The organism is Allobosea sp. UNC402CLCol (assembly GCF_000745475.1).
Taxonomy (GTDB): Bacteria; Pseudomonadota; Alphaproteobacteria; order Rhizobiales; family Beijerinckiaceae; genus Allobosea; species Allobosea spartocytisi.
Genome location: NZ_JQJJ01000010.1, coordinates 168,674 through 224,527, shown reverse-complemented (window position 1 = coordinate 224,527; position 55,854 = coordinate 168,674). Strand labels below are relative to the sequence as shown.

General features: G+C 67.5%; 53 protein-coding genes and 1 tRNA gene. 31 read left to right on the top strand and 23 right to left on the bottom strand.

What is annotated here, in order from left to right; translation table 11 throughout:
• The first annotated feature begins 99 nt into the window (after nucleotides 1-99).
• Nucleotides 100-2,448 (top strand): xanthine dehydrogenase family protein molybdopterin-binding subunit, encoded by a 2,349-nt coding sequence (locus tag GY40_RS13070; protein ID WP_248311161.1) that lies wholly within the window; start codon nucleotides 100-102, stop codon nucleotides 2,446-2,448.
• 248 nt (nucleotides 2,449-2,696) lie between these two features.
• Here the strand turns inward: GY40_RS13070 and GY40_RS13065 are convergent.
• Nucleotides 2,697-2,772, bottom strand: a tRNA-Ala gene (locus tag GY40_RS13065).
• A gap of 119 nt (nucleotides 2,773-2,891) precedes the next feature.
• Here GY40_RS13065 and GY40_RS13060 point away from each other — a divergent pair.
• Entirely contained in the window at nucleotides 2,892-3,182 is a 291-nt protein-coding gene (locus tag GY40_RS13060) for a YggT family protein (RefSeq protein WP_038362916.1), read from the top strand.
• Nucleotides 3,183-3,305: 123 nt separating this feature from the next.
• The gene (locus tag GY40_RS13055) at nucleotides 3,306-4,901 is read left to right on the top strand and encodes a gamma-glutamyltransferase (protein ID WP_038364072.1); all 1,596 of its coding nucleotides are present in this window, start codon (nucleotides 3,306-3,308) and stop codon (nucleotides 4,899-4,901) included.
• A 122-nt stretch (nucleotides 4,902-5,023) separates the two neighbouring features.
• Here GY40_RS13055 and GY40_RS13050 read toward each other — a convergent pair whose 3' ends face one another.
• Nucleotides 5,024-6,607 (bottom strand): ABC transporter substrate-binding protein, encoded by a 1,584-nt coding sequence (locus GY40_RS13050; RefSeq protein ID WP_038362913.1) that lies wholly within the window; start codon nucleotides 6,605-6,607, stop codon nucleotides 5,024-5,026.
• A 79-nt stretch (nucleotides 6,608-6,686) separates the two neighbouring features.
• A complete protein-coding gene (locus GY40_RS13045) occupies nucleotides 6,687-8,180 on the bottom strand; it encodes an amidase (RefSeq protein ID WP_038362911.1) in 1,494 nt (497 codons plus the stop codon).
• A gap of 139 nt (nucleotides 8,181-8,319) precedes the next feature.
• On the opposite strand from GY40_RS13045, the gene GY40_RS13040 reads away from it, so the two are divergent.
• Nucleotides 8,320-8,649 carry a DUF167 family protein gene (locus GY40_RS13040; RefSeq protein ID WP_038362909.1) on the top strand — a complete coding sequence of 110 codons (330 nt, stop codon included), beginning with the start codon at nucleotides 8,320-8,322 and terminating at the stop codon, nucleotides 8,647-8,649.
• 68 nt (nucleotides 8,650-8,717) lie between these two features.
• On the top strand, nucleotides 8,718-9,416 hold the full coding sequence (locus GY40_RS13035; RefSeq protein WP_038362906.1) for a carbonic anhydrase: 699 nt from the start codon (nucleotides 8,718-8,720) through the stop codon (nucleotides 9,414-9,416).
• A 144-nt stretch (nucleotides 9,417-9,560) separates the two neighbouring features.
• Here the strand turns inward: GY40_RS13035 and GY40_RS13030 are convergent, their stop codons facing one another.
• Nucleotides 9,561-10,490 (bottom strand): site-specific tyrosine recombinase XerD, encoded by a 930-nt coding sequence (locus tag GY40_RS13030; RefSeq protein ID WP_038362904.1) that lies wholly within the window; start codon nucleotides 10,488-10,490, stop codon nucleotides 9,561-9,563.
• On the bottom strand, nucleotides 10,487-10,633 hold the full coding sequence (locus GY40_RS26570) for a hypothetical protein (RefSeq protein WP_051987947.1): 147 nt from the start codon (nucleotides 10,631-10,633) through the stop codon (nucleotides 10,487-10,489). The genes GY40_RS13030 and GY40_RS26570 overlap by 4 nt, the downstream gene beginning before the upstream one ends.
• A gap of 248 nt (nucleotides 10,634-10,881) precedes the next feature.
• Here GY40_RS26570 and GY40_RS27560 point away from each other — a divergent pair, with 248 nt between their 5' ends.
• Entirely contained in the window at nucleotides 10,882-11,481 is a 600-nt protein-coding gene (locus tag GY40_RS27560; protein ID WP_038362902.1) for a shikimate kinase, read from the top strand.
• The gene (gene aroB, locus GY40_RS13020) at nucleotides 11,478-12,632 is read left to right on the top strand and encodes a 3-dehydroquinate synthase (protein WP_248311160.1); all 1,155 of its coding nucleotides are present in this window, start codon (nucleotides 11,478-11,480) and stop codon (nucleotides 12,630-12,632) included. Before GY40_RS27560 ends, aroB begins: the two co-directional genes overlap by 4 nt.
• An 18-nt stretch (nucleotides 12,633-12,650) precedes the next feature.
• Here aroB and GY40_RS13015 read toward each other — a convergent pair whose 3' ends face one another.
• The 3 genes from GY40_RS13015 to GY40_RS13005 form a co-directional block, all read right to left on the bottom strand.
• Nucleotides 12,651-13,763, bottom strand: a complete 1,113-nt coding sequence (locus tag GY40_RS13015) for a calcium:cation antiporter (protein ID WP_038362900.1) — start codon at nucleotides 13,761-13,763, stop codon at nucleotides 12,651-12,653.
• 107 nt (nucleotides 13,764-13,870) lie between these two features.
• A complete protein-coding gene (locus GY40_RS13010) occupies nucleotides 13,871-14,851 on the bottom strand; it encodes a TRAP transporter substrate-binding protein (RefSeq protein WP_038362896.1) in 981 nt (326 codons plus the stop codon).
• A gap of 55 nt (nucleotides 14,852-14,906) precedes the next feature.
• The gene (locus GY40_RS13005; RefSeq protein ID WP_051987945.1) at nucleotides 14,907-16,724 is read right to left on the bottom strand and encodes a glucan ABC transporter ATP-binding protein/ permease; all 1,818 of its coding nucleotides are present in this window, start codon (nucleotides 16,722-16,724) and stop codon (nucleotides 14,907-14,909) included.
• A gap of 140 nt (nucleotides 16,725-16,864) precedes the next feature.
• Here GY40_RS13005 and GY40_RS13000 point away from each other — a divergent pair, with 140 nt between their 5' ends.
• Nucleotides 16,865-17,635: a motility protein A gene (locus tag GY40_RS13000; RefSeq protein ID WP_038362894.1), complete on the top strand. Its 771-nt coding sequence runs from the start codon at nucleotides 16,865-16,867 to the stop codon at nucleotides 17,633-17,635.
• A gap of 14 nt (nucleotides 17,636-17,649) precedes the next feature.
• On the top strand, nucleotides 17,650-18,474 hold the full coding sequence (locus GY40_RS12995; RefSeq protein WP_038362892.1) for an OmpA/MotB family protein: 825 nt from the start codon (nucleotides 17,650-17,652) through the stop codon (nucleotides 18,472-18,474).
• Between the two features lie 22 nt (nucleotides 18,475-18,496).
• Here GY40_RS12995 and GY40_RS12990 read toward each other — a convergent pair whose 3' ends face one another.
• Genes GY40_RS12990 through GY40_RS27555 form a run of 7 tightly spaced genes read right to left on the bottom strand, consistent with a single transcriptional unit; the run spans nucleotide 18,497 to nucleotide 23,604 of the window.
• Nucleotides 18,497-18,793 carry a hypothetical protein gene (locus tag GY40_RS12990; RefSeq protein WP_051987943.1) on the bottom strand — a complete coding sequence of 99 codons (297 nt, stop codon included), beginning with the start codon at nucleotides 18,791-18,793 and terminating at the stop codon, nucleotides 18,497-18,499.
• Nucleotides 18,794-18,798: 5 nt separating this feature from the next.
• Entirely contained in the window at nucleotides 18,799-19,806 is a 1,008-nt protein-coding gene (locus tag GY40_RS12985; protein WP_038362890.1) for a WD40 repeat domain-containing protein, read from the bottom strand.
• Nucleotides 19,807-19,820: 14 nt separating this feature from the next.
• Entirely contained in the window at nucleotides 19,821-20,783 is a 963-nt protein-coding gene (locus GY40_RS12980; protein WP_038362888.1) for a CobW family GTP-binding protein, read from the bottom strand.
• Nucleotides 20,784-20,825: 42 nt separating this feature from the next.
• Nucleotides 20,826-21,764, bottom strand: a complete 939-nt coding sequence (locus tag GY40_RS12975; RefSeq protein ID WP_038362887.1) for a metal ABC transporter substrate-binding protein — start codon at nucleotides 21,762-21,764, stop codon at nucleotides 20,826-20,828.
• Nucleotides 21,765-21,800: 36 nt separating this feature from the next.
• Nucleotides 21,801-22,676: a metal ABC transporter permease gene (locus GY40_RS12970; RefSeq protein ID WP_038362885.1), complete on the bottom strand. Its 876-nt coding sequence runs from the start codon at nucleotides 22,674-22,676 to the stop codon at nucleotides 21,801-21,803.
• A 19-nt stretch (nucleotides 22,677-22,695) separates the two neighbouring features.
• Nucleotides 22,696-23,430 (bottom strand): zinc ABC transporter ATP-binding protein AztA, encoded by a 735-nt coding sequence (gene aztA, locus GY40_RS12965; RefSeq protein WP_038362883.1) that lies wholly within the window; start codon nucleotides 23,428-23,430, stop codon nucleotides 22,696-22,698.
• Nucleotides 23,431-23,442: 12 nt separating this feature from the next.
• Complete coding sequence (locus GY40_RS27555; RefSeq protein ID WP_156115940.1) at nucleotides 23,443-23,604, bottom strand: hypothetical protein; 162 nt, start codon at nucleotides 23,602-23,604, stop codon at nucleotides 23,443-23,445.
• 257 nt (nucleotides 23,605-23,861) lie between these two features.
• On the opposite strand from GY40_RS27555, the gene GY40_RS12960 reads away from it, so the two are divergent.
• From GY40_RS12960 to GY40_RS12950, 3 genes are all read left to right on the top strand, one after another.
• Nucleotides 23,862-24,830 carry a TAXI family TRAP transporter solute-binding subunit gene (locus GY40_RS12960; RefSeq protein ID WP_038362881.1) on the top strand — a complete coding sequence of 323 codons (969 nt, stop codon included), beginning with the start codon at nucleotides 23,862-23,864 and terminating at the stop codon, nucleotides 24,828-24,830.
• 150 nt (nucleotides 24,831-24,980) lie between these two features.
• The gene (locus GY40_RS12955) at nucleotides 24,981-27,116 is read left to right on the top strand and encodes a TRAP transporter permease (protein WP_051987941.1); all 2,136 of its coding nucleotides are present in this window, start codon (nucleotides 24,981-24,983) and stop codon (nucleotides 27,114-27,116) included.
• Nucleotides 27,113-27,478 carry a DUF1850 domain-containing protein gene (locus GY40_RS12950; protein ID WP_038362879.1) on the top strand — a complete coding sequence of 122 codons (366 nt, stop codon included), beginning with the start codon at nucleotides 27,113-27,115 and terminating at the stop codon, nucleotides 27,476-27,478. The genes GY40_RS12955 and GY40_RS12950 overlap by 4 nt, the downstream gene beginning before the upstream one ends.
• 127 nt (nucleotides 27,479-27,605) lie before the next feature.
• Here GY40_RS12950 and GY40_RS12945 read toward each other — a convergent pair whose 3' ends face one another.
• Nucleotides 27,606-27,845: a hypothetical protein gene (locus GY40_RS12945; RefSeq protein WP_038362877.1), complete on the bottom strand. Its 240-nt coding sequence runs from the start codon at nucleotides 27,843-27,845 to the stop codon at nucleotides 27,606-27,608.
• A gap of 172 nt (nucleotides 27,846-28,017) precedes the next feature.
• Here GY40_RS12945 and GY40_RS12940 point away from each other — a divergent pair, with 172 nt between their 5' ends.
• The 5 genes from GY40_RS12940 to GY40_RS12920 are packed head-to-tail and all read left to right on the top strand — an operon-like array spanning nucleotide 28,018 to nucleotide 32,471.
• Nucleotides 28,018-29,607 carry a gamma-glutamyltransferase family protein gene (locus GY40_RS12940; protein WP_038362875.1) on the top strand — a complete coding sequence of 530 codons (1,590 nt, stop codon included), beginning with the start codon at nucleotides 28,018-28,020 and terminating at the stop codon, nucleotides 29,605-29,607.
• Nucleotides 29,608-29,612: 5 nt separating this feature from the next.
• Nucleotides 29,613-30,809 carry an amidase gene (locus GY40_RS12935; RefSeq protein ID WP_038362873.1) on the top strand — a complete coding sequence of 399 codons (1,197 nt, stop codon included), beginning with the start codon at nucleotides 29,613-29,615 and terminating at the stop codon, nucleotides 30,807-30,809.
• A 12-nt stretch (nucleotides 30,810-30,821) separates the two neighbouring features.
• Nucleotides 30,822-31,442: a nitrile hydratase subunit alpha gene (gene nthA, locus GY40_RS12930; protein WP_038362871.1), complete on the top strand. Its 621-nt coding sequence runs from the start codon at nucleotides 30,822-30,824 to the stop codon at nucleotides 31,440-31,442.
• Complete coding sequence (gene nthB / locus GY40_RS12925) at nucleotides 31,439-32,098, top strand: nitrile hydratase subunit beta (protein WP_038362869.1); 660 nt, start codon at nucleotides 31,439-31,441, stop codon at nucleotides 32,096-32,098. The genes nthA and nthB overlap by 4 nt, the downstream gene beginning before the upstream one ends.
• 37 nt (nucleotides 32,099-32,135) lie before the next feature.
• The gene (locus tag GY40_RS12920; protein WP_166652911.1) at nucleotides 32,136-32,471 is read left to right on the top strand and encodes a nitrile hydratase accessory protein; all 336 of its coding nucleotides are present in this window, start codon (nucleotides 32,136-32,138) and stop codon (nucleotides 32,469-32,471) included.
• 3 nt (nucleotides 32,472-32,474) lie between these two features.
• Here the strand turns inward: GY40_RS12920 and GY40_RS12915 are convergent, their stop codons facing one another.
• Together GY40_RS12915 and GY40_RS12910 are read right to left on the bottom strand one after the other, a co-directional pair.
• Nucleotides 32,475-33,542 (bottom strand): nickel/cobalt transporter, encoded by a 1,068-nt coding sequence (locus tag GY40_RS12915; RefSeq protein ID WP_038362868.1) that lies wholly within the window; start codon nucleotides 33,540-33,542, stop codon nucleotides 32,475-32,477.
• On the bottom strand, nucleotides 33,533-34,183 hold the full coding sequence (locus GY40_RS12910) for a DUF1007 family protein (RefSeq protein WP_162737853.1): 651 nt from the start codon (nucleotides 34,181-34,183) through the stop codon (nucleotides 33,533-33,535). The genes GY40_RS12915 and GY40_RS12910 overlap by 10 nt, the downstream gene beginning before the upstream one ends.
• Before the next feature lie 303 nt (nucleotides 34,184-34,486).
• Between GY40_RS12910 and GY40_RS12905 the strand changes: the two genes are divergently transcribed.
• The 4 genes from GY40_RS12905 (at nucleotide 34,487) to GY40_RS27975 (ending at nucleotide 39,554) form a co-directional block, all read left to right on the top strand.
• A complete protein-coding gene (locus GY40_RS12905) occupies nucleotides 34,487-38,026 on the top strand; it encodes an indolepyruvate ferredoxin oxidoreductase family protein (protein ID WP_248311159.1) in 3,540 nt (1,179 codons plus the stop codon).
• A 167-nt stretch (nucleotides 38,027-38,193) separates the two neighbouring features.
• Nucleotides 38,194-38,868 carry a Crp/Fnr family transcriptional regulator gene (locus GY40_RS12900; RefSeq protein WP_038362863.1) on the top strand — a complete coding sequence of 225 codons (675 nt, stop codon included), beginning with the start codon at nucleotides 38,194-38,196 and terminating at the stop codon, nucleotides 38,866-38,868.
• 103 nt (nucleotides 38,869-38,971) lie between these two features.
• Entirely contained in the window at nucleotides 38,972-39,175 is a 204-nt protein-coding gene (locus GY40_RS12895; protein WP_038362861.1) for a hypothetical protein, read from the top strand.
• An 85-nt stretch (nucleotides 39,176-39,260) separates the two neighbouring features.
• Nucleotides 39,261-39,554, top strand: a complete 294-nt coding sequence (locus tag GY40_RS27975; RefSeq protein WP_038362860.1) for a hypothetical protein — start codon at nucleotides 39,261-39,263, stop codon at nucleotides 39,552-39,554.
• Nucleotides 39,555-39,709: 155 nt separating this feature from the next.
• Here the strand turns inward: GY40_RS27975 and GY40_RS12885 are convergent, their stop codons facing one another.
• Nucleotides 39,710-40,108, bottom strand: coding sequence for a VOC family protein (locus GY40_RS12885; RefSeq protein WP_038362859.1), 399 nt, complete (start codon nucleotides 40,106-40,108; stop codon nucleotides 39,710-39,712).
• Between the two features lie 274 nt (nucleotides 40,109-40,382).
• Here GY40_RS12885 and GY40_RS12880 point away from each other — a divergent pair, with 274 nt between their 5' ends.
• The 8 genes from GY40_RS12880 (at nucleotide 40,383) to GY40_RS12845 (ending at nucleotide 49,795) form a co-directional block, all read left to right on the top strand.
• Entirely contained in the window at nucleotides 40,383-42,365 is a 1,983-nt protein-coding gene (locus tag GY40_RS12880) for an AMP-dependent synthetase/ligase (protein ID WP_038362858.1), read from the top strand.
• Nucleotides 42,366-42,382: 17 nt separating this feature from the next.
• Nucleotides 42,383-43,177, top strand: coding sequence for an ABC transporter ATP-binding protein (locus GY40_RS12875; protein WP_248311158.1), 795 nt, complete (start codon nucleotides 42,383-42,385; stop codon nucleotides 43,175-43,177).
• Between the two features lie 172 nt (nucleotides 43,178-43,349).
• Nucleotides 43,350-44,264, top strand: coding sequence for a branched-chain amino acid ABC transporter permease (locus GY40_RS12870; protein ID WP_051988150.1), 915 nt, complete (start codon nucleotides 43,350-43,352; stop codon nucleotides 44,262-44,264).
• Nucleotides 44,265-44,276: 12 nt separating this feature from the next.
• Nucleotides 44,277-45,356, top strand: coding sequence for a branched-chain amino acid ABC transporter permease (locus GY40_RS12865; protein WP_038362856.1), 1,080 nt, complete (start codon nucleotides 44,277-44,279; stop codon nucleotides 45,354-45,356).
• 104 nt (nucleotides 45,357-45,460) lie between these two features.
• Nucleotides 45,461-46,792: an ABC transporter substrate-binding protein gene (locus GY40_RS12860; RefSeq protein WP_051987937.1), complete on the top strand. Its 1,332-nt coding sequence runs from the start codon at nucleotides 45,461-45,463 to the stop codon at nucleotides 46,790-46,792.
• 174 nt (nucleotides 46,793-46,966) lie between these two features.
• Entirely contained in the window at nucleotides 46,967-47,812 is an 846-nt protein-coding gene (locus GY40_RS12855) for an ABC transporter ATP-binding protein (RefSeq protein ID WP_038362855.1), read from the top strand.
• 28 nt (nucleotides 47,813-47,840) lie between these two features.
• On the top strand, nucleotides 47,841-48,521 hold the full coding sequence (locus GY40_RS12850) for a zinc metallopeptidase (RefSeq protein WP_197062747.1): 681 nt from the start codon (nucleotides 47,841-47,843) through the stop codon (nucleotides 48,519-48,521).
• Between the two features lie 41 nt (nucleotides 48,522-48,562).
• Entirely contained in the window at nucleotides 48,563-49,795 is a 1,233-nt protein-coding gene (locus GY40_RS12845; RefSeq protein WP_038362853.1) for a phenylacetate--CoA ligase family protein, read from the top strand.
• 59 nt (nucleotides 49,796-49,854) lie between these two features.
• Here the strand turns inward: GY40_RS12845 and ung are convergent, their stop codons facing one another.
• Both ung and GY40_RS12835 read right to left on the bottom strand, forming a co-directional pair.
• The gene (ung, locus tag GY40_RS12840; RefSeq protein WP_038362852.1) at nucleotides 49,855-50,553 is read right to left on the bottom strand and encodes a uracil-DNA glycosylase; all 699 of its coding nucleotides are present in this window, start codon (nucleotides 50,551-50,553) and stop codon (nucleotides 49,855-49,857) included.
• On the bottom strand, nucleotides 50,550-52,073 hold the full coding sequence (locus GY40_RS12835; RefSeq protein WP_038362851.1) for a bifunctional metallophosphatase/5'-nucleotidase: 1,524 nt from the start codon (nucleotides 52,071-52,073) through the stop codon (nucleotides 50,550-50,552). The genes ung and GY40_RS12835 overlap by 4 nt, the downstream gene beginning before the upstream one ends.
• A gap of 178 nt (nucleotides 52,074-52,251) precedes the next feature.
• Between GY40_RS12835 and hemH the strand changes: the two genes are divergently transcribed.
• Entirely contained in the window at nucleotides 52,252-53,316 is a 1,065-nt protein-coding gene (hemH, locus tag GY40_RS12830) for a ferrochelatase (RefSeq protein ID WP_051987934.1), read from the top strand.
• Between the two features lie 108 nt (nucleotides 53,317-53,424).
• Here the strand turns inward: hemH and GY40_RS12825 are convergent, their stop codons facing one another.
• The gene (locus tag GY40_RS12825; RefSeq protein ID WP_166652904.1) at nucleotides 53,425-54,135 is read right to left on the bottom strand and encodes an alpha/beta hydrolase; all 711 of its coding nucleotides are present in this window, start codon (nucleotides 54,133-54,135) and stop codon (nucleotides 53,425-53,427) included.
• 228 nt (nucleotides 54,136-54,363) lie between these two features.
• On the opposite strand from GY40_RS12825, the gene GY40_RS12820 reads away from it, so the two are divergent.
• Nucleotides 54,364-54,867: a MarR family winged helix-turn-helix transcriptional regulator gene (locus tag GY40_RS12820; RefSeq protein WP_051987932.1), complete on the top strand. Its 504-nt coding sequence runs from the start codon at nucleotides 54,364-54,366 to the stop codon at nucleotides 54,865-54,867.
• 55 nt (nucleotides 54,868-54,922) lie between these two features.
• Here the strand turns inward: GY40_RS12820 and GY40_RS12815 are convergent, their stop codons facing one another.
• On the bottom strand, nucleotides 54,923-55,834 hold the full coding sequence (locus tag GY40_RS12815; RefSeq protein ID WP_081925362.1) for a TorF family putative porin: 912 nt from the start codon (nucleotides 55,832-55,834) through the stop codon (nucleotides 54,923-54,925).
• Nucleotides 55,835-55,854: the final 20 nt, after the last annotated feature.

The following is a 55,854-nucleotide window of genomic DNA, read 5'->3' as shown; positions in this document are numbered from 1 at the left end:
GGGTATCGGCCATGCCGCATCTGCAAAGCGCGCGCCGCGCTTTTGCGCCAGTGTAGCCGCGTTCTGTTTCGATCGCGGTACCCTGTCATGAACATGCGCGTGTCCCAAGCCGCCCACTCCGCCACCCCGGTCGGAATCGGCCAGTCGCTGCCGCGCAACGAGGATGCGGTCCTCGTCCGGGGCGAGGGGCGCTACACCGACGACCTCTCTCTGGAGGGGCAGCTTCACGCCGCCTTCGTTCGCAGCCCGCATGCCCATGGCATCATCCGCGAGATCGACCTCTCGGCCGCACAGGCCATGAAGGGCGTCGTCGCGGTCTACACGGCCGATGATCTCGAAGGCCAGGGCTACGGCACGCTGAAATGCCAGCTCGACATGACCAGCCGCGACGGAACGCCGTTGAGGAAGCCGGTGCGGAAGGCGCTGGCCATCGACAAGGTCCGCTATGTCGGCGACCCCGTGGCGATGGTCGTGGCCCGCACGCCCGCGCAGGCCCGCGACGCGGCCGAGGCGGTGGCACTCGATATCGACATCCTCCCGGCCGTCACCTCGGCAGAGGAGGCGCTTGAGCCCGGCGCGCCGCAGCTCTTCGACGACGTCCCCGGCAACCTCGTCCTCGACTATCATTTCGGCGACGCCGCCAAGGTCGCCGAGGCCTTCGCCAAGGCCGCGCATGTCACGAAGCTGCGGATCGTCAACAACCGCATCGTGGTGAACCCGATCGAGCCCCGCGCCGCGATCGGCGCCTATGACCGCAAGACCGGCCGCTACACGCTCCATGCCCCGAGCCAGGGTGCCTTCGGCATGCGCAACAACCTCGCCGCAGCGATGGGTGTTCCCGCAGGGCGGATGCGGCTCGTCACCGGCCATGTCGGCGGCTCCTTCGGCATGAAGGCCTCGGTGTTTCCCGAATATGTCGTGCTGCTGCACGCGGCGCGGCTGCTGAAGAAGCCGGTGAAATGGACCGACCAGCGCGCGGAGAGCTTCGTCTCCGACCATCACGGCCGGGACATGGCCTTTGAGGCCGAGCTCGCGCTCGATGCGCGCGGCCGCTTCCTGGCGACGCGCTTCACCGGCTTCGGCAATATGGGCGGCTATCTCTCCTCGGTCGGGCCGATGATGGCGACGCTCAACATCGGCAAGAACAGCGTCGGCATGTACCGCACGCCGCTGGTCGAGGTCGCGACCCGCTGCGCCGTCACCAATACCGTGCCGATCGCGGCCTATCGCGGCGCCGGGCGCCCCGAGGGCAATTACTTCATGGAGCGGCTGATCGATGCCGCCGCCCGCGAGATGAAGATCGACAAGGCCGTGCTCCGGCAGCGCAACCTGATCCCCTCGAACAAGCTGCCCTGGACCACGCCGATCGGGACGCAATATGACAGCGGCGATTTCCCGGCGCTCTTCGCCCGGGCGCTGGAGGCGGCCGACTGGAAAGGCTACCGGGCCCGCGAACGCGCCAGCCGCAAGGCCGGGAAACTGCGCGGCCGCGGCATCGGCTGCTATCTCGAGGTCACGGCACCGCCGAGCAACGAGATGGGCGGCATCCATTTCGAGCCGGACGGAACCGTCACCATCGTCACCGGCACGCTCGATTACGGCCAGGGCCACTGGACGCCCTTCGCCCAGGTGCTGACGAGCCAGCTCGGCGTGCCTTTCGACAAGATCCGCCTCGTACAGGGCGACAGCGACAGGCTGATCGCCGGCGGCGGCACCGGCGGCTCGAAATCGATCATGGCGAGCGGTTCGGCGATCATCGAGGCGAGCGAGAAGGTCGTCGAGAAGGGCAAGCTGCTGGCCGCCCATTTCCTGGAGGCCGGCCTCCCCGACATCGAATTCGCCGAGGGCCGCTTCGGCATCGCCGGAACCGACCGCTCGATCGGCATCATGGAGCTGGCCGCAAGGGTGAGGACGTCCGCCTCCCTGCCCGAGGACCTTCCCGCGACGCTGGATGTCGACCATGTCTTCAAGGCCGCGCCTTCGGCCTATCCCAATGGCTGCCATATCGCCGAGGTCGAGATCGATCCGGACACCGGGCAGGTCGAGATTGCCGGCTATGTCATGGTCAACGATTTCGGCACGCTGGTGAACCCGATGATCGTCGAAGGGCAGTTGCATGGCGGGGTCGTGCAGGGCATCGGCCAGGCGCTCTACGAGATGACCGCTTATGACGAGGCCGGCCAGCTCATGACCGGCTCCTTCATGGACTACGCCATGCCGCGCGCGGCGGATGTGCCGTTCTTCACCTTCATCAGCCAGGGCGTTCCCACCCGCACCAACCGGGTCGGCGCCAAGGGCTGCGGCGAGGCCGGCTGCGCCGGCTCGCTACCCTCGGTGATGAACGCGATCGTCGACGCGCTCTCGCCTTACGACGTTGATCATGTCGACATGCCGGCGACGCCCCTGACGATCTGGCGGATCATCCAGGAGCGCGGCGGCCACGCTTGATCGGCGGGGCCGAAAGCCCCGTCGCACCGACAGGTCGCATTGGCATCGACGTCGCGACAGGGCGCGGCGAAGGCAGGCGCGATTCGCTGCCGGCTTGCGGGTCGCGATGACGGAGTTCGGTTCCGATCGATGGCCGGGTTTGGGGCCGGTGCCCCCACGCGCACCGCAACAGGAGAATCGGCTTCAAAAGCCCGATCTTCAGCACCCCACGCGGGCACGGTTCGACAGCGGTGACGGGAGTTGGGCCTTGGTGGAGCTGAGGGGATTCGAACCCCTGACCTCTGCAGTGCGATTGCAGCGCTCTCCCATCTGAGCTACAGCCCCAAGGCGCTGGCCTTCTAGGCCGTGCGTCGCGTGAATGTCAATCGTCTCCCTTGCCTCTTTCGGCAGGTGTCGGCGATATTCTGCGGCAACCTCTCCGGACAGGCCTAAAAGGAAGACCGATGCGTGCCGTTCTCGACGTGGTTCTGCTCGCGCTGCAGATCTATGTGTGGATTCTGATCGCCTCGGCCGTTCTGAGCTGGCTGATCGCCTTCAACGTCATCAACACCCGCAACCAGTTCGTCGCCACCGTCTGGGACATGCTCTACCGCATGACCGAGCCTGCGCTGCGGCCGATCCGCCAGCGGCTGCCCAATCTCGGCGGCATCGACATCTCGCCGATCATCCTGCTGCTGATCATCTACTTCATCCAGAGCGTGATCATCCGCTACATCTACCCCAACGTCTTCTGACGCGAAGCGGCTCCACCCGGGAGCGCCCTGCGCAGGACGCGACCCGCGGGCGGGCAGGATGCATTCGACCTCCCGGGCCGGCCCATGCAACATGCGGCCGCCGTCAGCTTCCGGAGGCCGCCCGTGTTCACCCCCACCACCCCCTATCGCAGCCAGAACTGGCACCTGACGAAGCCCGCCGCACGCGGCCGGCACGGCATCGTCGTCTCGCAGAGCCGGGAGGCGGCCGAGGCCGGCACGGCGATCCTCGAACAGGGCGGCAACGCGGCCGATGCCGCCGTCGCGGCCTGTTTCGCGCTCGCCGCCGTCGAACCCTGGAACAGCGGGCTGGGCGGCATCGGCTTCGCCGTCGTGCTCAAGGCGGGCGAGACCCGCGCGCAGGTCGTCGATTTCGGGCCGGTCGCGCCGCGCCGGGCCGACCCCGCCGATTACCCCCTCACCGGCGCGATGAAGAAGGATCTCTTCACCTGGCCAGAGGTCGTCGGCGATCGGAACATCCACGGCCCGCTCTCCTTCGTCACCCCCTCCTCGGTCGCGGGCTACGCGAAGCTGAAGGAGGCCTTCGGCTCGGCGCTGCCGCTGGCGGACCTGCTCGCCCCCGCCATCGCGCTCGCGAAGCGCGGCTTGCCGGCCGATTGGTACACGACGCTCAAGGTCGCCTCCTCGGCTTCGGTGCTTCGCCTCTATGAGGAGAGCGCGCGGATCTACCTCCCCGGCGGCCTGCCGCCGGTGCCGCCCTATCAGGGCTCGCCGGGCTTCATGGTGCTGGGCGAATTGCCGGCAACGCTGGAGCGGCTCGCCGAGGCCGGGCTCGACGATTTCTACCGGGGCGACATCGCGCGGCGTATCGCGGCCGACATCGCGTCCGCTGGCGGCGTGGTCGACGCGCAGGATCTGGCGGATTGCAAGGCCGAGATTCGCGAGGCGCCGAGCATCGCCTGGCGCGGCAGCCATCTCATCCACACCGCCGGCGGGCTGACCGCCGCGCCGACGCTGGAACGGGTCATCGCCGGTATGGCCGACGCCCCGGCCGATGGCAGCGGCCCGTCGGCTGACTGGTTCGCGCAGCTCTCGCGCGTGATGCGGCAGGCCTATCGCGAGCGGCTGGACGGGCTCGGTGCCGCGACCGCAGCCAAGGAACCCGGCGACACCTGCACCACCCATCTCACCGTGGTCGACCGCGACGGCAATCTCGTCACTGTCACTACGACGCTGCTCTCCTCGATGGGCAGCCGCGTCGTGCTGCCCTCGACCGGCGTGCTGATGAACAACGGCATGATGTGGTTCGATCCCCGCCCCGGCAGCGCCAACGCCATCGCGCCGGGCGCGCGGCCGCTCTGCAATATGTGCCCGGTCGTCGTCACGCCGAAGGACGGCGGCTGGCCGCGCCTCGCGGCCGGCTCCTCGGGCGGACGGCGCATCCTCGCCAGCGTCTACCAGACGCTGGCCTGGCAGCTCGATTTCGGGATGGAGGCCGAGGCAAACGCCCATCAGCCGCGCATCGACGTCTCCGGCCCGGATTCGACCAGCGCCGATCCGCGCCTGCCGTTCGAGACCCTCGCCGCGCTGGAGGCAGCCGGACCGACCGCGCTCGCCGAGCACGCCGTGCTGCCGATCAACTTCGCCTGCCCGAACTTCATCCGGGTCGACGAGAACGGCGCCGAGGGGTCGAGCGACGCCGCCTCGCCCTGGTCGGCGGCGGTGGCGGCGCGGCGCTGATCGTCTTGCGGCGTGCCGTGTTTGCTCGACAACACGCCGCCATCCCGCAAAGATCGAACTCCGGAATAAGAAAAGGCGGCCACCCGGCCGCCTTTCCCCTGTGTCACTGTTGATGACCGCGCTCAGCTGCGCTTCACGCCCCAGGGATAGGGCGCCGAGCCCGCCAGCATCCCGGTGATGTTCTTGCGATAGGCGGTACGGCTCAAGAACTGGCCAAGCGGGACCGTCGCGACCTCCTCCAGCGCCAGCCGGCCCAGTTCCCCGGCGGTCTTGCGCTGCGCCGCCTCGTCGGCGGCATAGAGCCAGGCCTCGGCGAGTTCCTCGGCCTTGTCGCTCTTCCACCAGCCGAACCAGCCCTTCTCACCCTGGCCACGGACGATCGTGGACTGGGCCGGGTCGCCCCAGCTGATCGCCGAGCCGGTGGTGTGGAAGATGCTCCAGCCGCCCTTCTCGACCGCCTCGCGGCTGCCGCGGCGCTGAACCACGGTGCCCCAGTCGCTCGCCGCCATCTCGACATTCATGCCGAGCTTCTTCAGCAATTCGAACGTCACCTCGCCCAGCGGCCCGATATCCGGGAAGTCGGTCGGGTTGATGATGACGACCTTCTCGCCGTTGTAGCCGGATTCCTTCAGCGCCGCCTTCGCCTTGTCGAGGCTCTGCGGCATCAGGTCTTCCTGCTCGCCGGCATAATAGGGCGTGCCGCGCCACCACAGGCTGCGGCAGGTCTGCCAGAGCGTGGTGTCGTCGCCCTGGGTCGCGCGCATATAGTCTTCCTGCTTCACCGCCATGCGCACGGCCGCCCGGATCTTCGGATTGTTGAAAGGCGCCTGAAGATGGTTGAGGCGCATGATCGCGCCGCGACCGGCCTTGTCGATCACCTCCTGCTTGATGTCGGCATTGCCAGACAGCATCGGCTGCAAATCGGCGAGCGGCCGCTCCCACCAGTCGACCTCGCCTCTGGTCAGCGCCGCCGCCGCCGTCGCGGGGTCCGGCAGGATGTTCCATTCGATGCGCTTGAAATACGCGACCTTGCCGCCGGCATTGCGGCTCGCGGGCTCGCTGCGCGGCTTGTAGGCCTCGAACTTCTCATAGGCGACGCGGCTGCCCGAGACATAGTCCGCTGGGACGAACTTGTAGGGGCCGGAGCCGACCATCTCGGTCACCTGCGTGTTCGCGTCGGTCTTCGCCAGGCGCTCGGGCATGATCACCGGCGGCTGGTCGGATTTGCCCAGGCATTCCAGCATCCGCGGGAAGGGCCGCTTGAGCTTGATCTCGATCGTGCGCTCGTCCGGCGCGCCCCATTCCTCGACAGCCCGGCCCAGCAGCTGGCCGTAAGGGTCCCGCTGGGTCCAGCGCTTGACGCTGGCGGCGCAGTCGGCGGCCTTGACCGGCGTTCCGTCATGGAAGGTCAGCCCTTCCCGCAGCTTGATGCGCCAGGTCTTGCCGTCGGCGGAAACCTCGTGCCCCTCCGCCATCTGCGGCTGGGGCTTCAGGTTCTCGTCGGCCCCGTAGAGCATGTCGAAGACGTAGTAGGCATGGTTGTTGGTCACGGTCGCGGTCGTCCAGATCGGATCGAGCGCCGAGAGGTTGGCCTGTGGCACGAACTTCATCAGTGTCGCCGATGCCTGCGCGCTGGCTTGCTCCGGCAGCAGCGGGCCGGCAAGCCCGAGCGCTGCCGTACCCATCAAAAATTCACGACGTCTCATTGCGTTCTCCCCTTTTATGGTTGGTCTTTGCTGGTGCGTGGGCGGTCATGGCCGGCCGTGGCCGATCTTGGCCCATCCATCAGTCGAAGCCCATGAAATTCGGGCTCTCGCTGATCGGGCGGGCCTTGGCGAGCCTGGCGAGGTCGGGTACGGGCCGGGCCGTCAGCGGATCGCCGGCGAGCTGCGCCTCCAGCGCCGCTGCGACCGCCAGAACCTTGGCGTCGCCGCCGCGCGGGCCGACGATCTGCAGGCCGAAGGGCATGCCGTTGCGGTCGAGCCCGACCGGCAGCGAGATGGCGGGATGGCCGACGACCGTGACCGCATAGGCCATGGCGAGCCAGTGGAAATAGGTCCGCGTCGGCTTGCCGTCGATTTCGGCCGGATAGAGCTCGCTCCAGGGTCGCGGGCTCAACGTCATCGCCGGCGACAAGATGACGTCGTAATCGGCGAAGAAATGCTGCCAGCGCTGGTAGATCGCCGTCTGCTGCTTCATCGCCCGGGTCACGTCGAGCGCGGAATAGCCCAACCCCTCCTCGACATTGGCGCGGACATTCGGCCCGACCAGATCGGGCGTGTCGCGCACCTTGTCGTGATGTCCGGCGAGGAAGGCGACCGCCCGCAGGATCTCGAAGACCTCGTCGGTGCCTTCGCAGTCCGGCGTCGCCGCCTCGGCCGCACGGAAGAGGTGGCTGAAGGCGCCGGTCTTTTCGGCGAAGGTTTCGCGAATCAGGCGCTCGGTCGGCGCGAAGCCGAAATCCGGTGTCAGCGCGACCTTGAGCGAGGCGAGGTCGATGGCGTCCGGCCGGGCGAAATCCTCCGGCCGCCGCACCGTCCTGCCATGGATCGTCGTCGCCAGCGGATCGGCCGCGTCATCGGAGACCATGGTCGAGAGCAGCAGGCACAGATCCGGCACGTTGCGCGCCATCGGCCCGAGCACGGAGAGCGGGGTCCAGCCGAGCGCGCGCTTCTCGCTGGGCACCAACCCCGGCGACGGCCGGAAGCCGACGATGCCGTTGAAAGCCGCCGGGTTGCGCAGCGAGCCGCCCGTGTCTGAGCCGGTGGCGAGCGGCACCATATTGGTCGCCAGCACGACGCCCGAGCCGCCCGACGAGCCGGCCGCGCTCTTCGTCGGATCGAAGGGATTGCCGGTCACGCCATAGACGGCGTTGCGGGTATTGGCGCCCGCCCCCCATTCCGGCGTGTTGGTCTTGCCCGCGATGATCGCGCCGGCCTTGCGCACGGAGGCGACGATGAGCTGGTCCTGCTTCGGCACGAAATCGCGATAGAGCGGGCTGCCATAGGTCGTGCGCAGGCCCGCGACATTCTCCAGATCTTTGATGCCGACCGGCAGGCCGTGCAGCGCGCCGAGCGCCTCTCCACGCGCCGTCGCCTCGTCGGCCGCCGCCGCGGCCTTGCGGGCGGCCTCGTCGTCGCGCGCCACCATGGCGTTCACGGCCGGGTCGATCGCATCCATGCGCCGGATGCAGCTTTCGAGCAGTTCGCGGGCGGAGAGCTTCTTGGCGCCGATCAGGGCGCGCGCGGTGACGGCGGTGAGGTCGCAGGGTTCAGTCAAGGCATGGTCTCCATTGTGCCTGCCCCTCAGCAAGCGTTATGCCGGGCGCCGAGCGTCCGGTGTGACAGCGTAGGAAAAACGAAAGCGGAATGTCCATGACCGAAGCGCGCATGGCTGACCTTCGGACAAGGGCGAGCCGGTGAGCAAGGCGGCGAGCCCGTTCTGGCGGGAGACGCCCAGCGGCGTGCAAGTCTCGGTGCGGCTCACGCCACGCGGCGGGCGCGACGCGCTCGACGGCGTCGAGACGCTCGCCGATGGCCGCGCCGTGCTGAAGGCGCGCGTCCGCGCCGCCCCGAGCGAGGGCGAGGCCAACGCCGCCCTGGTCGCGCTGGTCGCTAAGGAATTCGGGCTGCCGCGCTCTCAGGTCACGATCGCGGCCGGCGCCACCGCCCGGCTGAAAATCGTCGCCCTGCAAGGCGATCCGGCCGTGCTGGCGGCGCGGTTGCGGGCACGATTCACCGCCGCCTGATCCCCGCTTCCATTGCCGCAGCGCAGCATCCGCTTGACGGACGCCTCGCTTTCCTGTTCGACAGGGCCATGGACAAGCCCGCGGCCCCCTTTCCCCAGCGGCTCACGGAAGGTTATCGCACCTTCCTCGACGATCGTTTCATCCGCGAGAAGGACCGATACGAGGAACTCGGCGAGAACGGCCAGACGCCGAAGATCATGCTGATCGGCTGCTGCGATTCGCGCGTCTCGCCGGAGGTCATCTTCGATGCGCGGCCGGGCGAGATGTTCGTTGCCCGCAATATCGCCAATCTCGTGCCGCCCTTCGCGCCGGACGACCAGCTCCACGGCACCTCGGCCGCGCTCGAATATGCGATCCAGGCGCTCAAGGTCGAGCATATCGTCGTGCTCGGCCATGGCCGCTGCGGCGGCATCCGCGCCTTCGCCGACGACAGCCAGGAGGCGCTCTCGCCCGGCGACTTCATCGGCAAATGGATCACCCTGATCGGGCCGGCCGCCGAACGCACCGGCGGGCGCGGCCGCAACGAAAGCTTCGACGACTACCTGCACCGGCTGGAACTCGCCTCGATCCAGCAATCGCTCGCCAATCTGCGCACCTTCCCCTGCGTGCAGATCCTCGAAAGCAAGGGCCGGCTGCATCTGCACGGCGCCTATTTCGCGGTGGCGACCGGCGTGCTGATGATCCTCGACCCCGCGACCGGGCAGTTCATCCCCGCCGTCGGCGAGATGCCCAAGCGGGTCCAGCAGATCCGCTGCATCGAGGGTTAGGCCGCCGAGCTGGGCGGGGCATCGCGCGTCATGCTCGGGCTTGCCCCGAGCATCTCACGACACGGAGGCGCAGGCGCCCCTTCTGTAAGAGTTTCTCGGGTCTACGCTTCGCTTCGCCCGAGAATGACGCCTGATACGCCCGTATCAATCCCCATCCGCCAGCGGATGGAGATCGCGCACTAGGCTCTTCAAGCGCTCGTCGAGCACATGGGTGTAGATCTGGGTGGTGGCGATGTCGGCATGGCCGAGCAATTCCTGCACCACGCGGAGATCGGCACCGTTCTGCAGCAGATGGCTGGCGAAGGCATGGCGCAGGACATGCGGGCTCAAGGACGCGCCCGGCAGCCCGGCCGCGCCACCCAGCGCTTTGAGCTCGCGCCCGAAGGCCTGGCGGGTCAGATGCCCGCTTTCGCCGTCTGACGGAAAAAGCCAGCGGCCATCCACCTGCCCGGCTTCGCGCAGCGCGTCGAGCCAGGCGCGGGCGGCGGCACGCGCCGCCTCGTTCAGCGGCACCAGCCGCTCCTTGTCGCCCTTGCCGCGCACGATTAGGAAGCGCTCGCGCGTCGTCGCGGCCGAAAGCGGCAGCGCGATCAGCTCCGAGACGCGCAAGCCCGTCGCATAGAGCATCTCGACGAGGCAGCGCATCCTGAGCGCCCTCAGCCGGGCGGCCTGCGTCAGCCCCTCGCGCTCGCAGGCCTCGCGCGCCGCGCCGAGCAAACGGTCGACATCGCCGACGGACACGACCTTGGGCAGCGGCCGGCCCTGACGCGGCCCCGCGATCGCGGCCGTGGGGTCGCTGCCGGAGAGCCCCTCCGTATAGAGGAAGCGGTGGAACTGCCTGACGGCCGAGAGCCTTCGCGCCGCCGAGGACGCCTTCAGCCCCCGCCCCGCCAGATCAGCGAGCCAGCCGCGAATATCGTCCGAGGTCGCGCTCTCCAGCGGCTTGCCGGCGAGGAAGACGAGGTAATCCGAGACATCGCGCTCATAGGCATCGAGCGTGTTGCGCGCCGCCCCGCGCTCGGCCGCCAGCATGTCGAGGAAGGTGTTGAGGCGCTGGCGCGGGATCCGGCTCATTTCGGCTGCAGCCTCGCCGGCGGCACGATCTCGACCATCTCGCGCTGCACCGGCTGGACGAAGGTGACGAGCGCGATCATGCCCGCGAAGAACAGCCCGGCGATGACGGCGACGAAGAACAGGAACCGGAACAGGGTCGGCACGTCTGGCGAACTTTCGCTCTTGCTTTACGGCACCGGCCTTGTCCGAAAACCGCATGCCGCGTCGAGGGCCGATGCGCGCGCAATTGTCGGCGCCCGACTGTTATCCGCGATGCCGCCCGGCCGACGCAAGGGCAAGCACGCCACAGCGATGCGTAAAACTCTTCGAAATCGGGCCGGACGAGGCGTGACAGAGGCATGACGCAGGCCGTCGCTGCGTGCTACATCCCCGCCCGAGGAAACGAGCCAGCATGACCGTCGAAACCATCCCAGCTCCGGAAACCGTCGATTTACGTGGCGCGCTCGGCCGCCGTGCCGTCGTGCTGATCGGCATGATGGGCTCGGGCAAGAGCTCGATCGGCCGGCGGCTCGCCAGCCGTCTCGGCATGGGCTTCGTCGACGCCGATATCGAGATCGAGACCGCAGCCGGCATGTCGATCCCCGAAATCTTCGCGCAGCGCGGCGAGGCCGAGTTCCGCGACGGCGAGCGGCGCGTGATCAGCCGCATCCTGACGACGCAGGCGCCCCTGGTGCTCGCCACCGGCGGCGGCGCCTTCATGAATGCCGAGACCCGCGTCCGGGTGAAGGAGCTCGGCGTCTCGGTCTGGCTGAAGGCCGAGCCGGACGTGCTGATGCGCCGCGTGCGCAAGCGCTCGAACCGCCCGCTCTTGCAGACGGCCGATCCGGAAGCGACGCTGCGCGCCATGCTGGCCCAGCGCGAGCCGGTCTATGCGCTGGCCGATCTCACCATCCAGTCGCGCGACGAGCCCCATGAGGTCATCGTCGGTGAAATTGTCGCCGCATTGGAACGCTACCTTGGCGTCGCGGCTGGCGGAGTCGCTGAATCATGAACGCCACCATGTCCCGCGAAACCGGGGCCCGCATCGTCGTCCCCGTCGCGCTCGAGGGCCGCGGCTACGACATCCATATCGGGCGCCACCAGCTCTGCGAGGCGGCAGCGCTGATCGCCGCCTTCGCGCCCGGCGCCCGCGCCGCCCTCGTCACCGACGAGAGCGTCGCCGCGCTCCATGGCGCGGCCTTCGAGACCTGCCTGCAGCAGGAAGGCATCGCGGCGACCCGGATCACCATCCCGCCGGGCGAAGCCTCCAAATCCTATGCCCAGTTCGTCGCGCTCTGCGACGCCCTGCTGGCGGCGAAGATCGAGCGCAACGACCTCGTCATCGCGTTCGGCGGCGGCGTCGTCGGCGACCTCACCGGCTTCGCCGCGGCGGTGTTGCGCCGCGGCGTGCGCCTGATCCAGGTTCCGACGACCCTGCTCTCGCAGGTCGATTCCTCCGTCGGCGGCAAGACCGGCATCAACTCGCCGCACGGCAAGAACCTGATCGGCGCCTTTCACCAGCCGGCCCTCGTCATCGCCGACACCGCCTTGCTCGACACGCTGAGCGAGCGCGAGTTCAAGGCCGGCTATGCCGAGGTGGTGAAATACGGGCTGATCGACGACCCCGCCTTCTTCGACTGGTGCGAGGCCAACTGGAGCCGCGTCATCGCCGGCGGCCCGGAACGCGACCACGCCGTCGCCGTCTCCTGCCGCGCCAAGGCGGCGATCGTCGCCCGCGACGAGCGCGAGGAGGGCGACCGCGCCCTCCTCAATCTCGGCCATACCTTCGCCCACGCGCTGGAACGGCTGACGGGCTACGATTCCCGCCGCCTCGTCCATGGCGAGGCTGTCGCCATCGGGCTCGCGCTCGCCTTCCGCTTCTCGCAGCGGCTGGAGCTCTGCTCCGGCCAGGATGCGGGACGCGTCGCCCGCCATCTCGACCATGTCGGCCTGCCGAGCCGGTTGCAGCAGGTTCCGGGCGGGGCCGGCAGCGCCGAGGAAATCCTCGCCGCCATGGCGCAGGACAAGAAGGTCAAGCGCGGTGCGCTAACCTTCATCCTCGCCCGCGGCATCGGCAAGAGCTTCATCGCGCCCGGCGTCGCAGCCGAGGAGGTCAAGGGCTTCCTCGAAGCCGAGCTCGCCGCCAACGGCGCGGCGCACTGATCGCGCCGCCGGATCGGCCTACGGGCTGAACACCAGCACGATGAAGACGAAGAACACCGCCAGATGCACCGCGCCTTCCAGCATGGTCGTGCGCGTGCCGGTGAAGGTCAGCGTCGAGAGCAGCAGGGTCATCGCGGCGATCACCATATTGGTCGCCGACAGGCCGAGCACCACCGGCTGGCCGGTGAAGACGCCGATCAGCAGCACGGCCGGCACGGTCATGCCGAGCGTCGAGGCGGCGGCACCCAGGCACAGATTGATGGCGCGCTGGAGCTGATTGCCGGTGATCGCCTTGAGCGCGGCGATGCATTCCGGCGTGAACACCACCATCGCGATCAGGATGCCGCCCAAAGCCGTCGGCGCGCCGAGCTTGACGATGCCGAAATCCAGCACCGCGGCGAGGCTCTTCGACAGGATCACGATGGGCAGGATATTCGCCAGCAGCAGCCCGATGCGCGGCAGGATTTCCCGCGCCGTGGAGGACGAGGCTTCGCCCCCTTCTGCGATGGCCGCGGCCGCGGACACCTCGCCTTCCGGCGCCGGCTCGTGGAAGAACGCGCTGTGGCGGCCGGTCTGCAGGATGAGGAAGGCGCCGTAGAGCGCCAGGGTGAAGATCGAGAAGGCGACCGCCTGGAAGGAGGTCAGCGTCCCGTCCGTGGTCGAGGTCGTGAAATTCGGCAGGAAAAGCGGGATCACCGTCAGCGGGATGATGACGGCGAGATAGGCGGAGGCGCCTTTCAGGTTGTAGCGCTGCGAGAAATGCCTGAGGCCGCCGATCAGGAGCCCGATGCCGACCACCCCGTTGAGCACGATCATCAGCACCGCGAACATGGTGTCGCGGCCGAGCGTCGGCGCGCCCTTGGCGCCCAGCATCACGGCGCCGACGAGCGCGACCTCGATGATGACGATCGACAGCGTCAGGATCAGAGTGCCGTAAGGCTCGCCCAGCCGCTCCGCCAGCTCCTCCGCCTCATGCACCACCCCGAACGCGGACCAGATGATCACAGCGAGCAGCCAGAGAAAGACCAGCAGCGACGGCAGCGGCGCGCCGAGCTGGCCGAGCAGGCTGTCGCCGAACAGCTGGAAAGCGACAACGGAAGCCCAGGCACAGGCGAGGCGAAACAACATCATGCTGAAATGGCTCTGATTTTCGGCGGCAAGGCGGTGATTGTCGCATAATCGCTCGACGCTGTCTCGACGGTCGCCCTGAGCTGCGACGATCCTTCTGCCATCCGCCGCTATTTCCTATCGTATTGATCGAGCAGGGTAGCCCCGTCGGCTCCAGTGCTGCGGCGCCAGCTCTCGATGGCACCACGCCCGGCCTTGGCCAGGGTTTGCGCGACATCCGCCGGCACATCGGCACGAATCGAAACCTTGTTGGCCCGCATGCGAGCATAGTTCTCGTCGAGCCGCGTGCGGATCGCGGCCCATTGCCGCGCTTCCGTATCCTTCGCAGCCGCGTCGACGACCTGCCTGAGATCGGCCGGCAGTGCCTCATAGGCTGCGAGATTGACCGTCGCGAGCGAGATCGGCATCGCGTAGTTCACTTCGGTGAAGTGAGGCAGAAAGTCCCAGAGATTGCGCCCCGCGCCACCATCTCCGGAGGAGAGCACGGCCGTGACCGAGCCGTCCTTCACCTTGGGCATCGCATCGGCGAAGGAGAGATTGGCCGCCTTGGCGCCTGCCGCGTCCATCACCGCGGTCGAGGTCGCGTCATAGGTCCGGATCGACAGGCCTGTGAGGTCAGCCGCCGAATCGAGCGGCGCCTTCGACCAGATGCCCGAGGCCGGCCAGGGCGTGGTGTAGAGAATCTTCTGGCCGAAACCGGCGAGCTTCTTCTCATAGACCGGCCGCGCCAGATCGGTCAGGCGGCGGGCATCGGCGATCGAGGTCGCCAGGAAGGGTAGCGAGGACAGGCCGAACAGCGGATCGACCGCGCCGAGAGCTCCGGCGAAGGCGTCACCCGCGGCGACCTCGCCCTTCTGCACGGCGGCGATCATCTGCGCCGACTTGATGCCGCGCTTGGCATCGTAGCTGGGGCGGATCGTCAGGCGCCCGCCGGATCGTTCATTGACCAGCCTGGCGAAGGTCGCGACGCCTTCGCCGGGGATCGCCGTTTCCGGATATTCCGTCGGCATATCCCAGGTCGTCTGCGCCAGGGCAGCGCCCGCACCGAGAAGGAGGCCGGAGACGAGAAAACCGGCCGCGAGCCAACGCATGAGAAACCCTCTTTTTGCTGTGCCGGAGCATTCCAGCAAGAGGGCCGTCCCTCCGTCAATCCGCCCGCAATTTCTGCGCCAGCGGGCTCGGAGTCTCCGCCGCCAGCTCGGCGGCCGGCTTGTCGGCGACCAGATACTGCGCCCGCGCCAGCGCCGCGAAGCGCCCGCCCTTGGCGACCAGCTCGTCGAAGGTGCCCATCTCCTCGACCTCGCCCTGCTCGAAGACGAGGATGCGGTCGGCGTTGCGGATCGTCGCGAGCCGGTGCGCGATGACGAAGGTGGTGCGCCCCTTCATCACCTCCTCCAGCGCCTTCTGCAGCTTGACCTCGGTCGCGGCGTCGAGCGCCGAGGTCGCCTCGTCGAGGATCAGGATCGGCGGGTTCTTGAGCAGCGCGCGGGCGATCGAGAGGCGCTGGCGCTCGCCGCCGGACAAGGTGCGGCCGCGCTCGCCGACGAGCGTGTCGAGCCCGTCCGGCTGGCGCGCCATCACCTCGGCGGCCTGGGCGCGGTCGAGCGCCTCCATCATCTCGGCATCGGTGGCATCGGGCTTGCCGACCTGCAGATTCTCGCGGATCGAACGGGCGAACAGCATCGGCTCCTGGAAGACGACGCCGATATTGCGCCTGAGCGAGAACAGCGAGATCTCGCGGATGTCCAGGCCGTCGATGGCGATGCGCCCCGATTGCGGGTCGAAGGCACGATGCAGCAGCCCGAGCGTGGTCGACTTGCCCGAGCCGGTCGAGCCCACCACCGCGATCGTCTCGCCCGGCTTCACCGCGAAGGAGACGTCGCGCACCGCGGTGCGCTTGCCGTCATAGGAGAAGGAGACGTCCTCGAAGGCGACCGCGCCCACGAGCCGGCCGGGATCGGGCGCGTTCGGCAGGTCTCGCACCGTCGGCGCCGTGTCGAGCACCTCGAAGAACTCGCGCATCTTCGGCGCCTGCATGAAGATGAAGTTCACGAAGGCCACGATCTGCTCGAGACGCCCGACCAGCATGGTGGCGAAGCCCATGAAGGTGACGATCTCGCCCACCGTCGTCTGGCCGTGCATCAGCAGCCAGGTGCCGACGATGAAGATCGCCAGCACCGTCAGCGTCGCCGAGGCCCGGGTCGCGACATTCGCCACCGCCCACCAGGACAGCACCGGCAATTGCGCGTTGAGCAGGCTCGTGATGGTCGAGCGCAGGCCGCGCACCTCCGCCTCGATGCGGGTGAAGCTCTGGATCACCGGCACGTTGCCGAGCGCATCCGAGGCTTTCTCGGCCAGGCTCGAATGATAGGATTCGACATTGCGCTGGAGCTGGTCGGTCCGGCGCAGCACGAAGCCGGTGAGCGCGCCGAACAGCACGACGAGGCCGATCAGCAGCAGGCCGAGCTGCCAGTTCTTCCAGAGCGTGAAGGGCAGCAGCACGAACAGCGCGACGATCGAGGCGCATTGCTCGCGAAAGAAGGAGAGCCACAGCCCCCACATCGCGCTGGCGCCGTCGAGCATCACCTTGAGGACGCGGCCGGAATGCGTCTGCGTGTGATAGGCGAGCGGCAGGGTCAGCGCATGCTCGAAATACTGCGCCATCACCGCGAGCCGGCGCCGATGCGCGAGCCGGTCGGCATGGAGCGCGACGAAGACCCCGAGCCCGATATTGGCGAGGCCGAAGCCGACCCAGGCCAGGATCAGGATGTCGATGCTGTCCCAGGTCAGCTTGCCGCCGGAGGACTGGATCGTCGTCAGCCGGTCGATCAGCGCGCCGAACAGCATCGGCTCGGCGAAGGCCACGGCCGCCAGCAGGATGTTGGCGAGCGCCAGCACGACGCCCAGCCGCCTTTCCGGGCCGAGTTCGCCGAGGACGCGGGCATAGAGGGCAAGCAGCGACATCGGCCGACTCTTAACGGAGCGTTTCGCCGGGGCAAGCACCCAAACCTTAACGCTTCGTTCAAACCACACCTCTTATGGTCTCGCACTGCGGAAAGCCCCGGCCCGCGACCCCGGAGCAGCGCGTGCATCAGGGTGCTCTTATGGATCTCGCCACCGGCGCAGGTATTCTGGGGGGTATCGCGACGATCGTCGCGCTGATCCTGATCGATGGCGGCAATTTCGCCGCCTATTGGGACAAGCACGCCGCGATCATCATCTTCGGCGGCGCCAGCGCGGCCACCATGCTGCGCTTTCCGTTTTCGGTGATCGCGCACGGCCTGCCGATGGGCGTCCGCTTCGCCTTCACCATGCGTTCCGTCAATCCCCGCGAGCTGATCGACGAGATCACGCGCGTCGCCGAGATCGCCCGCAAGAGCGGCCCGGTCGCGCTCGAGAATGTCGAGGTCTCCGACCCGTTCCTCGCCCAGGGGCTGCGCTACATCGCCGACGGCTACGACAAGGACTTCATCCGCGACACGATGGAGCGGGACCGCGACAACTTCCTGCAGCGGCTCGACGAAGGCTCAAAGGTCTACCGCGCCATCGGCGACTGCGCCCCGGCCTGGGGCATGATCGGCACGATTCTCGGCATGGTGACGATGTTCGCCAACATGTCCGACCCCTCCAGGCTCGGCCCGGCCATGGCGACGGCGCTGCTGGCGACGCTCTACGGCGCCATGGTCGCCAACATGTTCACGCTGCCGATCGCCGACAAGCTGCACATCAAGCTCGAGGAAGAGGAGATCTCGCGCACGCTGATCATCGACGGCGTGCTGCAGATGCGCGACGCCAAGAGCCCGACGCTGGTGCGCGAGATGCTGCTGGCCTACCTGCCCGACCACCATCGCGCAGAGATGGCGGCAGCGGCATGACCGGGCTCTAGGCCATGGCGAAGAAAAAACGCGGCGGTCACGGCGGCCATGGCTGGTTCGTGACCTTTGCCGATCTGATGGCGCTGCTCATGGCGTTCTTCGTCATGGTCGCCGCCTATTCGAGCCAGGACAAGCAGAAGATGCAGATCGTCGCCGGCTCGATGCGCGACGCCTTCGGCACGCAAAGCGACGTGCGGCTCGCCGGCATCATCGAGCTCGACGGCATCCCGACCAAGACGCATATCAAGAACGCCTATATCAGGCCGCTGCAGGACGCCTCCGACAACACCGCGCCCAACCACAACAACCAGAAGGAAGACGGGCTGATCTCGGCGACCTACGATCGCGGCTTCGCGCTCGCTGCCGCCTCGCTGAGGCAAGCGCTGCGCGACATGCCGGAGATCGCCGAGGTCTCGCGCAACATCCTCGTCGAGGTCTCCGAGGCGGGCATCGACATCCAGCTCGTCGATCAGGAGGGCCGCGCGATGTTCGCGGAAGGCTCGGCCCAGCCCAACGAGCGCATGCGCAAGGTGCTCGCCGCCATCGCCCCGACATTGCGGCGCATGTCCAACAAGATCGCCATTTCCGGCCACAGCGCGACGCCCCGCCCCGGCCAGCCGCCCGAAGGCGATATCTGGGGCCTCTCCGTCGCCCGCGCCAACGCCGTGCGCGAGATTCTCGCCGGTGCCGGCGTGCCCAATGAGCGCTTCCTCTCCGTCACCGGCAAGGGCGATATCGAGCCGCTGATCAAGGACAACCCCTATCTGCCCTATAACCGGCGGGTCGGAATCGTCCTGAAGGCGGATGCGCCGGTGCTGCCGCAAGGGCTGAAGCCCTGAGAATAGCGATCAAGTACCGCGGTCAAGCCCCAGTATGACGGAGCGCCTCCGCCAGCGCCGCATCCGTCACCTCGGCCATCGCCATCTGCAGCTTGTAGGCCTGCGTCTTCGCGCCGGGCTGCATCACCAGGATCACCGTCTCGGTGCCCGGACAGCTCGGATCGGCGCAGAGGATCTCGTTGACGGCAATCACCGTCGTCTCGGGCAGGCCGAGCAACTCGCGAACCTGCCTCTTCAGGCTTTCGGCCACGGCCTTCGCCTCGGCTTTCGCGCCGTCATCCTTGCGGGCCTCGCCCTTGCCGAAGAGCCCGAAGCGCATCGTGCCTAAGCCGGCAGCGTCAGCACGCCGGCGGCACCGTCCTCGGCCCCGAAGGCGAGGCGCTTGCCGGCCTTGTCCCAGGCGAAGGCGCTGATGCCGCTGCCGCGCTCGGCCGGCCGTACCAGCAATTCGGAGCCGTCGGTCAGGCGCACCAGCAGGATGCAGCCATCGTCATAGCCGATCGCCAGAACCAGCGCGCCCGGATGGAAGGCGACGCGGGTGACGCGGGCATGGCGCACGCCACATTCGCGCGGCGCCTTGCCCTGCGGCCCGTCGCCCTGGAAGGGCCAGACGATCGCGCCGTCCGCTCCGCTGGATGCGAGCCAGAGCCCGTCATGCGACCAGGACAGCGAGCGCGGCTTGGCCGGATAGCCGGTCATCCGCATATGGCCCGGCCTGTCGCCGAGCTTCCAGCCATGCAGCGCGTTTTCCTGCATGGAGGTGACGACGAAGCGCCCGTCCGGGGACCAGGCGGCGTCGAGATGCGAGCCCTTCCAGTCGAGGAATTCCGGCTTCGCCTCGGTGTTCGGATACCAGAGCGAGACGCCGTTCATCTGCGCGACGGCGAGGCGGTAACCCTTCGGCGCGAAGACGAGGCCTTGCGGCGTGCTGGCCGCTTCGAGCGTGCGGACGCGGCCCTTCTCGTCGCGGGCATGGACCGTCTTGCCGGTGTTCCAGGCGAGATGGCCCGAAGGCGACAGCGTGATCGCGTCGACCCAGCGCCGCTTCGGATCCTTCGCCAGCTCTTCCGGCTCGCCCTCGAACCGCGTTGCGACGACGCGCCCGTCATCCCCGCCCGAGATCAGCCGGTCATTGTCGCCGGTCGCGCAGAGGATGCCGCCGGCATGGGCCTCGACGCTGTCGGTCGCGCCGTCGCGCCAGCGCAGCACGCGCCCGTCGGCCAGCGCGAAGACGAGCCCCTGCTTCAGCCAGCGGGTAGCGACGACATGGTCTCCCGCCGCGATGGGGACGACATGCTCGCGCAGCGAGGTGGGTTGGGTCAAAGTAGCCATGATGCGGCTTTAGCTCACGCCGCGCAGGCTTCAAACCCCTTGCGCAACTCGTTCTCGTTGAGCCCGCGCCCGATGAACACCAGCCGGCTCTCGCGCTTCTCGCCGGCCTTCCAGTCGCGCTGGAGGTCGCCGTCGAGGATCATGTGCACGCCCTGGAAGACGAAGCGGCGCGGCTCGTCCTTGAAGGCGAGGATGCCCTTGGAACGCAGGATGCTGGGGCCCTGGATCTGGGCGATCTCGTTGATCCAGGGCATGAATTTCTCCGGATCGACGTCGCCGGGGATCGTCAGCGAGATCGAGCGCACATCCTCGGCATGGTGATGGTGATGGCCGGCCTCGAGGAAATCCGGCTCGATGTCGAGGATGCGGTCGAGGTCGAAGGCCTTGCGGTCGAGCAGCGATGCGATCTCGACATTGCAGCGCTCGGCCTTCTCGAGCCGGGCATAGGGGTTGATCGCGCGGATCTGCGCCTCGACCTCGGCCAGCTCCTCAGGGCTGACCAGGTCGGTCTTGTTGAGGATGATGACATCGGCGAAGGCGATCTGGTTCTTCGCCTCGGGCGCGTCCTTCAGCCGGTCCTTCAGCCATTTGGCGTCGGTCACGGTGACGACCGCATCGAGGCGGGTGGCGTCGCCGACATCCTGGTCGACGAAGAAGGTCTGCGCGACCGGCGCGGGATCGGCGAGACCGGTGGTCTCGACGATGATCGCGTCGAACTTGCCCTTGCGCTTCATCAGCCCGTCGAGGATGCGGATCAGGTCGCCGCGCACGGTGCAGCAGATGCAACCGTTGTTCATCTCGAAGATTTCCTCATCGGCACCGACGATGAGGTCTCCGTCGATTCCCGCCTCGCCGAACTCGTTGACGATGACGGCGAATTTCTTGCCGTGCTCCTCGGTGAGGATGCGGTTCAGCAGCGTGGTCTTGCCGGCGCCCAGATAGCCGGTGAGCACCGTGACGGGGATCTTTTCGGACATGATTGCAACCTGATGGCTGGTGGCCTCGGGAGCGGCTGGCCGTCAGGCCGGGCCGGCGGCGAGCGCCTTCTCGATCTCGCTTATATTGTGCTTCATCATGTCGATGTAAGTCCCCGCCGGGCCCGAGGCGTCGGAAAGCGCGTCGGAGTAGAGCGTGCCGCCGATCCGGGCGCCGGATTCCCTGGCGATCTGCTCGATCAGGCGGGGGTTGGTGACGTTTTCGAGGAAGACGGCCGGCACCTTCTGCGCCTTGATCTGGCGGATGATGCGGGCGACGTCCTTGGCCGAGGCCTCGGATTCCGTCGAGACGCCCTGCGGCGCGATGAATTCGATGCCATAGGCCTTCATGAAGTAGCCGAAGGCATCGTGCGTGGTGATCGCCCTGCGCCGGTCGGCCGGGATGCGCGCGACCGCCGCCTTCACCTCGCCCTCGACGACATCGAGCTTGGCGAGATAGGCCGTGGCATTGGCATCGTAGACCGCCTTGCCGGCCGGATCGGCGGCGCCGAGCGCATCGCGGATATCGGCGACGTAGATGCGGGCATTGGCGATGTCCTGCCAGGCATGGGGATCGTCATGGCCATGATCGTGGCCGTGCCCGCCCTTCGCGTCGTGCCCTTCCTCGGCCGCCTCGATCGGCTTGATGCCCTTGGTCGCGGTCACGACCGTCGCCTTCGTGCCGGAGGATTTGATCAGGCGCGGCAGCCAGCCTTCGAGATGCAGGCCGTTGATGACGACGAGCTTCGCCGCCGCCATCGCCTTGGCGTCGGCCGGCGTCGGCGAATAGACATGGGCGTCGCCATTCGGCCCGACGAGCGAGGTCACGCTGACCCGTTCGCCACCGACCTGCTTCACGAAATCGGCCAGCACCGAGAAGCTCGCCACCACCGGCAGCTTCTCCTGCGCGAAAGCGGCGGTGGGCAATGCCGCGAGGGAGAGCCCCGCGACCAGATAGGCGACAAGGCTGCGACGGTTAGGCATGAAACTCTCCGCTCGAAATGAAACGATATAACGTTTCTATCTTTCAAGATGGGGCCGAATCAAGGCACGCCGCGCAAGCCCGCCCTGCGAGCCGAGCAGAAGCGAGAGAATGTAGAGGCAACCGGCCGCGAGAATGATCGCCGGGCCGGCCGGCAGGCTCGAGCCCGCCGCATAGGAGACGACGAGGCCGGCATAGCCGGCGACCATGCCGAAGCCGGTCGCCAGCAGCAGCAGCCGCGTGATGTCCGCCGTCCAGAACCGCGCCGCCGCCGCCGGCAGCATCATCATGCCGACCGCGAGCAGAGTGCCGAGCGCGTTGAAACCGGCGACGAGATTGAGCACCACGAGCGCGAGGAACGTCAGGTGGACGAAGCCGCCGGAGCGGCTGACCGAGCGCAGGAAGCCGGGATCGACGCATTCCAGCACCAGCGGCCGGTAGAGCGCCGCCAGCGCCGTGAGCGAAACCGTCGCGACGCCCGCGAGCAGGATCAGCACGTCGTTGTCGAGCGCCAGCACATTGCCGAAGAGGACATGCAGCAGATCGATCGCCGAGCCGCGCAGCGAGACGATGGTGACGCCGAGCGCCAGCGAGATCAGGTAGAAGGCGGCGAGCGAGGCGTCTTCCTTCAGCACCGTCGCGCGCGCCACCGCGCCGGCGAGCAGAGCCACGGCAAAGCCGGCGGCCAGCCCGCCGATCGTCATCGCCGGCAGCGAGAAGCCGGCGACGAGATAGCCCAAGGCCGCGCCCGGGAGGATGGCATGGGCCATCGCATCGCCGGTCAGGCTCATGCGCCTGAGCATCAGGAAGACGCCGATCGGCGCGCCGGAGACCGACAGCGCCGTCACGCCGACGAGCGCACGGCGCATGAAGTCGAATTCGGCGAAGGGGCCGATGAAGAGATCGTAGAGCATCGGCCTGACCGGAAAAGCGTTACGCCGCGTCGCGCTGGCAGGGAGCGGCGTGGCTGTCGAAGGCCTCGACCATGCGGCGCGCCTTGAGCAGGTTCTCCGGTGTCAGCACATCGGCGGTCGCGCCCCAGGCGACGGCCTCGCGCGCCAGCAGCAGCGTCTGCGGAAAGGCCCGGCGCACCGTCTCGATGTCGTGCAGCACCGCGACGACGGTGCGGCTCTCGCCATGCCAGCGCTGGACCAGCGCCAGCAGATCGGCGGTGGTGCGCGCGTCGATGGCGGTGAAGGGCTCGTCGAGCAGGATGATTTCGGCGTCCTGCAGCAGGAGCCGCGCGAACAGCGCACGCTGCATCTGCCCGCCGGAGAGCGTGCCGATCGGACGGCGCTCGAAGCCGGTCAGCCCCACCGCCGCGATGGCGTGCTCGACCTTGTGGGCGACGCCCGCCCCGATCCGCCCGAAGATGCCGGCGCGGCTCCACAAGCCCATCGCGACGAGATCATAGACATGGATCGGGAAGGAGCGGTCGAGCTCGGCCGATTGCGGCAGATAGGCGAGCCGCTTGCCCTTGGCGAGCGAGATACCGCCGGCGAGCGGAAGCAAGGTGCCGGTGATGCCCTTGAGCAAGGTCGACTTGCCGGCACCGTTGGGCCCGACGATTGCGGTCAGGCTCCCCGTGGCGACCTCGCCGGAGAGATGGTGGATCGCCGGGTGACGGTCATAGCCCAAGGTCAGGTCGGTGAGGCGGATGGCGGACAACGCGAACTTCCTTCAGGCGATCACGGCCAGCGTCGCGGCCCAGAGCAGGACGACGACGACAGCGGCCAGCCCGACGCGATTCCAGGCCGACAGGCGCAGCAGCGACCAGCCCGGATCATCCGAGACGGCCTGCGAGGCGGCGTGACTGTGGCCATGGTCGTGCGCGTGAGCCATGTGAGACGATATAATATTACATCGACGACGGCACAAGCGATCTTCGCGGCTTGTGCACGCCTCGCGAAGCTCCAGCCTGCCGGGATGAGATACGCGGGTCGAGCCCTGGTCGGATGCGAGCTTCGGCAAGAATCACCCTCGGTAATTGGGCTAAAGGCGCAAGCGAAAGCCATGTCTTGCGCTTTTCCTCGGCCGGCATCCTGCTTACAACTCAAGGCAAGCCCACCGTTCGAGCCGGGCAGATTCAGGGAGCTTCCATGAAAACGCTGTTCCGCGGCCGGCGCCTCGCCGGCCTTGCCGCTGCCGTTCTGCTGGCCGCCGCGCCGGCGGGTGCCCGTGCCCAGGAATTCATCAACATCCTCACCGGCGGCACCTCCGGCGTCTATTATCCGATGGGCGTCGCGCTCTCGAAGATCTATGGCGAGAAGATTCCGAACGTCCGCCCGACCGTGCAGGCGACCAAGGCCTCGGTCGAGAACCTCGTGCTGCTGCAGCAGGGCCGCGGCGAAATCGCCTTCACGCTCGGCGACTCGCTCGACGCCGCCTGGAAGGGCGACGAGGAGGCCGGCTTCAAGACGCCGCTGAAGAAGCTGCGCGGCATCACCGCGATCTATCCGAACTATGTCCAGATCGTCGCCTCGAAGGAGAGCGGCATCAAGACGCTGGCCGATCTCAAGGGCAAGCGCCTCTCGGTCGGCGCGCCGAAATCCGGCACGGAGCTCAATGCGCGCGCCATCCTCGCCGCGGCCGGCCTCGGCTACAAGGATCTCGGCAAGGTCGAATACCTGCCCTTCGCCGAGTCGGTGGAACTGATGAAGAACCGCCAGCTCGATGCCACCTTGCAATCGGCCGGCCTCGGCGTCGCCTCGCTGCGCGACCTCGCCACCTCGATCGAGATCAACGTCGTCGAGGTTCCGAAGGCGGTCATCGACAAGGCGGGCCCGCCCTTCATCAGCACCCCGATCCCGGCCAATACCTATACCGGCCAGACCGCGGCAGTGAACACTGCGGCCGTGGTGAACTACCTCGTCACCCATGAGGGCGTGAAGGACGAGCTGGTCTACCAAATGACCAAGAACATCTTCGAGAACCTGGGCGATCTCGCCGCCTCGCACGCCGCCGGCAAGGACATCAAGCTCGAGCGCGCGCTCGACGGCATGCCGATCCCGCTGCATCCGGGCGCGGCGCGCTACCTCAAGGAAAAGGGGCTGAAGGTCGGTTCGTAAGCGGTCTTTCGCCTTTCCGACGCCTTCGCGGTCATCCCGCCGATCCGGGATCCATGCCTGAACCGTTCCGGCATGGATCCCGGGTCTCTCTCCGGTCGCCCGGGATGACGGCACATTCTTTGACGGCCTGACGCGGAGCCGAGCAGGACCATGACCCACGAGACCGACCAGTTGGAAGCCCTCTCCGGCGCAAGACCGGGCGAGGTCGAGCATGCCGATCTCGACAATTTCGAGCATGGCTTCCCGCCCGGTTTCGGTCCCGGCCGCTGGGGTCTCCTGGCCTATGGCCTCGCGCTCGCCTTCGCCGCCTTCCAGATCGCGATCTCCGCCTGGAATTTCCTGCCGAGCCAGGCGGCGCGCGGCGTTCATGTCGGCTTCCTGCTGCTGCTGAGCTTCGGGCTCATCGCCAATTTCCGGGCGAAGGACACACCCGGGCGGCTGCTCGGCTGGGCGCTGGGCCTGCTCGGCTTCGCGGTCGGCCTCTATCAATGGATCTTCTACGCCGACCTGATCCTGCGCGACGGCGATCCCTCGACGCTGGACCTCGTCGTCGGCACGCTGTTGATCGTGCTGATCTTCGAGGCCGCGCGCCGATTGATGGGCAATGCCCTGCCGATCATGTGCGGCGTCTGCCTGCTCTACTGGTTCTTCGGCCAGTATCTGCCCGCGCCCTTCAACCATCGCGGCTATGGCTACGACCAGATCATCGGCCATCTCTCCTTCGGCACCGAGGGCTTCTACGGCACGCCGATCTACGTCTCCGCGACCTATATCTTCCTGTTCATCGTCTTCGGCTCCTTCCTCGAGAAGGCCGGGATGATCCATCTCTTCAACGACGTCTCGCTCGGCATCTTCGGCGGCACGCGCGGCGGCCCGGCCAAGGTCGCGGTGTTCTCGTCCGGCCTGATGGGGATGATCTCCGGCTCCGGCGTCGCCAATGTCGTCACCGTCGGCCAGTTCACCATTCCGCTGATGATCAAATTCGGCTACCGGCGCGCCTTCGCCGCCGGCGTCGAGGCCACCGCCTCGATGGGCGGGCAGATCATGCCGCCGGTGATGGGCGCGGTCGCCTTCATCATGGCCGAGACCCTGGGCGTGCCCTATGCCGAGATCGTCAAGGCGGCCGCCATCCCTGCGATCCTCTACTTCGCCTCGGCCTTCTGGATGGTGCATCTGGAGGCCGGGAAGTACGGGCTGAAGGGCGTCGAGCGCGCCTTGCTGCCGAGCCCGCTCAAGGCGCTGCGGGAGCGCTGGTATCTCGCCTTGCCGCTCGCCGTGCTCGTCTTCATGCTGTTCCACGGCTTCACCCCGCTCTTTGCCGGTACGATGGGCCTTGCGCTGACCGTCGGGCTGCTGCTCGGCGCGGGCTTTGCCGCTGGCCTGAGCAGGCAGAGCCTGCGCGTCATCTTCTGGATCGGGCTCGGGCTCATCGCCGCCGCGCTCTTCCAGGAGGGGCTCGATGTCCGCTACGTCGCTGGCCTGATCGCGCTTCTCGTGCTCGCCAACGCCTTCACCCTGGGCGGCCGCACCACGCTGGCGATCAGCCGCGACGCGCTCGCCGACAGCGCCAAGACGGCGCTGCCGGTCGGCATCGCCTGCGCCATCGTCGGCACGATCATCGGCCTGATGACGCAGACCGGCATCGGCACCACCTTCGGCGCCTGGATCATCGGGCTCGGCCAGTCCAGCCTGTTCCTGGCGCTGGTCCTGACGATGATCCTCTCGATCCTGCTCGGCACCGGCATCCCGACGATCCCGACCTACATCATCGTCGCGGCCCTGGCAGCGCCGGCGCTGGAGAAGCTCGGCGTGCCGCTGATCGTCAGCCACATGTTCGCCTTCTACTACGGCATCATGGCCGACCTCTCGCCGCCGGTGGCGCTCGCGGCGCTGGCCGCTGCGCCGATCGCCAAGGAGAACCCCGACAAGATCGGCTGGGAGGCGATGCGCGTCGCGCTTGCCGGCTACGTCATCCCCTTCATCGCGGTCTATTCGCCGGCGCTGATGCTCCAGGCCGGAGATCCGATGGCCAACGTCATCGGCTTCTGGCCGGCGGTGATCTACGCCACCTTCAAGGCCTCGGTCGCGATCGGCCTCTTCGGGATGGTGGCGATCGGCTGGCTCTTCGGCCGGCTGACCGTCGTGGAGCGGGTGCTCTGCTTCGTCGCGGCGGTGCTGCTCTTCGGCGAGTTCGCCTATAGCGACCCGCTCGGCTATGTGCTGACGGCGGCGATCATCGCGCGGCACTGGTTTGCCGCGCGCCATGCGGAACCGGCGGCGGCATGAGCCTGTGCCTTGCGGCCGGCGCGCTCCTCGTCTCGCTTGGCCATGGCGAGATCACGCTGGGCTGGCGGCATTCGGTGCAGAAGACGCTGTGGGAAGAAGTCTGGCGCGAGACCCCGGCGGGGCTTGTCCTCGTCGAGGCCCGCATCGAGGGCTCGGGCGCCGGCATGGACCCGCCCGACGGCGCCAGGCTGATCGACGGCTTCTGGCGCTGGCACCCCGCCCTGCCGGCTTTGCCGGAGGTGGTGCTGCGCCGCTCCGGCGCCACCGCCGACTGGCGCCTCTGCATGGACGGCGCCTGCAAGCCGATGAGCGATTACCTGCCGGCCGAGGCCGACCCGGTCACGCTGAAGGTTTGTGGGTAAAATCCGCGAGGTTCGCCGTCATTCTCGGGCGGAGCGAAGCGCAGACCCGAGAATCTCAGGCCGAAGGTGCCTCCGGCGCCCGCTTGTCACGAGATGCTCGGGTCAAGCCCGAGCATGACGCCCTACCTCAATCGACCGTGGTGAGATGCTCGACCTTCAGCACGCGCCGCATCAGATTGACGAAGCCATAGGCCGCGAAGACCGAGAACACGGCCATCATGATGTACTCGAACATCGTGCCGAGATCGAACATGCCGGCGATGGCCCAGCCGGCCGCGAGCGCGACGCCGAAGAGCTCGACCGCGATCAGGATTCCCAGCGAAACCACGATGGTCAGGCTGCGCCAGTTGGTGTGCCGTCCGGCCATGCTGTCCTTCCTTCGAATGCCCGCCTTCGCGGACACATTGTCGAGCACTGGCGCCTTCACGCCGCCATGCGCCCAACGCACCTAGCGGACACAGCCGCGCCATGCAACAAAATCGCGCCCCGAAGGCGCCCTTGCGCCAGATGGGGACGCATGGGGAGATTGAAAAGTCCTGATGGTCGATACGCCTGTCTTCGGTTCGGCCGCAGTCGCCGCGCCCCATCATCTTGCCTCGGAAGCCGGCCGCGCCGTCCTCGCGGAAGGCGGCAATGCGATCGAGGCCATGGTCGCGATGGCGGCCACCATCGCCGTGGTCTATCCGCATATGAACGGCATCGGCGGTGACGGCTTCTGGCTGATCCACGAGCCCGGCGGCAAGATGCATGGCATCGAGGCCTGCGGCCCGGCCGGGACGCTCGCGACGATCGAGCGCTATCGCGCCAAGGATTACGACAGCATCCCGGCGCGCGGCCCGGAAGCGGCGCTGACCGTCGCCGGAGCCGTCGAGGGCTGGCGTCTCGCGCTCGACCTCTCCAGATCCCGCGGCGGCCGCCTGCCGCTGCGCGAATTGCTCGCCGATGCGCTCCGCCACGCCCGCGAGGGCTATGCGGTGTCCCCTTCCGAATGCGGCAACCGGCCCAACGAGCTGGAAGCGCTGAAGGCCGCGCCAGGCTTCCTCAAGACCTTCTGGCCCGACGACGCGCCACCCAAGCCCGGCAGCCATCGCAAGATGGAGGCGCTGGCCGAGACGCTGCAGCAGCTCGCCGGAGCCGGGCTCGACGATTTCTACCGCGGCGATGTCGGCCGCGAGATCGCCGCCGATCTCGAACGCATCGGCGCGCCGGTGACGCGCGCCGATCTCGAACGCTACCACGCCCGCACCGTCGCCCCGCTCGCGCTCGCCTTGCCCGGCCTCACGGTCTGGAACATGCCGCCGCCGACGCAAGGCCTGGCCGCACTCGTCATTCTCGGCCTGTTCGAGCGGCTCGGCCGGGTCGAGCTCGACTCTTTCGCGCATCATCACGGGCTGATCGAGGCGACGAAGCGCGCGCTCGCCATCCGCGACCGCCATGTCACCGACCCCGCTTATGCGACCGGCGATCCCGCCCGTTTTCTGGGTGAGGCGATGCTGGCCCGCGAGGCCGCCGAGATCGATGCCAGGCGCGCCGCGCCCTGGCCGGTGAAGCCTGGCCATGGCGACACGATCTGGATGGGCGCCATCGACGGCAAGGGCCTCGCCGTCTCCTACATCCAGTCGATCTATTGGGAATACGGCTCCGGCTGCGTGCTGCCCGCGACCGGCATCCACTGGCAGAACCGTGGCATCTCCTTCTCGCTCGACAAGGCCGCCGCGAATCCGCTCATGCCCGGCCGAAAGCCCTTCCACACGCTGAACCCGGCCTTCGCCCGCTTCGACGACGGGCGCATCCTCGCCTATGGCGCGATGGGCGGCGACGGCCAGCCGCAATTCCAAGCGCAGATCCTGACGCGCTACCGCCTCGGCCAGAATCTCGCGACCGCGATCGATGCGCCGCGTTGGCTCTTCGGCCGCACCTGGGGCTCCGCCTCCACCGGGCTGAAGGTCGAAAGCCGCTTCGATTCCGCCCTGCTGGAGCGGCTCGACGCCGCCGGCCATCCGGTCGAGGAGAGCGGACTGGCCTATTCCGAGGGCTTCGGCCATGCCGGCATGCTGGTGAAGCATGCGAATGGCCGCGTCGAGGCCGCGCACGATCCGCGTTCCGATGGCGATGCGAGGGGGATCTGATTCACATGACCTATGACGACCCGTTCCGCTGCTTCGTGCCCTATCCCGACGCGGCGGTGAAACACAGCCCGACCGGTCCGCTCGCCGGGCTGACGCTGGCGGTGAAGGACCTCTTCGACGTCAAGGGCTACCCGACGGGCGCGGGATCGCCGATCGTGCTGGCGCAATCCGGCATCAAGACCAAGACCGCGCCGATCGTGAAGGAGCTGCTGCAGGCCGGCGCCCGCTTCGTCGGCAAGACGCATACCGACGAACTCGCCTTCTCGCTCAATGGCAAGAACGCGCATTTCGGCGCGCCGATCAACCCGGCTGCGCCGGACCGGATCACCGGCGGCTCCTCCTGCGGCTCGATGGCAGCCGTCGCGGGGCGTCTCGCCGACATCGCTGTCGGATCCGACACCGGCGGCTCGGTCCGGGCGCCGGCGAGCTATGGCGGGCTCTTCGGCATTCGTCCCACCCATGGCCGGCTCTCGCTGAAGCGGGTCTGGCCGCTGGCGGAAAGCCTCGACACGCCCGGCTGGTTCACTCGCGACGGCGAGGTTTTTGCCCGCGTCGGCAACGTCCTGCTCGGCAAGGACCGCACCGAACTGCCGGAGGTGCCGCGCCTGCTGCTGGCCGACGACATGTTCGCCCAGGCCGTGCCGGAGGCCGAAACGATCCTGCGCAATGTCGTGCAGCGCGCCCTGCCCAGCGTCGGCCAGCCGGAAAGCGTCAAGCTCGTGCGCGACATCGACGCGCTCTACTGGGCCTTCCGCTGGATCCAGGGCCGCGAGGCCTGGGCCTCCGACGGGGCCATGATCGAGCGCTTCGCCCCGCCGCTGGGGCCGGGCGTGAAGGAGCGCTTCGCCTTCTCGAAAACCGTGACGGATGCCGAATACGCCAAGGGCGAGGCGACGCGAAAGACCTTCCGCGCGCGGCTCGCCCGCCTGCTCGGCCAGGACGGGGTACTGATCCTGCCGACCGTGCCGGACATCGCGCCGCTGGTCAGCGCCGAGGAGCCCGAGCTGGAGGATTTCCGCAACCGGGCGCTGAGGCTGCTCTGCCTGTCCGGCCTGTCGGGCTTCCCGCAAGTGACGATTCCTGTGGCGCAGCGCGAAGGCGCGCCGCTCGGCCTGTCGCTGATCGGGCCGAAGGGCTCGGACAAGTCGCTGATCACCTTCGCCGTCGCCTATGAGCGCGCCACGCGCGTCAGGATCGCCTGAGAGGAGGCCCGGATGAGCGGACACCATCACGACCACGATCACGACAACCACTTCACCGCCATCGAGGCGCGGGTGAAGGCGCTGGAGACGCTGATGGTCGAGAAGGGCTATGTCGATCCGGCCGCACTCGACGCCATCGTCGATACCTACGAAACCAGGGTCGGCCCGCGCAACGGCGCCCAGGTCGTCGCCAAGGCCTGGACCGACCCGGCCTATGCCGAGCGGCTCAAGGTCGACGGCACCGCGGCGGTGGCCGAGCTCGGCTATGGCGGGCGCGGCGGCGAGCATATCGTCGCCTGTTTCAACACGCCGGAGGAGCACAACCTCGTCGTCTGCACGCTCTGCTCCTGCTACCCCTGGCCGGTGCTGGGCCTGCCGCCAGTCTGGTACAAATCCCCGCCCTACCGCGCCAAGGCGGTGATCGATCCGCGCGGCACGCTCGCCGATTTCGGCGTGACGCTGCCGGAGGGCCAGCGCATCCGCGTCTGGGATTCCACCGCCGAAACCCGCTTCATCGTCATCCCGATGCGTCCGGCCGGCACCGAAGGCTGGAGCGAGGAGAAGCTGGCGAGCATCGTCTCGCGCGATTCGATGATCGGCACCGGCCTGCCCCATGTGGAGGACGCGGCATGAACAGCGCCCACGACCTCGGCGGCCAGATGGGTTTCGGCCCGGTCGTGCCGGAGCCGAACGAGCCGGTCTTCCACGGCGATTGGGAAAAGCGCGTGCTCGCGATCAATGTCGCGGCCGGTGCGATGGGCGCCTGGAGCATCGACGAGATCCGTCATCATCGCGAGAGCCTGCCGCCGGCTCAATATCTCTCGGCGAGCTATTACGAGATCTGGCTCGCCGCGCTCGACAAAGTACTGGTCAAGCACGGCTTCCTGACCTCGGCCGAGCTCCTCTCCGGCAAACCCGCGCCCGGGCGCCGCGAGCCGAAGCGCGTGCTCAAGGGCGAGGAGGTGCCGGCGGTGCTCAGGCGCGGCTTCCCCTATGAGCGCGAAGCCAAAGCCCCTGCCCGCTTTGCCGTTGGCGACACCGTCCGCACCATCGTCATGCATCCGCAGCACCATACGCGGCTGCCGCGCTATGCCCGCGGCAAGCAGGGCGTGATCGAGCGCGTCACCGGCTGCCATGTCTTCCCGGATACCGGCTCGCAGGGCCTGCCGGAGACGGCCCAATGGCTTTACACCGTCGTCTTCGCCGGCCCGGAACTCTGGGGCCGCGACGCCGACCCGACCTCCACCGTCAGCATCGAGGCATGGGAGAGCTATCTTGAGCCGGCCTGAGACCAATCTGGCGGCGGCGCTGGCCGCGGACACGCCGATCCCGCGCGATGCCGAGGGGCCGGTCTTCGCCGAGCCCTGGCAGGCGCAGGCCTTCGCGCTGGTCGTCGCCCTCCAGAACCGGGGCGTCTTCACGGCGGATGAATGGGCGCAGGCGCTGGGTGCCGAGATCCGCGAGGCCTTGGCTGCGGGCGGCTGCCGCGACGGCTCGGACTATTACGAGCGCTGGTGCGAGGCGCTGGAACATCTGCTGATCGAAAAGGGCCTCGCCTCGCATGCTGGCGTCGACGCGCTCGCCGCCTCCTGGGCGCGGGCCGCCGAGGCGACGCCGCATGGCAAGCCGATCCTGCTGGAGAACGATCCGCTGCGGAGCTGAGCCTCAGCTTCCCATCCCGCCGATCCACAGGCCGAGCGAGAGCGCGGCGCCGAGCACGACGATGAAGGCGGCCGCCACCAATTCGAGCCCGGCGAGCAGTCGCACCGCCCGCAAGCTGCCTCCGCTGGCGAATTTCAGCGCCGCGAATTTGAAGAAGACGGCGAGCGCCGCCAGCGCCCCTGTCGTGATCGCGGTACCCAGCGCCATGGCGAAGGCGGCGGCGATGCCCGCCCAGTAGAGCCCCTGCGAGGCTGCGAAGACGAGGATGATCAGCGCCCCCGCGCAGGGCCTCAGGCCCGCGGCGAGGACGACGCCGGCCATGTCGCGCCAGTCCCGGAGCCTGGCGACCTGCTGCGCATCCGGCATATGCACGTGGTCGCAGGACGCATCATGCGCGGCGGCCCCCTGCCCGAGCGCCAGGAAACTGCCCGCCTTGCGCCAGAGCACGAGCAGGCCGACCAGCGCGACGAGCAGGAAGCTGCCCTGCTCGATGGCACTGGTCGCCATGTTCATTTTGACGGCGGTGGTGCGGAAGATCAGCGTCGCGACCGAGACGATGGCGATGGCGACGAGCGCCTGCAGGATCGCCGCGGCGAAGCTGAGCGAGAGCCCGCGCTTCAGGCTGCGGTTGTCGGCGACGATATAGCCGGAGATCACCGCCTTGCCGTGGCCGGGCCCGGCCGCATGGAAGACGCCGTAGCCGAAGGACAGGCCGAGCAACCCCCAGACCGCTGTCGGCGTCTGGGCGATCGCCTTCAGCGTCGCGGTCAGCTCGCGATAGAAGCTCGACTGCCAGGCGATCAGCACGGCGCCGAAGCCCGTTGTCGAAGGCAGCGCCTCGCGCGGCAGCGCGGTCCCGAACGGGTTGCGCGGCGGCGGCGGGGCCGGCGGGCTCCAGAGCGAGATGCCCCAGGCCAACAGGCCGAGCGCGGCGGCGACCAATGCCAATGCCAGCGCGGCGACGATGATGCGCGACAACAGCGACGTCGCCCTTTGCGAGCCCTCGGCCTGAGGAGCGCCGGAAGCGCGCGGCTCTTCGGGATGAGGGCTGAGGGGGGTCGTCAGGGACATGCCACCAGCGCCCGCGTCGTGACTTCGTAGCCGCTCATGTCCGGCGTCGCGGTGATATCCTCCTGCGCCAGCTTCTGCGCGACGTCGTCGGCAAGCTTGGGCGGCCGATTGACCCTAACGATGCAGCCGGCCGGGGCATCGCGCGTCACCACGGCGTCCGGCTCATCGACGATCTCGAAGGCGACGAAATAGGTGGGGTCGCCGACCTCGATGCCGAAGGAGCGGCTCTTCGGCGGCGGATGCTTGAGCGGCAGCGTGTAGTTCAATGTCAGGATCTTGTTCTCGAAGACGAGCCCGGCATCGGTCGGCGTGCCGAATTCCTGCTTGCGGCCATTGACCTTGGCGATGGTGAAGAACTCGACCTCGGGCAGCGAATCCATGTTCACCTTGGCGAGGTCCGCCAGCTCGTCCGGCGTCAGCTTGCCGTCGCCGTTCTTGTCGAGGCCCTGGGTGATATAGGCCGAATAGGCCTCGTCGAAGCTCCAGTGCTGCCGGATCGCCTTCACCGTCCCATCCGGCGCGAACAGGATCTCGGCCTTGGCCTTCACCCAGACATGCGGATGCGCCTGCGCCGGCCCCGCCAGGCAGGCGGCGAGCAGGGTGGCGGCCGGCAAGGCCGTAAGAAGCGCACGTCCCGTCAAGAACGGTATCCTCCACAGATCCGGAGCCGAGGGCGATAAGGCCGGCCCGCAACGATTTTGCGACCGGGCCGTCGCAGCCTTCGCCGCGAATCGGGGCCAAATCGCGGCGCAGGCATTTCGCGCAAGGCTGCCCGTGCCGGCAAGACTGGAACGCATCTCTGGACCTCCTCGCAAAAACTGGAACAATGCCAATGTGATTGACCGCCTTCGGGCGATATGTCAGCGTTGCTGACATATCTTGCATCGAGACAGGTCGAGAGGCCGGATCAACCGGCCCGCGGGAACGACGATCGGGAGGCCGGCATGACTGAGCCAATGCGCGATTCCAGCGTCGATGCGGGCACGCTTCGCTCCGTCACGCTCGACGACAAATACGACCTCGGCAAGCGGGACATCTTCCTGACCGGCACGCAGGCCGTCGCCCGCATGCTCTTGATGCAGCGCGAGCGCGACCGGCTGGCGGGGCTGAACACTGCCGGCTTCGTCTCGGGCTATCGCGGCTCGCCGCTCGGCGGGCTCGACCAACAGCTCATGCGCGCCGGCAAGGCCCTGACCGCGGCCAACATCGTCTTCCAGCCCGGGCTGAATGAAGACCTCGCCGCGACCGCCGTTTGGGGCACCCAGCAGGCCGAACTGCAGGGCGAGGGCAAGTATGACGGCGTCTTCGCGCTCTGGTACGGCAAGGGCCCAGGTGTCGACCGCTCGGGCGACGTCTTCCGCCACGGCAACATGGCCGGCACCTCGCCCCATGGCGGCGTGATCTGCCTGATGGGCGACGACCACACGGCGGAATCCTCGACCAACGCCCACCAGACCGAGTTCGTCCTGGTCGATCGGATGATGCCGATCCTGAACCCCGCCGGGGTGCAGGAGATCATCGATTACGGCCTGCACGGCATCGCGCTCTCGCGCTTCGCCTCGGTCTGGGTCGGCATCAAATGCGTCAAGGACAACATCGAATCGACCGCCTCGATCGACGGCGCGCTCGACCGCGTCTCGATCGTGACGCCGACGGACTACGTGCCGCCGCCGGGCGGGCTTGCCATCCGCCGCGAACTGGATTTTGTCGAGCAGGAGCGACGCCTGCATCTCTACAAGCGCGACGCGATGCTGGCCTATCTGCGCGCCAACCGCCTCAACCGCATCGTCACCCATGGCGGCCGGGAGCCGCGTATCGGCATCGCCACCGTCGGCAAATCCTATCTCGACGTGCGCCAGGCGCTGGAGGACCTCGGCATCGACGAGGTCCGCGCCAATGATCTCGGCATCCGCCTGTTCAAGCTCGCCTGTCCCTGGCCGATCGACCCGGCCGAGCTGAAATCCTTCGCGGAGGGCCTCGACCTGATCATGGTCGTCGAGGAGAAGCGCTCCCTGATCGAGGTGCAGGTCCGCGAGGAGCTTTACGGCGCGGCGCATCAGCCGATGGTGATCGGCAAGAAGGACGAGAACGGCAATTGGCTCTTCCCCGTCCATGGCGCGCTCGACCCCAACGACATCGCCATCGCGCTGGGCGGCCGCCTGCTGCAATACCGCGACGATCCCGCCCTGCGCGCCCGGCTGGAAGAGATCGCCAAGGCGCAAGGCAGGCTCGCCGAGGCGCAGGAAATCGCGAAGCGCACGCCCTATTTCTGCTCGGGCTGCCCGCACAACTCCTCGACCGTCGTGCCCGAGGGCTCGCGCGCCTATGCCGGCATCGGCTGCCACTACATGGTGCAGTGGATGGATCGCGACACCGCCGGCTTCACCCAGATGGGCGGCGAAGGGGCGAACTGGATCGGCGAGGCGCCGTTCTCGACGCGCGGCCACGTCTTCCAGAATCTCGGCGACGGCACCTATACCCATTCCGGCTCGCTCGCGATCCGCTGGGCGGTCGCGAGCGGCGTCACCATCACCTACAAGCTGCTCTATAACGACGCCGTCGCCATGACCGGCGGCCAGCAGGCGGAAGGCCATCTCTCGCCCGACCAGATGGCAAGGCAGGTCGCGGCCGAGGGCGTGAAGCGCATCGCCGTGGTCAGCGACGACCCCGGCAAATATCCGCCCGGCACGCAATGGCCGGCCGGCACGACGCTGCACCACCGCGAGGAGCTCGACGCCGTCCAGCGCGAGCTCGCCGGAACCGCTGGTGTCTCGCTGCTGCTCTACGACCAGACCTGCGCCACCGAGAAGCGCCGCCGCCGCAAGCGCGGAGCCTATCCTGACCCCGACAAGCGCGTCGTCATCAACGAGCTGGTCTGCGAGGGCTGCGGCGATTGCGGCGTGCAGTCGAACTGCGTCTCGGTGCAGCCGCTGGAGACCGAATTCGGCCGCAAGCGCCAGATCGACCAGTCGAACTGCAACAAGGATTTCTCCTGCGTGAAGGGCTTCTGCCCGTCCTTCGTAACGGTCCACGGCGCCCGCCCGAAGAAGGCGGAGCCGCTGCGTCTCGATGCGCAGGCGCTGGGCGAGGCCGATATCCCCGAGCCCGCCGTGCCGGCGCTCGACCGCAGCTTCGCCGTGATCGTCACCGGCGTCGGCGGCACCGGCGTCGTCACCATCGGCGCGATCCTCGGCATGGCCGCCCATCTCGAGGACAAGGGCTGCGGCATGATCGACATGGCCGGCCTCGCCCAGAAGGGCGGCGCGGTCTTCAGCCACGTCAAGCTCGCGCCGAGACCCGAGGACATTCACGCCATCCGCGTCACGGCCGGACAGGCCGATCTCGTTCTGGGCTGCGACCTGACCGTCACCGGCTCGAAGAAGGTGCTCGGCGCGATCCGGCCCGAAGGCGGGATGGTCATCGTCAACACCGCCGAGAGCCTGCCGGGCGACTTCACCCGCAATGCCGACTTCTCGCTCCCGACCGAACGCCTGAAGCGCGCCATCCTCTCGGCGGCGGGCCGCGACAACACCCGCTTCCTCGACGCTACCGCGACGGCGGTCGCCTTCCTTGGCAATGCCATCGCGGCCAATATGCTGATGCTCGGCCATGCCTGGCAGCTCGGCGCCGTGCCCTTGTCCCGCGCGGCGCTGCGCCGGGCGATCGTGCTCAACGGCGAGGCCGTGGCGATGAATCTCGAGGCCTTCGAGCTCGGCCGCCGCGCCGCGCATGATCCGGCCGCGCTCGACGCGCTGCTGGCCCAGGTCAATGCGCCGACAGCCGCCCGCCATCTCTCGGAGACGCTCGACGAGATCATCGCCCGCCGCGTCGCCTATCTCACCGCCTATCAGAACACCGCCTATGGCGCCCGCTACCGCCATCTCGTCGCGCGCGTGCAGACGAAGGAAGCGGCCGTCTCGCCCGGCCAGACGGCTCTGAGCGAGGCGGTCGCACGCAATCTCTTCAAGCTGATGGCCTATAAGGACGAATACGAGGTCGCGCGCCTCTACAGCGACGGCGCCTTCCGCCAGCAGCTCGCCGCGACCTTCGAGGCCGACGGCAAGGATGGCAAAGCGCTGCGCTACGAATTCCACCTCGCCCCGCCGCTGCTGGCCAGGCGCGATCCGAACACTGGCCTGCCGCGCAAGATGAGCTTCGGGCCGTGGATGATGGGGGCCTTCTCGCTGCTGGCGAAATTCAAGGGCCTGCGCGGCACCGCCTTCGACCTCTTCGGCTACACGCAGGAACGCCGCACCGAGCGCCGGCTGATCGCCGATTACGAGGCGCTGCTGAACGAACTGCTGACCAAGCTCACGCCGGAGAACCACGCGCTCTGCGTGGCGCTGGCCGCGATCCCGGAGAAGATCCGCGGCTTCGGCCATGTGAAAGAGCGGCACCTGAAGGCGGCGAAGGCCGAGGAGGCGATGTTGCTGGGGCAGTTGCGTGAGGGGCTGCCCGCGGCCTTGCCACAGGCGGCGGAATAGCCGGCAACGCTCTGTGCCGTCATGCTCGGGCTTGACCCGAGCATCTCGTGACAAGCAGGCTCTGGAGCCCCTTCCTGAAGGAGATTCTCGGGTCTACGCTCCGCTTCGCCCGAGAATGACGCCACGCTGCCCGAAGTCTCTCCCCGCCAACCCGGATAACCGCCACCTTGATCGCCCCCGAAGAGCTGCGCGCCATCGCCTCCTGGTCCCGCGATCTGTCGGAAGCGGAATTCGAAGAGGCGCGGCGCGGCATCAGTTTCAGGAGCTACGGCAAGAACGCCTCGATCTGCCATGTCGGCGACCGGCTGGAATCCTGGACAGGCGTGGCCGAGGGGCTGGTCAAGATGGCCACCACCTCGAAATCCGGCAAGACCGCGACGCTCGCGGGCCTGCGCGCCGGCGCCTGGTTCGGCGAGGGCACGGTGATCAAGGCCGAGCCACGCCGCTACGAGCTGGTGGCGCTGCGCGATTCCAGGATCGCCCTGATGCGCCGCTCCACCTTCTTGTGGCTGTTCGAGCATTCGGCCGCGTTCAACCGCTTCCTCGTCCACCAGTTCAACGAGCGCCTCGCCCAGTTCATCTCGCTGGCCGAGACCGAACGCACGCTCGATTCGACCGGGCGGCTGGCCCGCAACCTCGCCTGGCTGTTCAACCCGATCCTCTATCCCGACCTCGACCGCACGCTCACAGTCTCACAGGAGGAGCTCGGCATGCTCGCCGGCATCTCGCGGCAGATGGCCAATCAGGGGCTGGCGAAGCTGGCCTCGCTCGGCCTGATCGAGCTCGGCCATGGCAGCGTCACCATCATCGATCTCGAGCGGCTGGCGCGCTATGAGGCGTAGCCGGATCATCGGCCAGCGCCGCGCCTGCCAAGCTGGCGGCACAAAATCTCGCCTCGCGCGTTGCTCTTCCCGAGGCGCCCTCCGGCGCGACGGGATTGAGACAATGTTCTGGTTCTTCGAAGCCTTCGCAAAACGCATCAACGAACAGGCCGCGGAATACGCCGCGGCGCAGACACAGGTTCTGAAACGCGGCTTCGGCCTGTGGCCGGATTTGACCGCCCAGCCCGTCAGAATCGAAAGCTCTTCGGCAAGGGACAAGCGGCTTCACCGCCTCGCAATGGCGAAAAGCGCCTCCCGCCCTCGCTGAACGCCAGCAGAACACACCGTTCAGGCGGGGTTCCAACCCGGGCTGTTCAAATCCTCTCAGTCGATGCAAAAGAAGGACATATTCGATGCGCAAGCTTCTGATTGCCGCCAGCCTGGCCCTGGCTGCCTTCGCCGCGGCCCCTGCCGGCGCCGCCGCACCGCAGAGCCTCCCGCAGGCTGAACAGCTCGACAAGCTGCCGGCCGAGTTCACCCGCCACAACCGCGAGCACCGCCACTGGGAAATCCAGCGGAACATGGAACGGCGGCACTTCCGCCATGGCCGTGGCTATGACCGCGGCTACGGCTATCGCCGCCATGGCGGCCCGCCGCCCTGGGCGCCCGCGCATGGCTATCGCCGCCACCACGGCTATCGCTACTGAGCATCCAGCCTGAGAGGCCCGTCCCCTGACCGGGGGCGGGCCTTTTTCTTGCGCGGGGCGTGGCGACAGATCAGGCATCGGCTCGAAAAGTGAAATGCGGTTTTCGGGAAAAGCCGATGCGAAAACAGTGATCTACGGTTTCGGCGGCGTGCCGGTCAGGCCGGCGCATTGAAGACGGCTTCGATGGCGTAGCCGTCCGGATCCACCACAAAGGCCGCGTAATAATGCGGCCCGTAATGCGGGCGCAGGCCAGGCGCGCCATTGTCCCGCCCGCCATGACGGAGCGCGGCCTCGTGAAAACGAGCGACGGCCGCGCGATCGGGCGCCGCGAAAGCGAGATGGAACCCCGGCCCCGGCGGCTTCTGTCCCTCCGGCCTGTGCTTCAGCGCGAGCCTGTCGCCGCCGCCAGGAGCGCCGTAGCCAACTGCCTGCCCTGTCTCGCCCGGGCGCAGATCCTGCCAGACCCTGACATAACCGAGCGGCGCCAGCACAGCATCGTAGAAGGCGCAGGCACGCTCGATATCGGCAACGCCGAAAGACAGATGATGAAGCATGAGTCGGTCCGCCACCGTCGCAGGCACGGTTCCGCCCGCCGATTCTATCTGCCGAATTCGTGAGGAAAATCAGGGCCGAAGCAGAGAATCTACGAAACACATCTGCGTGAAAAGCAAACTTCGGCGGGACAATAGTCACCAAAAGGCGAATTGTCTGTCAAGCGGGTCCTTGCAAGGATGATGGCCGCCTGCAAGTCTGGCATGAGAACGAGGCCGGAAACCGGCCCGCTGAAGTCGCCACGACGCATGGCGGCTCGACAGGGAGAACGCAATCGTGGCGAGCGGCACCGCTGTTGAGGCGGACACCTTTCCGAAATTGCTGTTGCGCAATGCCAGGGAGCGCGCCGCGCGCGTCGCCTTCCGGCACAAGGACCTCGGCATCTGGCAGTCCTGGAACTGGGCGGAGGTGGCGGAGCATGTCCGCAGCTTCGCCAAGGGCTTGCAGGATCTCGGCCTGAAGCGCGGCGAGAAGGTCGCCATCATCGGCTACAACCGACCCAGGCTCTATTGGTCGATGTGCGCCGCGCAGTGGCTCGGCGCCGTCCCCGTGCCTGTTTATGCCGACAGCGTCGCCGAGGAGATGGCCTATGTCCTCGACCATGCCGAGGCGGTCTTCGCCGTGGTGCAGGACCAGGAGCAGGTCGACAAGATCCTCTCGATCGCCGAGCGCCTGCCCCATCTCCGGCACATGCTCTATGACGAGCCGCGCGGCTTGCGCGACTACGACCACAGCAAGCTCCACGCCATCGAGGCGGTGATGCAGGCGGGCGCCAAGGCGCTGAAGGACCCGCAGCAAGCCGCCGCCCTGCAAAGCGAGATGGAAGCCGGCAAGGGCTCCGATCTCGGCATCATCCTCTACACCTCCGGCACGACCGGACGGCCCAAGGGCGTGATGCTCTCGCATTACAACATCCTGATCGCGGCCGAGATCGGCTGCAGCTTCGACGGGCTGAACGAGAGCGACGAGGTCATCGCCTATCTGCCGATCGCCTGGGTCGGCGACCACGTCTTCTCCTATGCGCAGGCGATGCTGGCCGGCTTCTGCGTCAACTGCCCGGAAAGCCCCGAGACCGTCATCGACGACCGCCGCGAGGTCGGCACGACCTACGCTTTTGCGCCGCCGCGCGTCTTCGAGACCATGCTGACCATCACCATGGTGCGCATGGAGGATGCCGGCGCCCTCAAGCGGAGGATGTTCCACTACTTCCTCGGCGTCGCGAAACGCTATGGCGAGCAGATCCTCAATGGCGAGAGCGTGCCGCTGAAGGGCCGGCTGCTCTACAGGCTCGGCGACATCCTGGTCTACGGCCCCCTGCGCAACCGCTTTGGCCTGACCAACATCAAGGTCGGCTATACCGCGGGCGAGGCGATCGGCCCCGAGCTTTTCCGCTTCTACCGCTCGATCGGCGTCAATCTGAAGCAGCTCTACGGCCAGACCGAAGCCGGGGTCTACATCACCATGCAGCCCAATGGCGAGATCAAGGCCGACACCGTCGGCAAGCCCGCGCCGATGGTCGAGATCCGCATCGACGACAATGGCGAGGTGCTCTACCGCTCGCCCTCGATCTTCGGCGGCTACTACAAGGACCCGGACAAGACCGCCGAGACGATGACCGCGGACGGCTATGTCCGCTCGGGCGATGCCGGCTTCTTCGACGAGGGCGGCCACCTCAAGATCATCGACCGCGCCAAGGATGTCGGCAAGCTCAACAACGGCGATCTTTTTCCGCCGAAATACATCGAGAACAAGCTGAAGTTCTATCCGAACATCAAGGAGGTCGTCGCCTTCGGCCAGGGCCGCGACTACGCCACGGTCGCGCTCAACATCGATCTCACCGCCGTCGGCAACTGGGCCGAGCGCCACAACGTCGTCTACGCTTCCTATCAGGAGCTCGCCGGCCACGATCTCGTCTACGACATGATCGCCAAGCACATCGACGAGGTGAACCGCTCGCTCGCCTCCGAGCCGATGATGGGCGGTGCGCAGATCAAGCGCTTCCTCATCCTGCACAAGGAACTCGACGCCGACGACGGCGAACTGACCCGCACCCAGAAGGTCCGGCGCGGCTTCATCGCCGAGCGCTACGCCCCGCTGGTGACGGCGCTCTATGACGGCTCGGAGGCGGCGGACATCTCGACCGAAGTGACCTTCGAGGACGGGCGCAAGGGCGTGATCTCGGCCCGCGTCAAGGTCCGCGACGCCAAGACCTACCCCGTGACAGCCGAGGGAGCGCCGGCGACGGCGAAGGCGGCATGAACGCGGAACCGATGAACGTGACCGGCACCCCCCTCCGCGACAAGGGCGAAGTCCTGCTCTCGGTCGAGAACATCTCGCTGCGCTTCGGCGGCGTGAAGGCGATCACCGATGTCTCCTTCGACATCCGCAAGGGCGAGATTCGCGCCATCATCGGCCCCAACGGCGCCGGCAAGACCTCGATGCTGAACTGCATCAACGGCTTCTATCAGCCGCAGGAAGGCCGCGTCGTCTTCAAGGGCGAGCGCCGCGCCAAGATGCGCCCGCACCGCGCCGCCGCCGGCGGCATCGCCCGCACCTTCCAGAACGTCGCACTGTTCAAGGGCATGTCGACGCTCGACAACATCATGACCGGCCGCACCCTCAAGATGAAGCGGGGCTTCTTCTGGCAGGCGCTGCGTCACGGCCCGGCGCTGCACGAGGAGATCGAGCATCGCCGCGTCGTCGAGGACATTATCGACTTCCTGCAGATCGAGCACATCCGCAAATTGCCGGTCGGCAAATTGCCCTACGGCCTGCAGAAGCGTGTTGAACTGGGCCGCGCGCTCGCCATGGAGCCCGAGCTCCTGTTGCTCGACGAGCCGATGGCCGGCATGAACCTCGAGGAGAAGGAGGACATGTGCCGCTTCATCCTCGACGTGAACAACCAGTTCGGCACGACCATTGCGTTGATCGAGCACGATATGGGCGTGGTCATGGACCTCTCCGACCGCGTCGTGGTGCTCGAATACGGCCGCAAGATCGCCGACGGCACGCCCGACGAGGTGAAGCGCGACCAGAAGGTCATCGACGCGTATCTCGGCGTGGCGCATTGAGGAGCGTGGAGACATGAGCGACATCGCCACCCGCCCCGCTCCGAACCTGCTCGCCAGCCCGCTGGTCAAGTTCGGCCTGCTCCTGGCCGCCATCGTGGTGGCGCTCGCCGCCGGCATTTGGCTCGATTCCTCCAACACGCTCTACGCGATCTTCGTCGACCCATTCCGGCAGATGGCCCAGGCGCCCGACCTGCTGGTGCAGACGATCTGGGAAGGGCTCGTCTCCGGCGTGCTCTATGCCCTGATCGCGCTCGGCTTCGTGCTGATCTTCAAGGCTTCGGGGGTGTTCAACTTCGCCCAGGGCATCATGGTGGTGTTCGCGGCCCTGACGCTGGTCGGCCTCTACGAGAAGGGCGTGCCGGCCTTTCTCGCCGTCATCATCACGCTCGGCGTGATGTTCGCGCTGGCCGTGGCCATCGAACGCGTGGTGCTCAGGCCCCTGGTCAACCAGCCCGACATCATCCTGTTCATGGCAACCTTCGGCATCACCTATTTCCTGATCGGCTTCGGCGAGGCGCTTTTCGGCGGCAATCCCAAGCAGATGATCGCCGACCAGCTCTATCTGCCCAAGGGCGCGATCGACCTGCAAATCCTCGGCGGGCTGGTCTCGCTGCAGAAGATCGACATCGCGGCTGCCGTCATCGCCTCGCTGATGATCGCCGCGCTCGCCGCCTTCTTCCAGTACACCCGCATCGGCCGGGCGCTCAGGGCCGTTGCCGACAGCCACAAGGCTGCCCTCTCGGTCGGCATCTCGCTCAACCAGATCTGGGTGATCGTCTGGTTCACCGCTGGCATCGTCGCGCTGATCACCGGCATCATGTGGGGCGCCCGCTCGGACGTGTCCTTCGCGCTCGAGATCGTGGCGCTGAAGGCGCTGCCGGTGCTGATCCTCGGCGGCTTCACCTCGATCCCCGGCGCCATCGTCGGCGGCCTCATCATCGGCATCGGCGAGAAGCTCGGCGAGTTCTACTGGGGCCCGCTGGTCGGCGGCGGCATCGAGAGCTGGCTCGCCTATTTCATCGCCCTGGGTTTCCTGCTGTTCCGGCCGCAGGGCCTGTTCGGCGACAAGATCATCGAACGCATCTGAGGAGCCGGAACCATGCTCTACCGTGAGGCCGGCCAATACAAATCCACCTACGCCGCCGATATGGGCGTCTTCCCGCTCCGGGAGGACCGGATCGGCATCGCCGTCATTCTGGCGATCGCCCTCGTCGCCATTCCCTTCTTCGGCAGCGACTTCTTCATCGCCTCGGTGATGATCCCCTTCCTCGTCTTCTCGCTGGCGGCGATCGGGCTCAACATCCTCACCGGCTATACCGGGCTGATCTCGCTTGGCACTGCCGCCTTCATGGGGGTCGGCGCCTATAGCTGCTACAAGCTGACGACGCTGTTCCCGGGCGTGAACATCATCGTCCTGATCCTGCTCTCGGGGCTGTTCTCGGCCGGCATCGGCGTGCTCTTCGGCCTGCCCTCGCTGCGCATCAAGGGCTTCTACCTCGCGGTCGCGACGCTCGCCGCGCAGTTCTTCCTGCAATGGGCCTTCGTGCGCGTGCCCTGGCTGTTCAACTACAACGCCTCGGGCGCGATCGAGGTGCCGCAGCGCACCCTCTTCGATATCCCGCTCACGGGCGCATCCGCCACCCCGGAGACGCGCTATTTCGTCTGCCTCGGCCTGGTCGTGGTGCTGACCTGGTTCGCCTCGAACCTGGTCCATGGCAAGCTCGGCCGCTCCTGGATGGCGGTGCGCGACATGGACATCGCCGCGGAGCTCATGGGCATCAAGCTGCTCAACGCCAAGCTGATGGCCTTCGCCGTCTCCTCTTATTTCGCCGGGGTTGCCGGCGCGATGATGATCTTCCTCTGGTACGGCGGCGGCGAGGCGGCGGACGTGTTTTCGATCCGGCTGTCCTTCAGCATCCTGTTCATGGTCATCATCGGCGGATTGGGCTCGCTGATCGGCTCCTTCTTCGGGGCGGCCTTCCTCTCGGTGCTGCCGACGGCGCTGAAATTCGGCCTGCCGGCGCTGGGCGTCCCGATCGGCGGCGCCGCGGCCGAGCACGTCACCTTCATGCTGGTGGGCGCGCTGATCATCACCTTCCTGATCGTCGAGCCGCACGGCCTCGCAAGGCTCTGGCAGATCGGCAAGCAGAAATTGCGGACATGGCCCTTCCCGTACTGAGGCGGGAGAGAGTCCAACAAACGACCGGCACGCCAGAAGCGCCGGCGAAAAGCAAGACGGGACCGGCTGGAACCGGCCCCGGAGGAAACGAACGGAGGAAGTCCATGAAGACGAGCAAGTTGATGAAAGCTGCCGGACTCGGGGCCCTTTTGGCCGCCACCGCCATCGTCGCGCCGGGTTATGCGCAGGACAGCGTCTATTTCGCCAACAACGCCTATCGCACCGGCCCGTTCTCGGGCTCAGGCATCCCGATCGGCGACGGCATGCGCGACTACATCACGATGATCAACGAGCGCGACGGCGGCGTGAACGGCGTCAAGGTCATCTACGAGGAATGCGAGACCGGCTACGACACCAAGAAGTCGATCGAGTGCTACGAGCAGGCCAAGGCGAAGAACACCATCGTCTACTCGCCCTGGTCGACCGGCGCGACGCTCGCCGCGATCCCGCGCGCCCATGTCGACAAGATCCCGATCCTGTCGATGGCCTATGGCCTCTCCGCTTCGGCCGACGGCACGAACTTCCCCTGGGTCTTCATCCCGCCCTTCACCTATTGGGACGGCGCCTCCGTCATGGTGAAGCACATGGCGGCCGAGCTCGGCGGCCTCGACAAGCTCAAGGGCAAGAAGCTCGGCCTGATCCATCTCGACGCACCCTTCGGCAAGGAGCCGATCCCGGTTCTGGAGAACCTCGCCAAGAAATACGGCTTCGAGCTGAAGCTCTATCCGGTGGCGGCGGCCGACATGCAGAACCAGGGCTCGCTCTGGCTCTCGATCCGGCGTGACCGGCCCGACTTCCTCTACAACCAGGGCTGGGGGGCGATGAACCCGACCGCGGTCAAGGAAGCCGCCAAGAACAACTTCCCGATGAACAAGTTCGTCGGCGTCTGGTGGGCCGGCGGCGACGACGACGCCCGTGCCGGCGGCGAGCAGGCCAAGGGCTACTCTTCGCTGAGCTGGACGCTCGCCGGCACCGAGGCGCCCGCGATGCAGGACATCCTGAAATTCGTGGTCGACAAGGGCAAAAGCACGACGCCGAAGGAAAAGGTCGGCGAGGCCCTCTACAACCGCGGCGTCTACAACGCGATGCTCGTCGTCGAGGGCGTCCGCAACGCGCAGAAGCTCACCGGCAAGAAGGTGATCGACGCGCAGGACATGCGCCGCGGCCTGGAATCGCTCAACCTGACCGAGGCGCGCCTGAAGGAGATCGGGCTCGGCGGCTTCGTCACGCCGACGACGATCTCCTGCACCGACCATTCCGGCCACAGCAAGATGTTCGTCTCCGAGTGGGACGGCACCAAATGGACCAAGAAGGCCGACTGGGTCGAGCCGATGAAGGACGAGGTCCGTCCGCTCATCGAATCCAACGCCAAGGACTATGTCGAGAAGGCCGGCAACTGGCCGAAGCGCTCGGAGTCCTGCGAGAAGTCGTCCTGACGACAAAGGGGGCGGTTCGCGCCGCCCCCGCCTTCCTTCTCCCCTCGGGGAGAAGGTGTCTGCGAAGCAGACGGATGAGGGCAGACTTGCTCCGTTCTCATCCGTCATGTCCCTCATCCGACCCGGCTCCGCCGGGCCACCTTCTCCCCCGAGGGGAGAAGGAAGGAGTGTGAGATGTCGACCGCCACCCTCGAAAAACCGGCCGCAGCGACCGCGCGCGACACCATCCTGTCGCTCAACAATATCGAGGTCATCTACGACCATGTCGTGCTGGTGCTGAAGGGCGTCTCGCTCACCGTGCCGCGCCAGGGCATCGTCGCGATCCTCGGCGCCAACGGCGCCGGCAAGACCACGACGCTGAAGGCGATCTCCAACCTGCTCAAGGCGGAGCGCGGCGAGGTCACCAAGGGCTCGATCGTCTTCGACGGCGAGCGCGTCGACAAGCTCTCGCCGAACGAGCTCGTCCGGCGCGGCTGCATCCAGGTCATGGAAGGCCGCCACTGCTTCGGCCATCTCTCGATCGAGGAGAATCTGCTGACCGGCGCCTTCACCCGCCGCGACGGCAATGCCGCGATCAAGCGCGACCTTGAGAAGATCTACACGCTGTTCCCGCGGCTGAAGCAGCGGCGGACCTCGCAGGCCGGCTATACCTCCGGCGGCGAACAGCAGATGTGCGCCATAGGCCGGGCGATGATGTCGAACCCCAAGATGATCCTGCTCGACGAGCCCTCGATGGGTCTCGCCCCGCAGATCGTCGAGGAGATCTTCGAGATCGTGCGCCAGCTCAACGCCGATGAAGGGGTATCCTTCCTCGTTGCCGAGCAGAACACCAATATGGCGCTGCGCTATGCCACCTATGGCTATATCATGGAGACCGGCCGCGTCGTCATGGATGGCGACGCGAAGATGCTGCGCGAGAACGAGGACGTGAAGGAATTCTATCTCGGCGTGGCGGAAGGCGACAAGAAGTCCTTCCGCGAGGTGAAGAGCTACAAGCGCCGCAAGCGCTGGCTCTCCTGAGACGGGACGGGTTCGACGGTCGATCACCATGCTCTACGCCGTGGCAGCCCTGCTGGTTCTCCTGCTGATCTTCGGGCCACAGGCCTGGGTCCGCAGCCAGATGAGCCGCCATGCCGTCGCCCGGCCGGACCTGCCGGGAACCGGCGGCGAACTGGCGCGGCATCTGCTCGACCGCTTCCAGCTCGGCGCCGTCGCGGTGGAGACCACCGAGGGCGGCGATCACTACGATCCGGAGGCGCGCACCGTGCGCCTCTCGCGCGACAACCATGACGGCCGTTCGATCACGGCCGTTGCGGTGGCCGCCCATGAGGTCGGCCACGCCATCCAGCATGCGGAAGGCAGCACGCTGCTCGCGGCGCGCAGCATGCTCGCCCGCACGATGGGGATCGTCGACAAGGTCGCCATGGCGATCCTGATCACCGCCCCGCTGGTCGCGGCGGTGACGCATCTGCCGGCCTTGGGCCTGATGCAGTTCGGCCTTGCCGTGGCGCTGCTCGGCATCGGGCTCATCGTGCATCTGGTGACGCTGCCGCTCGAATTCGACGCCAGCTTCGGCAAGGCGCTGCCGATCCTCGCCGGGGACGGCTATCTCGACCGGCACGACTTGCCTGCCGCCCGCGGCGTGCTGCGGGCTGCGGCCCTCACCTATGTCGCCGGCGCGCTGATCGGCCTGCTCAATTTCCTGCGCCTGCTGCGCGTCATCCGCTGACGGCGCGGCCCCGAACGAGATCACGACCTGGGACCCGACAGATGAACGCGCATCACGACGATCTGGAGACCCGTCCCCCCGAGATTCGCGAGGCCGATCTCTTCGCGCGCCTGCCGGGGCTGCTTGCGGCTGCGATGCGCGCCCCGGCCTATGCCGAGCGTCTCAGCGGCATCGACCCCGCCGGGATCACCGACCGCAAGGCGCTGGCCCGCCTGCCGATCCTGCGCAAGGCCGATCTTCCGGCCCTGCAGAAGGCCTTCCTGCCCTTTGGCGGCCTCGTCCCCTCCGCTCCCGGCTCCTTCGGGCGGCTCTTCACCTCGCCCGGCCCGATCTTCGAGCCGGAAGGCACGGCGAGCGACGCCTGGGGTGCCGCGCGCGGGCTCGTCGCCGCCGGCTTCCGGCCGGGCGACATCGTGTTGAACACGCTGAGCTATCATCTGACGCCGGGCGGCTTCATCATGGACTCGGCCGCGCGTGCCGCCGGCTGCGCCGTCATCCCGGCAGGTCCCGGCAATACCGAGCAGCAGATGGAGGTGATCGCGGCCTACCGCCCGAGCGCCTATGCCGGCACACCCGACTTCCTCAAGATCCTGATCGAGGCCGCCGATGCCCGCGGCGTCGACATTGCCTCGATCAAGCGCGCCGTCGTCTCCGGCGCGGCCTTCCCACCCTCGCTCCAGGCCTGGGTCAGGGAGCGCGGCATCGACGCCTACCAGCTCTATGCCACCGCCGATATCGGCGTCATCGCCTATGAGACCTCGGCCCGCGAGGGCATGGTCCTCAACGAGAATTTGATCGTCGAGATCGTCCGCCCCGGCACCGGCGACCCGGTCCCGGAGGGCGAGGTCGGCGAGGTCGTCGTCACCAATCTCGACCCGCATCATCCGCAGATCCGGCTGGCCGTCGGTGATCTCACCGCCGTCCTGCCCGGCATCAGCGCCTGCGGACGCACCAACACCCGCATCAGGGGCTGGATGGGCCGCGCCGACCAGACGGCGAAGATCAAGGGCATGTTCGTGCGCCCCGAGCAGGTCGCCGAGATCGCCAGGCGCCATGCCGAGATCGCCAAGCTCCGCCTCGTTGTCGGCCGCGCCGACGAGGTCGACACCATGACCCTGAAGGCCGAGATTTATGCCGAGCCGGCCGGGCTGGTCGACGCAATGTCCTCGACGCTGCAGCAGGTGACCAAGCTCAAGGGCGCAGTCGAGATCCTGCCGCTCGGCGCCCTGCCGAACGACGGCAAGGTCATCGCGGACGAGCGACCGGTAGGGTAGCGACCGCCTCCGAAGCCTGCGCGCTCCCTTCCCCCCTTGCGGGAGAAGGAAGGCGCCCCTCACCAGTCGATCGCCTTTTCCCCCTGCTCCTCCAGCCAGGCATTCGCCCGGCTGAACGGCTTCGACCCAAAAAATCCCCGCCTTGCCGACAACGGCGACGGATGGGCGCTGGCGATGACCAGATGCCGGCTCTCGTCGATCAGCGGCCGCTTCGTCTGCGCCGGCGCGCCCCAGAGCAGGAAGACGACATGCGGCCGCATCCGCGCGATGGCGGCGATGATCTCGTCGGTGACCTTGCCCCAGCCCAATTGAAGATGCGAACCCGCCTTGCTCGCGCCCTCGCGCACGGTCAGCGCCGTGTTGAGCAGCAGCACGCCCTGCTGCGCCCAGCGCGTCAGGTCACCATCGCCCGGCGCCGGTAGCCCGAGATCCTCCGCGCGCTCCTTGTAGATATTGACGAGCGAGCGCGGCAGCGGCGGCGGCCCGACATAGGAGAAGGCGAGCCCGTTGGCATGGCCGGGCGTCGGATAGGGGTCCTGTCCAAGGATGACGGCGCGAACCGCATCGAGCGGTGTCAGGCTGAGCGCCGCGAACACCCGTTCCGGGGCCGGCGCCACGACATGGCCCGCAGCCCGCTCGGCATCCACGGCGGCGCAGGCGCGTGCAGCCTCCGCACCGGGAGCAAAGACCGGCAGGTCGCGCCAGCCCCGGGAATTCCCGCTCGCCAGGAAAGCCGCGAGCGCCTTGCTGCAGCTCACTTCAAGACCGCCCGCCCCTCGACCTTGGCGTCGATCGTCCCGAGCCGGCGCAGATAGACCATCACCTCATTGGCCATCAGCTTGCCGTCGGTCAGGCCGATCAGCGTCTTGCCGCGGCCGAGCGCGGTATAGCCGTCGCCGCCTTCGAGCATGAAGTTGTTGGAGGCGACGGTGTATTTGCCGGCCGGGTCGATCGGCGTGCCGTCGGTCAGGGTGAGCGCAGTGACGCGCGAGCCGACCGGCTGCTTGATATCCGCCTCGAACTTCAGCCCTGACACGACCGGAAACTTGCCCGAGCCCTGCGGCGCCGGCGAAAGCCCGTTCTCGATCGCGTCCTTCACGTCCTTGCCGGTGATCTCGACCATGACGGTGGCATTGCCGAAGGGCAGTTCGCTCAGCACGTCGCGCCGCGTCAGCGTCGTGCCGGCCGCATATTGCTTGTTGGCGCGGATGCCGCCGGCATTGGTGATGGCGAGCTGCGCGCCGGTGGCGGCCCGGATCGCGTCCGCGATCAGGTTGCCGATCGCCGCCTCCTGCGTGCGGATGACGCCCGTGCGCGAGTCGAGCGGCACGTTGAGCTTGGCGACATCGACGTCGAGCTCCTTCGAGAGTTCCCCTTCGTAGCCCTTGACGATGGCCGCGACCTCCGGGTCCGGCGTCGCCGAGCGGGAATCGTTGACCCGGAAGGTCGGGCTCCACGTCACCTGCCGCGCCGCGCCCTCGCCCTTGATGCTGACCGCGATGTCGATGGCAGTGACGTAATTGCCCTCCTCGTTCGACTCCACCATCACCACCTTGCCGTCATAGGCGATGGCGAGGTCGTGGTCGTGGCCGGTGAGCAGGACGTCGACGACGCGCGAGCGCACGATCTCGTTGTCCATCGCCCGGTCGGCATGGACGACGGCGACGAGGATATCGGCGCCCTGCCCCCTCAGCGCCCTGGCCTCGCGCTTGAGCGCCTCCATGGTCGAGGAGAATTTCAGGTCGCCGGGATTGGAGATCTGCGGCGTCGGATCATAGGCCGTGCCGATGACGCCGACCTTGATGCCGCCGAGCTCGAAGATCTGGCTGTCCTTGTGGCCGGGCAGCGGGTTGCCGGCCGCATCGCGCAGATTGGCGGCGAAGGTCGGATAGGTCTGCGCGGCGACGAGCTTGAGATAGTTCTCCTTGCCGAAATCGAACTCGTGATTGCCCGGCACGAAGACGTCGAGGCCCATCTTGTTCTGCATCGCGACGATATGCGCGCCCTGGTCGAAGCCCGACATCAGCGAGGGCGAGTAGCAGTCGCCGGCATGGCAAAACAGCACCGGCACGCCCTTGGCGCGCTCCGCCTTGGCGATGCCGGCGGCGCGCGCGAAGCCGCCGCGGCCCTTGTCGTCGCTCATCTTGTAGATGTCGTTGACCAGCAGCAGCGTGAAGCTCGGCGCCGGCTGCTGCGCCATCGCGGCGGGCGCCGTCGCGGCAAGGGCCGCAGGGGCGGCAAGAACGCCGAGGGCTTTGCGACGTGTCAGCTTTGTCATGGCGGGCGCCCCTCTTGAGAAGGTGTCCAGACTAGCAAGAGACGCGCCGCGCTGACCAGATGCCTTTCGGCCCCGGACCTGCCTGTCGGCGATGTCGCACCCGGCCCGTCCCCTCTCTTCAAGGCTGGACGAAAGCGCGAACTCGTCTAAATCACGAGCGCAAGGAGAGCCTGCGCTCATGACTGCTGACATCGCCACGGCCCCGGCCCGCGAAGCCGTTCCGCTCCCGCCGGATCACCCGCAAGCCCGATACGGCCGCATCGGCGTGCTGCTGATGAATCTCGGCACACCGGAAGGCACCGGCTACTGGCCGATGCGCGCCTATCTCAAGGAGTTCCTCTCGGACCGGCGCGTCATCGAGGAGCCGCGCTGGAAATGGTGGCCGATCCTCAACCTGATCATCCTGTCGACGCGGCCGGGCCGCAAAGGCAAGGACTACGCCTCGATCTGGAACAACGAGCGCAATGAGGGTCCGCTCAAGACCATCACGCGCTCGCAGACCGAGCAGCTTGCAGAGCGCCTGAAGCCGCTGGCCGGCGAGCGCGTCGTCTTCGACTGGGCGATGCGCTACGGCCTGCCCGATGTGAAGAGCCGTTTGAAGGCCCTGCTCGACCAGGGCTGCGACCGCATCCTGCTGGTGCCGCTTTATCCGCAATATGCCGCGCCAACCTCGGCCACGGCCTGCGACCAGGCCTTCCGCGCGCTGATGCAGATGCGCTGGCAGCCGGCGGTGCGCGTCTCGCCGCCCTATCACGACGACCCCGCCTATATCGGCGCGCTCGCCCGCTCGATGCGGGCATCGCTGGCCAAGCTCGATTTCGAGCCGGAGGTCCTCCTCTGCTCCTTCCACGGCATGCCGAAGGACTACCTGCTCAAAGGCGACCCCTATTACTGCCAATGCGTGAAGACCTGGCGGCTGCTGCGCGCCGAGCTCGGCCTCTCCGAGGAGCGTTTCCCGCTGACCTTCCAGTCGCGCTTCGGGCCGGACGAATGGTTGCAGCCCTATACCGACGAGACGGTGAAGGCGCTGGCGCTGGCCGGGAAGAAGTCGATGGCGATCGTGGCGCCGGGCTTCTCGGCCGATTGCCTGGAGACGCTTGAGGAGCTCGACGGCGAGAACCGCGAGATCTTCCTGCACAATGGCGGCGAAAAATTCGCCTATCTGCCCTGCCTCAACGATTCCGCCGAGGGTATCGACGTCATCGCCGAAGTCGTGCAGCGCGAATTGATGGGCTGGCTCTGAGGCAAGCTAGAGCATTTTCGAGCGAAGTGGACACCGGCTCGCGTGAAGAAAATGCGTTAAAACAAAGAGATAGGGCATTTCTGCGATTCGGAGAAACGCGGAAATACTCTAACGCTCTTCGCTACCGACGAAGCGCGTGACGCTCTCGATCACCGGCTTCGCCTGCAGGATGCGGCGATGGCCGAAGCCGCTCGTCTCCTCCAGGTCGACGAAGGAGCCTGCCGCCGCCAGCGCCTCGGCATGGCGGAAATCGAGCTCGCGATCCTGCCGGTCATGGACGACCAGGGTCGGCACGCCGATCGCGGCGAGCTGCGCCGGCCCCTCGAAAGCCTCGACCGGATTGCCGGCGACGACATGGATGCGCCGTTCGAGCGCCGCCTGGCCGCGCCGGCCGAGCCCGATGCCGGCGCCGAACCGCCGCGTGATCTGCTTGATCGAGGAGGGCGCGGCGATCATCGCGAGACGCCCGGCACTCACCGGAGGCTGGCCAGGAACCGAGCCCGCCAGCGCCGCGAGCGCGATCGCCCCGCCGAAGGAATGCGTCACGATCGCATGCAGCGGCCCGAAGGCGCGCGCCACCGCCGCCAGGCTGGCCACCCCGAGCGGCAGGTTCAGCACCCGCCCCGTCGAGGCGCCATGCGCCGGCAGGTCGAAGGCCACGACGCGGAAGCCGGCTTCGCGCAGCGGCGCTGCAAAGGCGGTCATGAAAGCCGCTTCGCTGTTCCAGCCATGCACCAGCAGCACGGTGCCGCGCTGGCTGGCCCCGACCGGCGCGAAGACATAGGCCGTGACGCTCCCGCAGGGGAACGGAACCGCCATCGCCTCCGCTTCCACCAGGCGGCCCGCGGCGCTCCGCGCACCGGCGGACGCGTTTTCGTTTCGCGCCGGGCGGCGCGGCGGGGTACAGAACAGACGGAAGGCGAGTCTGCCGGTTGCCGCGGGCGCCACGAAGCTGGCGACCCGGGTCAGAGGACGCAGGAGGCGGAGAGCGGTGTCGGCCATGGCATGGAGCCCAATCTGTTCAACGCTGAACTATTATGTTCAGCCATGAACAAAAAGCAAGCCTCTTCCCAGCCCTCTTCGACTGCGGGGTCCAGGCCGGAGCCGGAACGCCAGCTTCTGCCCTGGGATCTGCCGCGTTTCCGCAACTGGATTTCGGTCGCCCGCGTCCACACGCTCTGGGAAAAGGCCTTCGGCGAGGCGCTGGCGCCGCTCGACATCCAGGTCGCCCATTATGACGTGCTCGCCAACATCTTCCACGTGCCCGGCCTGACGCAGCAGGCCCTGGCCGGGAAGCTGCTGGTCGGGCGCAGCGCCATGAGCATGCTGCTGCCGGTGCTGGAGCGGCGCGGGCTGATCGAGCGGCGCGGCGACGAGGCGGACCGGCGCGTGCGCAGGCTCTGGCTCACGCCGGAGGGCGAGGCTCTGACCCGCAAGGCGATGGCGATCCATGTCGCCGAGATCGAGGCGATGATGACGGTGCTGAGCGAGGACGAATGCAACGCCATCGGCGAGATGATGCGCCGCGTCGCCAAGGCGCTGGAAAGCTGACGCAAAAGGGCCGCCCGAACGGGCGGCCCTTCGCGATGGACAATGAGAGCCCGGCTTACTGCTGTGCGAAGATGCCGAGGCTGCTGGCCGTGATGTCGAAGGAGAGCGTGCCGACCACGGCGGCGCCGCACCATTTCGAGCGGCCGCTGCCCGAGTAGATCCCGCTCGGATCGGCGGTCAGCGCGAAGCACTCGGTCTTCGACAGCGTCGTGTCGTGGTAGCGCAGATCCGCCGTGACGTTCTTCCAGGTGTAGGAGACGCCGGCGTTCCAGTAGGTGTAGTCGGGCAGGTTGGTCGGCGGATTGGTCGACCAGATCGCCAGATTGGTCCTGCCGAGCCAGTAATGGCCGAGCTCGCCCGAGACCGACAGCCCTTCGAGGAAGGGCAGGGCGTATTTCGCCGTGACCGAGGCATAGGTGCCGTCGGCGCCGGTGCCGAGCCAATCCCAGGCGTAGAAGACGTTCGCGCCGAGCGTGAGGCTCTCGGCGAAGGTGTAGGACACCTTGCCATAAACCTCGGTGTAATCGGTGTTCTTCGGCGTCCAGTAGGTGCCGGCGAAGTCGATCAGCTGCTTTTCGCGCGGATAGTAGTACTGCATCACGCCGAAATCGAAGGCGAGATCGCCGAACTTCGGACGGATGCCGCCGTAGAAGTCGACTTCCGCGCTCGGCTTGGTCGCCAGATCGACGCTGGAGCCGTAGATGCCGGCATAGAACAGATTGTTGTAGACCTGCAGCTCGGCGCCGGCGCCGAAGCCCGGCCTGCGATCGGTCTGCGAGATACCGCGGAAATTATAGTCGGTCTGGCCCTTCACATTGACCGCGATGTCGAACCAGGTGATCGCCGGCACGACCGGAGCGGGCGGCGCCCCTTTCTTGCTGGGCAGGTCCGAAGCGAGCGCACCGGCCGCCAAGACGGTCGAAATGCCAAATCCCAACACCGAAGACCGAAAAAGATCCAGAACCATCGCCCAGCACCCCTCACCGC

What these genes read in the sequence shown, in the direction of transcription:
- GY40_RS13060 (WP_038362916.1), top strand. Translation starts at nt 2,892, where the DNA reads ATGCGTGCCGTTCTCGACGTGGTTCTGCTCGCGCTGCAGATCTATGTG.
- GY40_RS13050 (WP_038362913.1), bottom strand. Translation starts at nt 6,607, where the DNA reads ATGAGACGTCGTGAATTTTTGATGGGTACGGCAGCGCTCGGGCTTGCC.
- GY40_RS13035 (WP_038362906.1), top strand. Translation starts at nt 8,718, where the DNA reads ATGGACAAGCCCGCGGCCCCCTTTCCCCAGCGGCTCACGGAAGGTTAT.
- GY40_RS13030 (WP_038362904.1), bottom strand. Translation starts at nt 10,490, where the DNA reads ATGAGCCGGATCCCGCGCCAGCGCCTCAACACCTTCCTCGACATGCTG.
- GY40_RS27560 (WP_038362902.1), top strand. Translation starts at nt 10,882, where the DNA reads ATGACCGTCGAAACCATCCCAGCTCCGGAAACCGTCGATTTACGTGGC.
- aroB (WP_248311160.1), top strand. Translation starts at nt 11,478, where the DNA reads ATGAACGCCACCATGTCCCGCGAAACCGGGGCCCGCATCGTCGTCCCC.
- GY40_RS13015 (WP_038362900.1), bottom strand. Translation starts at nt 13,763, where the DNA reads ATGATGTTGTTTCGCCTCGCCTGTGCCTGGGCTTCCGTTGTCGCTTTC.
- GY40_RS13010 (WP_038362896.1), bottom strand. Translation starts at nt 14,851, where the DNA reads ATGCGTTGGCTCGCGGCCGGTTTTCTCGTCTCCGGCCTCCTTCTCGGT.
- GY40_RS13005 (WP_051987945.1), bottom strand. Translation starts at nt 16,724, where the DNA reads ATGTCGCTGCTTGCCCTCTATGCCCGCGTCCTCGGCGAACTCGGCCCG.
- GY40_RS13000 (WP_038362894.1), top strand. Translation starts at nt 16,865, where the DNA reads ATGGATCTCGCCACCGGCGCAGGTATTCTGGGGGGTATCGCGACGATC.
- GY40_RS12995 (WP_038362892.1), top strand. Translation starts at nt 17,650, where the DNA reads ATGGCGAAGAAAAAACGCGGCGGTCACGGCGGCCATGGCTGGTTCGTG.
- GY40_RS12990 (WP_051987943.1), bottom strand. Translation starts at nt 18,793, where the DNA reads ATGCGCTTCGGGCTCTTCGGCAAGGGCGAGGCCCGCAAGGATGACGGC.
- GY40_RS12985 (WP_038362890.1), bottom strand. Translation starts at nt 19,806, where the DNA reads ATGGCTACTTTGACCCAACCCACCTCGCTGCGCGAGCATGTCGTCCCC.
- GY40_RS12980 (WP_038362888.1), bottom strand. Translation starts at nt 20,783, where the DNA reads ATGTCCGAAAAGATCCCCGTCACGGTGCTCACCGGCTATCTGGGCGCC.
- GY40_RS12975 (WP_038362887.1), bottom strand. Translation starts at nt 21,764, where the DNA reads ATGCCTAACCGTCGCAGCCTTGTCGCCTATCTGGTCGCGGGGCTCTCC.
- GY40_RS12970 (WP_038362885.1), bottom strand. Translation starts at nt 22,676, where the DNA reads ATGCTCTACGATCTCTTCATCGGCCCCTTCGCCGAATTCGACTTCATG.
- GY40_RS27555 (WP_156115940.1), bottom strand. Translation starts at nt 23,604, where the DNA reads ATGGCTCACGCGCACGACCATGGCCACAGTCACGCCGCCTCGCAGGCC.
- GY40_RS12960 (WP_038362881.1), top strand. Translation starts at nt 23,862, where the DNA reads ATGAAAACGCTGTTCCGCGGCCGGCGCCTCGCCGGCCTTGCCGCTGCC.
- GY40_RS12955 (WP_051987941.1), top strand. Translation starts at nt 24,981, where the DNA reads ATGACCCACGAGACCGACCAGTTGGAAGCCCTCTCCGGCGCAAGACCG.
- GY40_RS12950 (WP_038362879.1), top strand. Translation starts at nt 27,113, where the DNA reads ATGAGCCTGTGCCTTGCGGCCGGCGCGCTCCTCGTCTCGCTTGGCCAT.
- GY40_RS12945 (WP_038362877.1), bottom strand. Translation starts at nt 27,845, where the DNA reads ATGGCCGGACGGCACACCAACTGGCGCAGCCTGACCATCGTGGTTTCG.
- GY40_RS12940 (WP_038362875.1), top strand. Translation starts at nt 28,018, where the DNA reads ATGGTCGATACGCCTGTCTTCGGTTCGGCCGCAGTCGCCGCGCCCCAT.
- GY40_RS12935 (WP_038362873.1), top strand. Translation starts at nt 29,613, where the DNA reads ATGACCTATGACGACCCGTTCCGCTGCTTCGTGCCCTATCCCGACGCG.
- nthA (WP_038362871.1), top strand. Translation starts at nt 30,822, where the DNA reads ATGAGCGGACACCATCACGACCACGATCACGACAACCACTTCACCGCC.
- nthB (WP_038362869.1), top strand. Translation starts at nt 31,439, where the DNA reads ATGAACAGCGCCCACGACCTCGGCGGCCAGATGGGTTTCGGCCCGGTC.
- GY40_RS12915 (WP_038362868.1), bottom strand. Translation starts at nt 33,542, where the DNA reads ATGTCCCTGACGACCCCCCTCAGCCCTCATCCCGAAGAGCCGCGCGCT.
- GY40_RS12905 (WP_248311159.1), top strand. Translation starts at nt 34,487, where the DNA reads ATGACTGAGCCAATGCGCGATTCCAGCGTCGATGCGGGCACGCTTCGC.
- GY40_RS12895 (WP_038362861.1), top strand. Translation starts at nt 38,972, where the DNA reads ATGTTCTGGTTCTTCGAAGCCTTCGCAAAACGCATCAACGAACAGGCC.
- GY40_RS27975 (WP_038362860.1), top strand. Translation starts at nt 39,261, where the DNA reads ATGCGCAAGCTTCTGATTGCCGCCAGCCTGGCCCTGGCTGCCTTCGCC.
- GY40_RS12885 (WP_038362859.1), bottom strand. Translation starts at nt 40,108, where the DNA reads ATGCTTCATCATCTGTCTTTCGGCGTTGCCGATATCGAGCGTGCCTGC.
- GY40_RS12870 (WP_051988150.1), top strand. Translation starts at nt 43,350, where the DNA reads ATGGCCCAGGCGCCCGACCTGCTGGTGCAGACGATCTGGGAAGGGCTC.
- GY40_RS12865 (WP_038362856.1), top strand. Translation starts at nt 44,277, where the DNA reads ATGCTCTACCGTGAGGCCGGCCAATACAAATCCACCTACGCCGCCGAT.
- GY40_RS12860 (WP_051987937.1), top strand. Translation starts at nt 45,461, where the DNA reads ATGAAGACGAGCAAGTTGATGAAAGCTGCCGGACTCGGGGCCCTTTTG.
- GY40_RS12855 (WP_038362855.1), top strand. Translation starts at nt 46,967, where the DNA reads ATGTCGACCGCCACCCTCGAAAAACCGGCCGCAGCGACCGCGCGCGAC.
- GY40_RS12850 (WP_197062747.1), top strand. Translation starts at nt 47,841, where the DNA reads ATGCTCTACGCCGTGGCAGCCCTGCTGGTTCTCCTGCTGATCTTCGGG.
- GY40_RS12845 (WP_038362853.1), top strand. Translation starts at nt 48,563, where the DNA reads ATGAACGCGCATCACGACGATCTGGAGACCCGTCCCCCCGAGATTCGC.
- GY40_RS12835 (WP_038362851.1), bottom strand. Translation starts at nt 52,073, where the DNA reads ATGACAAAGCTGACACGTCGCAAAGCCCTCGGCGTTCTTGCCGCCCCT.
- hemH (WP_051987934.1), top strand. Translation starts at nt 52,252, where the DNA reads ATGACTGCTGACATCGCCACGGCCCCGGCCCGCGAAGCCGTTCCGCTC.
- GY40_RS12825 (WP_166652904.1), bottom strand. Translation starts at nt 54,135, where the DNA reads ATGGCGGTTCCGTTCCCCTGCGGGAGCGTCACGGCCTATGTCTTCGCG.
- GY40_RS12820 (WP_051987932.1), top strand. Translation starts at nt 54,364, where the DNA reads ATGAACAAAAAGCAAGCCTCTTCCCAGCCCTCTTCGACTGCGGGGTCC.
- GY40_RS12815 (WP_081925362.1), bottom strand. Translation starts at nt 55,834, where the DNA reads ATGGTTCTGGATCTTTTTCGGTCTTCGGTGTTGGGATTTGGCATTTCG.